The following is a 57,671-nucleotide window of genomic DNA, read 5'->3' as shown; positions in this document are numbered from 1 at the left end:
CCGGCGCCGGGCCGGTCGGCCGTGCGGCACACGCCGATCGAGGCGCGTGGGGAGAGGGTGACGCCGCCGGTGTCGAGCGGGGCGGACAGCGCGGCCGAGAGGCTGCACGTCATCTCCGCGTCGACGTCGGCGTCCGGCGCAAGCCGGACCAGGGCGGTGAACTCGTCGCCCCCGAGGCGGGCCGCGAAGCCGCCCCGCGCCTGGCACCACGCGCTCAGCCGCTTCGCGACCGCCGCGAGGACCTGGTCGCCGACGGCGTGCCCGTGGGTGTCGTTGATCTGCTTGAAGCCGTTGAGGTCGAGGAGCAGCACCGCCGCCTGCGGGTGCCGGATGGCGCGCAGGCAGCGGGTGGTGAATTCGTCACGGCACATCAGGCCGGTCAGCGGGTCCCTGCGGGCCGAACGCAGCCGACGGACCAGGAAGTAGGCGTGGACTGCCCAGCCGATGGACGGCGTGGCGATCGGCAGGGCCTGGAGTATGAGGTTCATCTGACACCTTCCTGGAGGCGGCCGACGGCGGCGCCGACGGCATGGAGTCTGCGCGAAGCGGGCCGAACGACGGTCGAGCGCTTCTCGTCCGTCGCTGGAGTGCGTGGTGCGTGTGTCGGGCGCTTGTCCGAAGTGCGAGTCGGCGTGCTGATCCCGGCGGGCGGGCGGTCCGCTCGGCGGCCCTGACGACGGGCCGGCCGGCGGGCCGCTCATGCTGGACGTCCCCCGTTTGCGCGGCGGGGGAGCGGGGGCGGCGGCGCGGATCTCCCGGCGGGCCGCACGGGATGGTGGCCGAGGGGCATGGCCGGGGACCGGTCGGCGGCCCCGGGGACCGGTCGGGGTGGACATCTCATCGTTCGACCCGCGCGGGGAGCGCCCGGGGGTCATGTCCGAGATTGGCCAAAATCATGCCGAAACGTTTCACTGCCCGGCCTTTGCCCGGGGTGTGCGGGCTGGGTGGGCAGGGTGAGGACCTCGGGTGGGGGCTTGAGGGAGTGGTCGGGGTTTATTCCTGAGTGCTCATGCTTGCGAGGGAATGGTGGCGGACGGGTGGTTCGGTGGGGATTCGGTGGGCAATCCTTGGGGCGCGACGTCGCACCACGAGCCCGGCGGTCGGCCAACTCCCGGGCAGCAAGCCGTAGTTACCTTCTGGAGGAAATTGACATGGCAAGTGCCCGTACCGCCGCCCGCGTCGCCGCCGCTGTAGCGGCCCTGCCGATGGCCGCCGTGCTGTTCTCCGGTGTGGCCCAGGCCGACGACGGCAACCAGGTGGCGAACCGGGGTTCCAACGCCGCTGCCGCCGGGATCGTGGGAAGCGGCGTCGGTGACGACAACGCGGGAAACTCCACCACCGGCCAGCAGCAGGCCACGGGTGCCGGCGCGTCGAACCAGAACAACACGGCCAGCGTCATCGGCTCCGGCCCCACCGATGTCCGTCAGCAGAACATCGAGGTGGCCTTCGCTGACTGAGTGACCCCTTCGCGCCGCCGGGGACAGGGGTGACTCCGACGGCGCCGCTCATGGGGAGGGAATGGAAGGGTCCGGAAGCGTGGCGGCACTCGTGCCGCCACGCTTCTGTGTGCCGGCGCCCGTTCCGCGTCCCTTGACGCCACCTAAGAACTGACGGACAGTCAGATCTGCGGTGGAGGCGAGCGGAGGGAGCCCCCGTGAGCGATCTGTACCCGAGGCTGCGCGCCTACGAGGGCCGTCCCGCCGCCGCCCTCGGCCGGGGCGCGGAGCCCGTCAACGCCTCGATGATCAGGCACTGGTGCGAGGCCCTCGGCGACACCGACCCCGCCTACACCGGCGCGGACCCCGTCGCCCCCGCCACGATGCTCCAGGCATGGACGATGGGCGGGCTGACCCGCCTCCCGAACCGTTCCACCGACTTCGACGAGCTGATGGCGCTGCTCGACGGCGCCGGATACACCGCCGTGGTCGCCACGGACTGTGAGCAGGAGTACGTCCGCGCGCTGCGGCCCGGGGAGTCGGTCACCTTCGAGTCCGTCGTCGAGTCCGTCTCGCCCCGCAAGACGACCCGGCTCGGGGCAGGGCACTTCGTCACCACGCGCATGGAGATCCGGGCCGGCGGGGAACCCGCCGGGACGCACCGCTTCCGCATCCTCAAGTACGCACCGCGCAGGACCGGCGGGGAGCGGGCCGAGCGGCCCCGGCCCGTGATCAACCGGGACAACGCCGGATTCTGGGAAGGCGTCGCCGCCCATCGGCTGCTCTACCAGCGGTGTGACGCGTGCGGGACACCGCGTTTCCCCTGGCTGCCGGGGTGCGGGCGGTGCGGCGCGCCACAGTGGACGGCGGTCGAGGCGTCCGGTGCCGGGACCGTCTACTCGTACGTCGTCATGCACCACCCGCCCTTCCCCGCCTTCGACCCGCCGTACGTGGTGGCGCTGGTCGAACTCGCCGAAGACGTAAGGATGATCAGCAACCTCGTGGGGGCCGGGGCGGACGGGGTGCGGATCGGGATGCCGGTGTCGCTGGAGTTCCTCCGCGTCGCCCCGGACCAGGAACTGCCGGTCTTCCGGCCGGTGGCCGCGCCCCGCGCGGACGGGACCGCCACCGAGGGCCCGGGCCCCCGTCGTGCGGAACCCCCGCCCGGCACGTCCGGCACGCCCGGCACGTCCGGCACGCCTCGTACGTCCGGCAGGCCCGGGACACCCGGTCGGCTGCCCCCGCTCACCGTCCCGGTGACCCGCACGCTGATCATCGCGGGGGCCATCGCCTCCCGCGACTACAAGGACGTCCACCACGACCCGGACGCCGCCCGGGCGAGCGGCTCCCCGGACATCTTCATGAACATCCTCACCACCAACGGCCTCGTCGGCCGCTACATCACCGACCGCCTCGGGCCCGGTGCCGTCCTCCGCAAGGTCGCCATCCGGCTCGGGGCCCCCAATCACCCCGGTGACGAGCTGGTCCTGTCCGGCACGGTCACCTCCGTACGGGGGCGCACCGCCGAGGTCGCGGTCGTCGGGGACAACGGCCTCGGCCGCCATGTGACGGGCACGGTCACCGTCACCCTCCCGGAGCCGGGGGCCGCCGCGTGAGCGCCCGGCGGGCCGACGCCCTCGGCGGCCGGGCGGCCGTCGCCGGGATCGGCGCGACCGCGTTCTCCAAGGACTCCGGGCGCAGCGAACTCGCCCTGGCCGCCGAGGCCGTGCGGGCCGCGCTCGCCGACGCCGGGCTGACGGCCGCCGACGTCGACGGCATGGTCACCTTCACCATGGACACCAGCCCGGAGATCACCGTCGCCCAGGCGACCGGCATCGGCGAGCTGTCCTTCTTCTCCCGCGTCCACTACGGCGGCGGGGCCGCCTGCGCCACCGTGCAGCAGGCCGCGCTGGCCGTCGCGAGCGGGCTCGCGGAAGTCGTCGTTTGCTACCGGGCGTTCAACGAGCGCTCCGGCCGCCGCTTCGGCGCCGGGGTCCAGCGGCGCGAGCCGACCGCCGAGGGGGCGGCGCTCGGCTGGGCGCTGCCGTTCGGGCTGCTCACGCCCGCGTCGTGGGTGGCCATGGCCGCCCGCCGCTATCTGCACACCTACGGGCTGGAGCCGGAGGTCTTCGGGCACGTGGCCGTCACCGCCCGCCGGTACGCGGCCACCAATCCCGCCGCGCACTTCCACGGCCGGCCCCTCACCCTCGCCGAGCACGCCGCGTCCCGCTGGATCGCCGAGCCGCTGCGGCTGCTGGACTGCTGCCAGGAGACCGACGGCGGGCAGGCGCTCGTCGTCACCTCCGTCGAGCGGGCCCGGACGCTGCGGCACCCGCCGGCGGTGATCGCCGCCGCGGCGCAGGGCGCGGGCCGGGCGCAGGAGCAGATGACGAGCTTCTACCGCGACGACCTGACGGGGCTGCCCGAGATGGGGGTGGTGGCCCGGCAGTTGTGGCGCACCAGCGGTCTGGGACCGGGGGACATCGACGTGGGCGTGGTCTACGACCACTTCACCCCGTTCGTGCTGACGCAGCTGGAGGAGTTCGGTTTCTGCGGGCCCGGCGAGGGGGCCGCGTTCGTGGCCGGTGGGGCGCTGCCGCTCAACACCCACGGCGGGCAGCTCGGCGAGGCGTATCTGCACGGCATGAACGGGGTGGCCGAGGCCGTGCGGCAACTGCGCGGCACCGCGGCCAACCAGGTGGCCGGGGCCCGGCACGCGCTCGTCACGGCGGGCACGGGCGTCCCCACATCCGGGCTCATTCTCCGGGCAGACGGATGAACGGAGGGCGTGTCGGCGCGGGCGGCCGGAGCCGGGCACCTTCACTCGCGGTATGGACCGACGAAGAAAAAGGATCATCGGATATCTCGTCGCCCTGATGGCCGCGGCGGCCCAGGTGATCGGCGGGGCGGGACCGGTGTCGGCGGACGACCGGGGCGACCCCCGCAACGACGGGGCCGTGATCTTCCGCGGCCGGGGCCTGGACACCTGCCAGGCCCCTTCGCTGAACACCCTCAGCGCCTGGCAGGCCTCCCCCTACCGGGCGGTCGGCGTCTACTTCGGGGGCCGCGCCCGCGCCTGCCCGAACCAGCGCTACCTCAGCCGGCGGTGGCTGACCGGGGCCAGGGACCTGGGCTGGCGGGTGCTGCCCGTCTACGTCGGCTCCCAGTCGCCGTGCGTCTCCGCCTCGCACAAGCGGGGCTTCTCCATCAGCGAGGACGAGCCCTGGGACCAGGGCCTGGACGAGGGCGAGGACGCCGTGCGCCGGGCCGCCGCGCTCGGCATCGGCTCCCACAGCCCGCTCTACCTCGACATGGAGGCCTACAACCACCGCGACACCGACTGCGCCCGCGTCACCCTCTCCTTCGTCCGGGGCTGGAGCCGGGCGGTCGGCCACATGGGATACATCCCCGGCTTCTACAGCAGCGCCAACGCCGGCGTCCGGCACATGGAACTCGCCCGGCGGGAAGGGCGCAGCTCCCTGCCGGAAGTGATGTGGTTCGCCCGCTGGCGCGTCACCCCCTCGACCGCCGGGGAACCGAACCTGGCGACGCGGGCCTGGACCCCGCACCGGCGCATCCACCAGTACGCGGGGAACGTCACCGAGACGTACGGCGGCCGCAAGCTGACCATCGACCGGAACCTGATCGACGCGCCCGTCGCCGTCATCAGATGAGGCCCCCACCGCCCCGCGTTCCCCCATACCGGCCCTGACCGCCATCCCCCTCCAGGAGGTGGGGACAGCCCCACCACTACGACCTGAGGGGGACCGTCCTTCGGCACCTGCGGCCGATCCGCGCGGACGGGCGCACTCCTAGCGTTGAAGACATGAACACGTCCGTGTGCACCAGCGCATCCACCGCCGTGTACCCGTCGTTCTCGTCGTACGTACGGGCGCGTGGACCGGTCCTCCAGCGCACCGCCCGCGCGCTCACCTCCAACCCGTGCGACGCCGAGGACCTGCTGCAGACGGCCCTGACCAAGACGTACCTGGCCTGGGAGCGCATCGAGGACCACCGGGCCCTCGACGGTTACGTACGCCGGGCGCTGGTCAACACCCGCACCTCGCAGTGGCGCAAACGCCGGGTCGACGAGTACCCCTGCGAGGAGCTGCCCGAGCGCGAGGCGGCCCCCCAGGCCGACCCCGCCGAGCAGCAGGTGCTGCGCGACGCCATGTGGCGGGCGGTGCGCCGGCTGCCGGAGCGGCAGCGGGCCATGGTCGTCCTCAGGTATTACGAGGACATGACCGAGGTACAGACCGCCGAGCTGCTCGGCGTCTCCGTCGGCACGGTCAAGAGCGCGGTGTCGCGGGCGCTCGGCAAGCTGCGCGAGGACCCGGAGCTGTCGCGGGCGGCGTAGGCATGTGCGCAATCAAGCCCGCTGGGGGTCCCCCCAGCGGTAGCTGGGGGAGCTTGAGGACGCGCCCGCAGGGCGCTCGCTGCGGTGGTTCACGGCCGCCCCGTGCCCGGCACGGCAGGGCGCCGAATACGTCCCGGCAGGGTAGTGACTTACCGAGGGGAACGTAAGCAGAATCGCAGGGAACTACCTCGCGCAACGCGGCGCGCAGATATGGGAGGCCCCTCGGTGCTGAGCACGATGCAGGACGTACCGCTGACAGTGACCCGCATTCTCGCCCACGGCGCGCTCGTGCACGGGGACGCGAAGGTCACGACCTGGACCGGGGACGGCGAGCCGCAGCGCCGTACCTTCCGAGAGGTCGGCGAGCGGTCCTCGCAGCTCGCCCACGCCCTCCGCGACGAGCTGGGGGTGACGGCCGACGAGCGGGTCGCCACCCTCATGTGGAACAACAGCGACCACCTGGAGGCGTACCTCGCGATCCCCGCCATGGGCGCGATACTGCACACCCTCAACCTGCGGCTGCCCCCCGAGCAGCTCGTCTGGATCGTGCGGCACGCCGCCGACCGGGTCGTCATCGTCAACGGCACGCTGCTGCCGCTGCTGGCGCCCCTGCTGCCGCACCTCGACTCCGTCGAGCACGTCGTCGTCTCGGGCCCCGGCGACCGGTCCGCGCTGGAAGGCTGCCGCCCCCGGGTGCACGACTACGACGAGCTGATCGAGGGCCGCCCCACCGAGGGCTACGCCTGGCCGGAGCTGGACGAGCGGCAGGCCGCCGCCCTCTGCTACACCTCCGGGACGACGGGCGAGCCCAAGGGCGTCCTCTACAGCCACCGTTCGATCTACCTGCACGCCATGGAGGTCAACGCCGCCGCGTCCTTCGGGCTGACCCCGGCCGAGGTCTGTCTGCCCGTCGTGCCCATGTTCCACGTCAACGCGTGGGGCCTGCCGTACGCCGCGTTCATGGCGGGCGCCTCGCTGCTGATGCCCGACCGCTTCCTCCAGCCCGCGCCGCTCGCCACGATGATCCAGAGCGAGCGCCCCACGGTCACCGCGGGCGTCCCCACCATCTGGCAGGGCCTGCTCACCGAACTCGACACCAACAAGCAGGACGTCTCCTCCCTGCACACCGTCATCAGCGGCGGCTCGGCCTGTCCGCCCTCCCTGATGAAGGCGTTCGAGGAGCGGCACGGGATGCGGCTCATCCAGGCCTGGGGCATGACCGAGACGTCCCCGCTGGGCTCCGTCGCCCGCCCGCCGGCCGGTCTGAGCGAGGAGGAGGCGTGGCCCTACCGCGTCACCCAGGGCCGCCTGCCCGCCTCGGTGGAATTCCGGCTGGCCGGACCCGGCGGCGGGTTCCTGCCCTGGGACGGCACCTCGGCCGGTGAGCTGGAGGTCCGCGGCCCCTGGATCGCCGGCTCCTACTACGGCGGCGCGGCGGACGAGCCGTTCCGCCCCGAGGACAAGTTCAGCCCCGACGGCTGGCTGCGCACCGGCGACGTCGGCACGATGACCCCGGACGGCTTCCTGACCCTCACCGACCGGGCCAAGGACGTCATCAAGTCGGGCGGCGAATGGATCTCCTCGGTCGAATTGGAGAACCACCTGATGGCCCACCCGGAGGTCGCCGAGGCCGCCGTCGTGGCCGTGCCCGACGAGAAGTGGGGCGAACGGCCCCTGGCCGCCGTGGTGTTGAAGGACGGCTGCGCCGTCGAGTACACCGCCCTGCGGACCTTCCTCGGCGAGCGGGTCGCCCGCTGGCAGCTCCCGGAGCGCTGGGCGCTGGTCCCCTCGGTGCCGAAGACGTCGGTGGGCAAGTTCGACAAGAAGGTGCTGCGCAGGCAGTACGCCGAAGGCGAGCTGGATGTCACGGTTCTCGCGTAGCGGTTTGGGCAGGGGCCCTGGGTTACCGATGTGCCCAGGGCCCCTGCCATGGCCGCGCCGCTCGCCGCGGGGGTCGGCCGGGCGCGGGGTCCATGAGGGAGAACGATCAGATGTGGCGGGAGATGTGCTCCGCCGCGGCGATCACCGTGAGATTCGTGGGCGCCGAGGGCGCGTCCGGGAAGATCGACGCGTCCACGACCCGCAGCCCCTCGACCTCGCGCACCGCGCCCAGCCGGTCGGTGACGGCCGTCGGGTCGTCGTCGGCGCCCATCGGGGCGGTCGAGGTGGCGTGGTGGAAGGTGTCCAGGGCCGCGACGACCGACCGCTCGACCTCCTCGTCACCCGCCCCCGCACCGGGGCTCAACTCCTCGGTGACCAGATTGGCCAGCGGCTCGGCCGCGCCGATCCGCCGGGCGAGCCGCACCCCTTCCAGCAGCCGCCGCCGGTCGGCGGGCTCGGCGAGGAAGTTCAGATCGATGCGCGGCGCCGCCTCGGGGGCCCGGCTGGTGAGCGTCAACGTGCCCCGCGACGCGGGCCGTACGAGGGACACGGAGAGGGTGAAGCCGACACCCGTCGGGCTCTGCCCGTGGTCGAACAGGTGCGTCGCGGAGATGTGCAGATCCAACTCCCCCTCGCCCGCCTCGGAACCGGCCGTCCACACCTGTGCGCCGATGACCGGCGTGCACGCGCCGATCCGGTCCGGGTCCGCGGCATAGGAGTTGACGAAGACGGGGTGGTCCTGGAGCCGCCGCCCCACCGGCAGATCGGCGACGAGCGGGATGCCGAGCGCGGCCAGGTCGTCCGCCGGGCCGATCCCCGAACGCAACAGGATGGCGGCACTGCCGTACGTACCCGCCGACAGGATCACCTCCTCGGCACGTAACTCCGTGCCGTCGGCGAGCACCACGCCCCGCGCACGGCAGCCCCGGAAGAGGACCCGGTCCACGAGGGACTCACCGCGGACGGTCAGATTGTCCCGGGACCGCACGGCCGGCGTCAGATACGCCATGCCGGTGTTGACGCGCACACCGTCACGCACGCTCATCGGACACGGGCCGACGCCCTCGGGGTCCGCGCCGTTGAAATCGTGCGAGGCCCGGACACCCACCGACCGTGCCGCCTCGACGAAGGCGCGCTGCATGGGGCTCAGGTCGTCGGGGCCGAACTGCTCGACCGGCAGCGGACCGGTGTGGCCGTGCAGCGTCTCGTCACCGCCGTCCGTGGACTCCAGGGTGATGAACGCGGGCAGCACGTCCTCGTACGCCCAGCCCTTCAGGCCGCCGTCGGACCAGCGGTCGAAGTCCGAGGGCAGCGCGCGGACGGCCACCGCGCCGCTGACCGCGGAGCTGCCGCCCAGCACCTTGCCCCGGAAGACGTCGACACCGTGGCCGATGACACCGGGCTCGGCGCGGTAACCCCAGTCGTGACCGGTGGCACCGCCCAGCACACTGCTGGAAGCGACGGCCTCCGGATAGGCGTGCGGCCCGTACACGGGCCCGGCCTCCAGGAGCAGGACCACCCGCGAAGGGTCCTCGGAGAGACGAGTGGCGAGCACGGCTCCGGCGGAACCGCCGCCGACGATGATCGTGTCGTAAGTGCGGTCACTCATGACGTCTGTCCTCCGTCGTCCTCGCCGGTCGGGGGTCGGCCTGGCGAGAAGGACGCTACGGAGAACGACCGGATCGGGAATCTGTCATCGCATAGGTCAGTGCCCCGGCACATGACCTGCGCCGGGGCCCGGCAAATACCAGAACAAGGCCCCTGACCTGGGCAAACGAGGGCCGGTACGGGCGGGGCCGGCCCCCGTCAGTTGGTCCCTATCTTCGCCAGCAGATCGACGATGCGCCCCTGCACGTCCGTGCTCGTCGACCGCTCCGCGAGGAAGAGGACCGTCTCGCCCGACGCCAGCCGCGACAACTGGGCGGGGTCGGTGTCGGCGGACGTGTAGACGACCAGCGGCGTGCGGTTCAGCAGACCGTTGCCCCGCAGCCAGTCGACGATGCCCGCGCGGCGGCGCCGCACCTGCATCAGGTCCATCACCACCAGGTTCGGGTGCGTCCGGGCCGCCAGCTCCACGGCCTCCGCGTCCGTCGCCGCCCGCGCCACGCCCATGCCGCGGCGCTCCAGCGTCGCCGTCAGCGCGTCGGCGATCGGCCCGTGCTCCTCGATCAGCAGCACCCGCGGCGGGTGCGTCTCGCTGTCGCGCGGCGTCAGCGCCTTCAACAGGACGGCCGGGTCGGCCCCGTACGCCGCCTCCGCCGTCGCCTGTCCCAGCCCCGCCGTCACCAGCACCGGAACCTCGGCCGCCACGGCCGCCTCGCGCAGCGACCGCAGCGCGGTACGGGTGATCGGCCCGGTCAGCGGATCGACGAACAGCGCGGCCGGGTACGCCGCGATCTGCGCGTCCACCTCCTCGCGCGAGTGCACGATCACCGGGCGGTAGCCGCGCTCGGTCAGCGCCGTCTGCGTCGAGGCGTCGGGCGCCGGCCACACGAGCAGCCGACGCGGGTTGTCCAACGGCTCCGGCGGCAACTCGTCGTCCATCGGCGGCCGTCCCGCCGGGGCGGCCGCGGAGACCTCCACGGCCCCATTGGGCCCGTCCAGCGGCTCGGGCCCCTCGGCGGCGCCCTCGTCCGGTGCTCCTATGGCGAAGGCACGGCCCTCGGAGGCATCCCGCAGCCGGGACCGGGGCGCCCCTTGCGGTGGGCCCTGCGGTGGGCCCTGCGGGCCGGCTTGCGGGTCGGCGGGTGCGGGCTCCCGCTCGCCCTCGGCCGGATTCCCGAGCTTGCGCCGCCGCCCGGACCCTCCGACGGGCGTCCCCGCGGCGGGCGTCCCACCGAACGGCACGCCCTGCCCCAGCGTCCGCACGCTGAACCCGGCACCTTGCGCCTGCCGGTCCGCCCCCGGCTCCTCGGCGAGCGCACGCCGGGCACGCCGCCGCCCGGTGGGCGGCGGGGTGTCGCCCGGCGCGGATGCGTCCGGGGACGTCCGGGGCCCCTGCGCGGCGCCCGGGTCGGCGTGCCCTTCCCCTTGCGGGGCGGCCGGTCCCGCGTGCGGCGGGGCAGCGGCGGCGGCCGGCCCGGGCGCTTCCGCGCCGGAGGCTTGCGGCGTCGCGCCGTGCGGATGCCGGGCGTTCCCGCCCGGCGGGGTGAAGGGTGCGGGCCCGTGGGGGCCCGCCGTTCCGGTGGCGTCGGGCGTCTCACCCTGCGGGTGGGTCGCACTCCGGCCCGGCTGGGCGGGCCGTGCGGATCCGTCGGGTCCCGGGCCGTGGGGACCAGCCGTGCCGGGGGCATCCGGCGTCGGCCCCTGCGGGTGCGCTGTGTCCCCGTCCGGCTGGGGGAAGCGTGCGGATCCGTCGGGGGCTGCCGTGCCGGAGGCGGGCGGTGTCGACCCCAGTCGCTGAGCGGGCCGTGCGGGGCCCGGGCCGTGCGGATCTGCCGGGTGTGCCGCCCGGTGGGCGAACGGCGCCGGTCCGTCGGGGGTGCCCGCGCCGGGGGCGTTCGGTGTCGCTCCCTGCGGGTGTGCCGTGTTCCCGCCCGGCTGGGGGAAGCGTGCGGGCCCGTCGAGGGGCAACCCCGCCCCGGAGGCGCCCGGTGACCCCATCGGGGTGGTCACGCTCCGGCCCGGCTGGGCGGGCTGTGCGGATCCGTCGGGTCCCGGGCCGTGCGGGCCAGTCGGGTGCCCTGCCCGGTGGTCGAACGATGCGGGTCCGTGAGGGGCTGCCGCGCCGGGGGCGTCGGGCATCGCTCCATGCGGGGCGGTCGCGCTCCGGCCCGGGTGGGCGGGCCGCGTGGATCCGTCGGGGCGCGGGCCGTGCGGGTGCGCCGCGTTTCCGCCCTGGTAGGCGAACGGTGCGGATCCGTCGGGGATGCCCGTGCCGGAGGCGCCCGGTGCCGGGTTCCCGCCCGGCTGGGCGAACGGCGCGGGTCCGTCGGGGGCTGCCGCGCCGGAAGCGGGCGGCGTTGCCCCCTGTCGCTGGGCGGGCCGTGCGGATCCCGGGCCGTGCGGGCCCGTCGGGTGTCCTGCCCGGTGGGCGATCGGCGCGGGTCCGTGGGGGCCGGCCGTGCCGGCGGCGTCCGGTGTCGCTCCCTGCGGGAGCGCCGCGTTCCCGCCCGGCTGGGCGAAACCTGCCGGTCCGTCGGGGGTGACCGCGCCGGAGGCGCCCGGTGCCGGGTTCCCGCCCGGCTGGGCGAACGGTGCGGATCCGTGGGGGGCTGCCGCGCCGGAGGCGGGCGGCGTTGCCCCCTGTCGCTGGGCGGGTCGTGCGGGTCCCGGGCCGTGCGGGCCTGTCGGGTGTGCCGCCCGGTGGGCGAACGGTGCCGGTCCGTCGGGGGTGCCCGCGCCGGAGGCGTCGGGTGCCGCGTTTCCGCCCGGCTGGGCGAAACGGGCCGATCCGTCAGCCGCGCCGGAGGCGGGCGGTACGGCGCCCGCGAGGCCCGTCAGGCCCGCGAGGCCGAACGGCACCGGGGCGGGGCGGGGGGCCGGGTTGTCGTCGGTGGCCGCCGGAGGCGCCTCGGTGGGGGCGCCGCCCAAGGCGAACGGGCCGGCAGCCGGCTCCGCTTTGCGGTCCGCGTCGGCCGGGGGGAGGGCGAACGCGGTACGCGGAGCGTCCGGTTCGGCGTCCGCGTGGCCGGGGGACGGGCGGTCCGGGGCCTCCGCGAGGGCACGCCGGGCACGGCGGCCCGTGGGCGAGTCGGCCGGGGGATCGGACTGGGGCGTCCGGTCGGCCTCGGCGGGCGGCAGCGCGAACGCGGCCCGGGGGCCCTCGGGCCCCGTGGGCTCCCGCCGGGCCCGGCGCCCGGTCGGCGCCGACGCCTGCGAGGGCACCAGGCCCACGCCGTCGGTGCCCTGCTCCGCCGGCTCCGAACCGCCGCCGCGCCCGTGCCGGTTCACCCGTGCGCCCGCCCGCGCGTCGGCGTCCGCCGCCACCGGCTCCGCCTCGGCGAGCGCCCGCCGCGCCCGCCGCCGCCCGGTGGGCTGCGGCGCGGCCGGCTCGGCGCCGCCCCGCGGCTCGCCGGGCTCGTCGGCGGCCAGGAACGCGTCCGTCCGCGACTGGCCCCGGCCGTCCGTCGCGGACGGCGAGGGCGGCGCGGGCGGCGCGCCCGGCTCCCGGCGGGCCCGCCGCCCGGAAGTCCGCGCGGAGCCCGTCTCGTCGGCGGGGCCCTCGGCCGTGCCCCGCGCCCGCTGCGCGGGCAGCGGCATGACCGTCGTCGCGTTCTGCGTGTCCCCGGCCGTCGACCGCTCCGCCGGCTCCGGCACCGGACCGCCCTGCGCGGAGACCGGCACCTCCAGGACGTACGCGTGACCGCCCGCCGCCCCCGGCACCTCATGGGTCTGCAGCACCCCGCCGTGGCGGCGCACGATGCCCTCGACCAGGGGGGTGTGGACCGGGTCGCCGCCGGGGAACGGGCCCCGGACCTCGACGCGGACGACCTCGCCGCGCTGCGCCGCCGCCACCACGATCGTCGAGTCGCCGGAGGCCCCCGTCGTGTCGCCCGTCGCGTCGACACCCGCCACGTCCGCGATCAGATGCGCGAGCGCCTGCGCGAACCGCTCCGCGTCGACCTCGGCCTCGATCGGCGGCGCGTGCACCGCGAACTGCGCGCGGCCCGGCCCGATCAGCTCGATGGCGCCCTCGACGCCCGCCGCCACGACCGTGTCGAGCGCGACCTTCTCCCGGACGAGCTTGCTCTCGCCCGCGTCCAACTCCTGATAGGCCAGGACATTGTCGACAAGCGTCGCCATCCGCGCGTATCCGGCGGACAGATGGTGCAGGATCTGATTGGCCTCGGGCCACAACTGCCCGGCGGGGTCGGCGGCCAGGGTGTCCAGCTCGCCGCGCAGCCGCTTCAGCGGACCGCGCAGCGAATCGTCCAGCACCGCCACGAGCTGCGCGTGCCGGGCGGCGAGGGCGTCGTACGCGCGGCGGTCGGTGAACGTCATCACCGCGCCGACGAGCTGCTCGCCGTCCCGCACGGGAGCCGTGGTGAGATCGACGGGCACCGAGCGGCCGTCCTTGGCCCACAGCACCTGCCCCCGCACCCGGTGCTTGCGCCCGGAGCGCAGCGTGTCGGCGATCGCCGACTCCTCGTACGGGAAGGCCGTGCCGTCCGCCCGGGAGTGCTGGACCAGGGGGTGCAGCTCCCGGCCGCCGAGATCGCTGGCGCGGTAGCCGAGGATCTGCGCGGCGGAGGGATTGACGAGGACGACCTTGCCGGCGGTGTCGACGCCGACGACACCCTCGGCGGCCGCCCGCAGGATCATCTCGGTCTGACGCTGCTGCCGGGCCAGTTCGGCCTCGGTGTCCACGGTGCCGGTCAGATCCCGGACGACGATCATCAGCAGCTCGTCGCCCGTGTAACTGGCGTGGTCCGCGTACGGGGTGCGGCCGTCCTCCAGATTGGCGCTGGTGACCTCGACGGGGAACTCCGTGCCGTCGGTGCGCCGCGCGACCATCCGGGTCGGCTTGGTGCGCGCGTCGGCGGAGTCCGGCAGCCGCATCGAGCCGGGGATGCGCCGGGAGTCGAAGTCGGGCAGCAGGGAGAGCAGTCCACGCCCGACGAGCCCGGTGCCGGGCACCTCGAAGGTCTCGAGCGCGATGTGGTTGGCGTTGACGACCGTGCCGTTGCAGTTGACGAGCAACAGGGCGTCGGGCAGGGCGTCGAGTATGGCTGCGAGGCGAGCAGCGCCTCGGGATGGCCTGCTGCTCACGACGACGCTTCCTCCCTGGGTTACCGCACCTTGCCGACGCGCTCCGGGCGGCTCGGCGCCGCCCTCTGGCGTGTCACTGAGGGGAGTCTACGGGCTGCGGGGGCGGGCGCGACGGCGGATGGCGGGTGCGGTGGGATACGCCGAGGGGCGCTCGCGGGGCGTCTCGGCGCAGGCCCGACATGCCCCCCGTGTCAGTCCTTGGGGGCGCTCCGCACATCACCGAGCAGCTCGGAGAACTCGTTCCAGCGGGCGATTTCGCACCCGTTCGTCCGGCTGAATTCCGCCTTTACCGGGCGCCCGGCCCAGGTGCCCGTCACCCGTGCCCGCGCGTCGCCTCCGTAGATCATCGGGCACATCGCGTCGGAGGGAACGGGGGCGAAGGTGTCCTTCCCCCAGCGCGTCCGGCTGTCGAGCTGCGCGCACGCCTCCTTCGCGCGCGGGTGCGTGCCGCCGGCGGGGTGGCAGTACAGCTCGTACGTGCCGTCGAAGGAGCCGCTGTCGGTGACGGTGACGGTGAGGTGGTCACCGTGCTCGTAGGGGAGGGGCAGCGGCATGGGGGCGGCCACGGCGGGAACCGCGAACAGGGCCGGGGCCAGCGCGGCGACGGCGGCGAGGGTGAGACGGCGGAGCGGCATCGCGGTACTCCAGAGGTACGGACGGGGCTGGGGCCACGGCGTGGTTCGCCGGTCCCTTCACCTGACTAACGCGCCGGAGGGCCGGGCGTTGCGCACGAAGGGGAAGTGGGGGAGCGGCGGGGGAGCGAGGGGGTGCGGAAAATGCCAGGGGGAATTGCTTTGCCCAGAAGTCGGGAAGCCCGGTACCGTGGACCACGATTGGTGGCGAGCCGCTGGGCTGTGTCATCATCGGCACGCACCACCTCACGCCTGCGCGGGGTGTGCTGGAGGCTTCGCCTAGTCTGGTCTATGGCGCCGCACTGCTAATGCGGTTTGGGGTAACCCCCCATCCCGGGTTCAAATCCCGGAGCCTCCGCTCGCTTCAAGAGCCCCGGTCGTCTCGGAAGAGACGGCCGGGGCTCTTGCGTACTCGCGCGTACGTGCCTGCTCGCGAGGGCCTCCGGGGGCGGGCTTCTGGGGGCGTTTGTGCAGGTCAGCCGGGGTGCGGGGAATGGATTTCACGTCCCGGCGCAGTTCATGTAATGTTGTCCACGCAACGCCGACCGGCAAGAAAAACCGCCGGGAAGCCGAGCGCTCGTAGCTTAACGGATAGAGCACTTGACTACGGATCAAGAGGTTGCAGGTTCGAATCCTGCCGAGCGCACAGCCGAGGGATGGATATCCACTTGTTGGATCCCGTCTTTCGTCCGTCGCGGGGTGGAGCAGCTCGGTAGCTCGCTGGGCTCATAACCCAGAGGTCGCAGGTTCAAATCCTGTCCCCGCTACTTCGATCACAGGTCCGGCACCTACAGGGTGCCGGACCTGTGGCGTTTCCGGGGGCCGGCCGGGTGGGCGGACGCGCCCGTCCGCGGCGCCCGCCCGCCTGGTGCGCCGGCCAGGCCGCAGGTTGTTCCCCGGGATTCTCAGACGATTCACAGAGGACGGCAAGGGGCCTCTCACGGGCCCGCACCACCCTCGGACCATGACCACCACGACTCCTTACGTGCGGACCGAGTTGCCGCACGACGACGGAAGCGCCGTACGGGTGCTGGTCGCGGGCGGCGAGGCCGTACTGACCGAGCTGCTGACCATGGCCCTGCGCTACGAGGGCTGGGACGTGCGGACGGCGGACGACGGGGCGAGCGCGCTGCGCCTCGCCCGGGAGTTCCGGCCGGACGCCGTCGTGCTGGACGCGCTGCCGGCCGGTACCGACGGTCCGTCGCTCCTGGGCGGCCTGCGGCGTGAACTCCCCGGCCTGCCCGCCCTCTTCCTGACCGCGAAGGGCGCCGCGGACCGGGTCGCGGGGCTCACGGCGGGCGGCGACGACCACGTCACCAAACCGTTCGGGCTGGAGGACGTGGTCGCCCGGCTGCGCGGACTGCTCCGCCGCTCCGGCACCGCGGCGCCGAAAGGCGATTCCGTGCTGACGGTCGGGGACCTGGTGCTGGACGAGGACAGTCACGAGGTGACCCGGGGCGGTACGGAGATCCGGCTGACGGCCACCGAGTTCGAGCTGTTGCGCTTCCTGATGCGCAACCCGCGGCGGGTGCTCAGCAAGCCGCAGATCCTCGACCGGGTCTGGTCCTACGAGTTCGGCGGCCGGGCCAACGTCGTCGAGCTGTACATCTCCTATCTGCGCCGGAAGATCGACGCCGGGCGCGAGCCGATGATCCACACCCGGCGGGGCGTCGGCTATCTGATCAAGCCGGCGCCTTCGGTGTAGGACGGGCCGGCTCCATCGCGCCGTCGGGGCGGGCATCCCGAGGTGGCGGACAGAGTGGTCGCCGGGCACCGGAGTCCCGGCGTGGCGGCACCACACCCTCACCCCCAATCCCGAACCGATAAATTCTCTTGTACGGTGTAGAACGCTCCTTGTACGTTGCACGACGTTACTAGTAGTCGTACACCGCACAAGGGAGCCCGTCATGACGGCGACGACCGCCGCCCAGCGCGACGCCGGAGACCGGAAACCGCAGCGTCATCCCACCCGTTGGGTGATTCTCGGTGTCATCTGCCTCGCCCAGCTCACCGTCCTCCTCGACAACACCGTCCTGAACGTCGCCATCCCCTCCCTCACCGAGGAGATGGGCGCCGCGACCTCCGACATCCAGTGGATGATCAACGCCTATTCGCTGGTCCAGGCCGGACTGCTGCTCACCGCCGGCAGCGCCGCCGACCGCTACGGGCGCAAGAAGCTGCTCGCCCTCGGTCTCGCGCTCTTCGGTATCGGCTCGCTGTTCGCCGGTCTGGCCGGGACGACAGGGCAGCTGATCGCCGCCCGCGCGGGCATGGGCATCGGCGGGGCACTGCTGATGACCACCACCCTTGCCGTCATCGTCCAGGTCTTCGACGAGGACGAGCGCACCAAGGCCATCGGCCTGTGGGGCGCGGTGAGTTCGCTCGGCTTCGCCGCGGGGCCGCTCGTCGGCGGCGCGATGCTCAACCACTTCTGGTGGGGCTCGATCTTCCTGCTCAACGTGCCGGTGGCGCTGCTCGGCCTGGTCGCCGTGCTCAAGCTCGTACCGGAGTCCAAGAACCCCACGGGGGACCGCCCCGACCTGCTCGGCGCACTGCTGTCCACCATCGGCATGACCGCGGTCGTCTTCGCGATCATCTCCGGCCCGGAACACGGCTGGACGTCCGGGCGGGTGCTGCTCTCCGCGGCCGTCGGCGCGCTCGCGCTCGCACTCTTCGCCCTGTGGGAGCGGCGCGTCCCCTTCCCCATGCTGGACATGCACTTCTTCCGCAACCGCCGCTTCGTGGGCGCCGTCGCGGGCGGCATCCTCGTCGCCTTCGGCATGGGCGGCTCGCTCTTCCTGCTCACCCAGCACCTGCAACTCGTCCTCGGCTACGACCCCTTGGCCACCGGTCTGCGGATGTCACCGCTGGCGCTGGTCATCGTCGCCCTCAACCTCACCGGCGTCGGCGCCCGGCTGCTGCCCAGGCTCGGCACGCCCACGCTGATCATCGGCGGTATGAGCCTGCTGGCCGGCGGACTCGCGGCCATCGCGATCCTCGGCGCGCACGGCTACGGGGGCATGCTGCTGGGGCTGGTGATGATGGGTGTCGGCATCGCGTTCTCCATGCCCGCCATGGCCAACGCGATCATGTCCGCGATCCCGCCGGAGAAGGCGGGTGTCGGCGCGGGCGTCAACGGCACGCTCCAGGAATGCGGAAACGGTCTGGGCGTCGCGGTGCTCGGCGCGGTCCTCAACTCCCGCTTCGCGGCCCTCGCCCCGGCCGTCGCCGCCGGTGCGGGCTCCCTGCCCGCCGCCCTCGCCACGGCCCGCACGGACGCGGAGCGATCCGCGATCGCGGACGCGTTCGCCTCCGGCGTGCAGAGCAGCCAGCTGGTCGGGGCTGCTGCCGTGTTCTTGGGCGGCGTGCTCGCGGCTGTGCTCTTGCGGCGGGCGGAACGGTCTGTGACGGCGTCTGCCGCGTAGTCCTTGTGTTGGCGTGCACCCCCGCTGCGCGGTGGTTGTCCTCAAACGCCGGACGGGCTGGTTTTGGCTGATGTCGGCCTTTCCCGGCCTGGCCGGTGTTGGGGTGCACCCCCGCTGCGCGGTGGTGTCCTCAAGCGCCGGACGGGCTTGAATTGGCTGGCGTCGGCCGCATCAGCCAAAACCAGCCCGTCCGGCGTTTGAGGACGCGCCCGCAGGGCGCTCGCCGCCGCAGGCGGCAAAGGACGGGCCCGTCAGCCGCAGGCGGCACGCGGCACGCGGCAAAGGACGGGCCCGTCGGCCGCAGGCCGCAAACGAACGGCCCGTCGCCGAAGAACCGCCGGTCAGGCACATAGCATCGGACCCGTACCACCGGCGCAGAAGAGGGAGAGCGCGTCATGACGAGCGGCAAGCGCGCCGGAGCCACCCGGGCCAGTGTGTGGCTGGCCGGGGAGCCGGCCCCGAAGCGCAAGGCGGAGCAGAAGGCGGAGCAGAAGGGGGCGCTCGATCTGCAGCGGATCGTGGCGGCCACGGTCCGGCTGCTCGACGCCGACGGGCTGGCCAAGTTCTCCATGCGGCGGCTGGCGGACGAGTTGGACGTGACCGCGATGTCGGTCTACTGGTACGTCGACAGCAAGGACGACCTGCTCGAGTTCGCCCTCGACGAGGTGAACGGCGAGATGGTCGTCCCCGGTCCGGCCGCCGGGGCCGCGGACTGGCGCGATGAGCTGCGCGCCCTGGCCGTCGAGTACCGCAAGCTGCTCGTCGCCCACCCGTGGGTGCCGTCGCTGCTGGGCCGCTACCTCAACATCGGCCCGCGTGCGATGGCCTTCTCCGACGCCATCCTCGCGGTGATGAAGCGCAGCGGGGTGTCGAAGGAGGGGATGAGCGGGGCCCTCTCGGCGGTGTTCCAGTTCGTCTACGGCTTCAGCGCGGTGGAGGGGCTGTTCAAGGAGCGCTGCCGGGGCACGGGGCTGACCGAGGACGAGTACTACCGGCAGGTCGTGGCCACGGTGAACGACCGCCCGGACTTCGCGGAGCGGCACCCCGAGGCGATGGCGATGACCAAGGACCTGGCGGAGACGACGCTCGCCGAGGCGCGGGAGCGGGACTTCGACTTCGCCCTGGACACCGTCATCGCGGGCATCGAGGTCATGCGCGACCGGGGAGGGGTCATGCGCGACCGGGGCGACCGGGCAGGTGTCACCGGCCCGTGAACGCCGAGAGGCCCCGGTGGGTGGCGTGCAGGCCGTCCCCTGCCTGTGCGCACACCCCCACCGGGGCCTGTCGTCCGGGACCGTCCATGCCGTTCAGGTCCCGGGTGCCGGCACCCTGGGCGCGTCTCCGCTCGAACCGCGCCCGGGCCGCCGGGGTCTGTCAGTCGCGGGCCGCCGCCGTCGCGGGCGTGGCGTCGGCCGGGGCCGGTTCCGCCGGTGCGTGTCCGCCGGGCCGGCTCTTGAGCGCGACCTCCTTGATGAAGAGGGTCAGGATGAAGGCCAGCAGGGCGCAGGGCGCGGCGTAGAGGAAGACGTCGCCGACGCCGTGCCCGTAGGCGCTTTCGATCACCGTGCGGATCGGGGGCGGCAGCTTGTCCAGGTCGGGGATGCCACCGCCGCCCGTACCGCCGTGGCCCATGGCCGCCGCGGCCTTGGGGCCGAGGGCGGTCATGCCGTCCTTGACGTAGTCCGTGACCCGGTTGCCGAGCACCGCGCCGAGTGCCGAGACGCCCACCGCGCCGCCGAGCGACCGGAAGAAGGTGACGACGGAGCTGGCGGCGCCGAGGTCCTGGGGCGCCACCTGGTTCTGGGCGGCGAGGACGAGGTTCTGCATCATCATGCCGATGCCGAGACCCATGAGGACCATGTAGCAGGCCAGGTGCCAGTACGGGGTGTCGTAGCGCATGGTGCCGAGCAGGCCGAGGCCCGCCGTGAGCAGCACGCCGCCGATGACGACCCAGTTCTTCCAGCGGCCCGTCTTGGTGATGATCTGTCCGGAGACGGTCGACGAGACGAACAGGCCCGCGATCATCGGGATCGTCATCACACCGGACATCGTCGGCGACTCGCCGCGTGCCAGCTGGAAGTACTGCGAGAAGAAGACCGTGCCGCTGAACATCGCGATACCGACGAAGAGGCTCGCGAGGGAGGACAGCGTGATCGTCTTGTTGCGGAACAGCCGCAGCGGGATGATCGGCTCGGCCGCCTTGGACTCGACGTACACGAAGACCGCGCCCAGCAGCACCGAGCCGCCGACCATGGCGTAGGTCTGCCAGGAGATCCAGTCGTAGTTCTTGCCGGCCAGCGTCACCCATACCAGCAGCAGCGTGACGGCGGCGCTGATGAAGAACGCGCCCAGCCAGTCGACCTTGACGTCCCGCTTCACCACCGGCAGCTTCAGGGTCTTCTGCAGGACGATCAGCGCGATGACCGCGAACGGCACACCGACGTAGAAGCACCAGCGCCAGCCGAGCCAGCTGGTGTCCGTGATGACGCCGCCGAGCAGCGGGCCGCCGACGGTCGCGACGGCGAACGTCGCGCCGAGGTAGCCGCTGTAGCGACCGCGCTCACGCGGGGAGATCATCGCCGCCATGACGATCTGGGCCAGGGCCGACAGACCGCCGACGCCGATGCCCTGGACGACACGGCAGGCGATGAGCATGCCGCTGTTCTGCGACAGACCGGCGGCGGCCGAACCCAGGACGTAGACGACCAGGGCTATCTGGACCAGCAGCTTCTTGCTGAAGAGATCGGAGAGCTTGCCCCACAGCGGTGTGGACGCGGTCATCGCCAGGAGCGAGGCCGTGACCACCCAGGTGTAAGAGGACTGGCTGCCGTGGAGGTCGGAGATGATCTCGGGCAGGGCGTTGGAGACGATCGTCGACGACAGGATCGCGACGAACATGCCGAGCAGCAGCCCGGACAGTGCCTCCATGATCTGCCGGTGGGTCATGGGGGCGCCGGAGCCCTGCGGGTCCCCGGGCTTGGCGTGGCCGCCCCGCACACCGGCTGGTGTGGTCTTAGCCATGAACTTCCTTTTCTCCGTCTGATGGTGGTGCGGGTGGTGCGGTTACGCGGACGTGGGGGTGAGGGAGCCGGCCGCGTGCTGCGCGGCCGCGTGCTGGGGAGCACGCGCCCGGCAGTCGCCGAAGTCCCGGCGCAGCCGCCCGAGCAGCTCGACGAGCCGGCCGACGTCCTCGTCGGACCAGTCCTCGAGACAGGTGGCGAGCGCCTCGGTGTACCGCGCGGACACCTCCTCCAGCAGCGCCTCCCCCTCGGGGAGCAGCCGCAGCAGCCGGGACCGCTTGTCCGCGGGGTCCGGCTGCCGGTCGATCCAGCCGCGCTCGGCGGCGTACGACACGTGCCGGCTGGTCACCGACATGTCGATGGCGAGCAGCTCGGTGAGCTTGCTCATCCGCATCTCGCCGTACCGGTGGAGCAGGGTGAGCATGATGGCCGACGCGGGTGAACAGTCATGCGGGAGCGCCCGTGCCAGTTCGCGTTTCACCGCCCCGACGGCGCCGAGCTGCCGGGCCAGCTCCTCGTACTGCTCTGGTGCGGCCATCGACCCCTCGCTGCTATCGGTTGCTTAGGGCAACGATAGAGGTCGTTGGTTGCCGCAGGCAAATGAAATCGGACGGATTCGGGTAAAGCTCACCCCAAGGGTTCCCCGGCTCCGGGTTAAGCGCGCTTGTGGCGGCGGCAAAGGGGGATTAGTGGGGCCTGGGCTCAGCCACATCCAGCCCGTCCGGCGATTGAGGACGCGCCCGCAGGGCGCCTCGCCGCCGCAGGCGGCAAACCGGCCGGTAGTCGAAGGACCGCCGGCCAGGCGAGAGGCGGCAAGACCGGCCGGTAGCCGAAGGACCGCCGGACACCACCCCGCGCGCGGCCAGCGCAACCGTTTCGCTAGGGTCCTGGCCTATGGCCAACCAGCGACAGCAGGGCCCCGAGGGCAACTACGACCCCGCGGGCAGCACCCAGATGTTCCGTGCCTTCGTCGACGAGGGCCAGCCCGCCCGGCGGGCTGCCGCGCCCGCCGCCGCCCGGCGTTCCGGTCCGGGCGCCGGCGTCATCATCGGTGTGATCATCGCGATCGCGATCGTGGCCGGGGTGGCCTGGCTCGCGCTCTGAGCCGGGCCGATCGCGGGGTGCACGCGCCGCACCTCACCACCACTGCACCCAGACGTCCCGCGTCTCGATGTGGACGCCCGGCGGCACCCGCCAGGCGTCGACGCACACCGTCCACGTCTTCTCGCGTGTCCGGCCCGCGTCGATGGGCACGGGAAGCGGCTCCGAGGACGGGAGGGTCGCCCAGTCGGTGCCCAGCGGGCCCACGACATGGGTGCCGAAGACGACGGTGCCCCTCGTCACCGGCCGCCCGCCGGTGTGGGTGAAGGACACCGTCACCCGCTCGCACCAGCGGCGGTCGGTGTCCGGCTCACGGCGCGGAGTGCCGATGTCCAGCACCGCCGGAGCGCCGGACGGGGTGCCCGTGGCCGGCGAAGGACGGCCCGGACCGCTTGAGGACGGCCCCGGGGAATGGCCGCCGCCCCCGCCGGCAGGGCCCGCGCCGCCGGTAGCGGCCGGGGCGTTCGTCGGGCCGGGCACGGACCCGGCCGTGGCGGCGCGGCCGACCGGAGCGCCGGGGCCGGGGCTACCGGCCGGGGGTGCGGCCCGGGCCGTCTGTGACGGGCGTGCCTCCGGTGCGCCGGAGGCGCTCCCGCGCGGTGCGGGGGACGGCTTTCCGGAACCGGCGTCCAGCGGGATCAGCCGCACGCCGCCCGTCGGCGGCACGACCCCGAGCCGGGACGCACCGGGCCCGGCGGCCTCCGTCGCGACATAGCCGTCGTGGTCGCTGCCGCCGCACCCCGTGAGCAGCGCCCCCAGGCAACCGAGGCCCGCCAGCCAGCACGCGGCGGCCGAAGCGGAGACGATCGTCTTCCGTCGCATCGGCACAGTGTGGCTGACGTACCGTCAGGAGTACATGCCCGGGGAGCGGATGGCCGCCTCAGTCGGCGATGAGGCCCTCGCGCAGCTGGGACAGCGTGCGCGTGAGCAGCCGGGAGACGTGCATCTGCGAGATGCCGACCTCCTCGCCGATCTGCGACTGCGTCATATTGGCGAAGAACCGCAACATGATGATCTGCCGCTCACGGGGCGGGAGTTTGGCCAGCAGCGGCTTGAGCGACTCGCGGTACTCCACGCCCTCCAGCGCGGTGTCCTCGTAGCCCAGGCGGTCGGCGAGCGAGCCCTCGCCGCCGTCGTCCTCGGGGGAGGGGGAGTCGAGCGAGCTGGCGGTGTAGGCGTTGCCGACGGCCAGGCCGTCGACGACGTCCTCCTCCGACACCCCCAGGCACAGGGCCAGTTCGGGGACGGTCGGCGACCGGTCCAGCTTCTGCGCCAGCTCGTCACTGGCCTTGGTGAGGGCCAGCCGCAGCTCCTGCAGACGGCGCGGCACCCGCACCGACCAACTGGTGTCCCGGAAGAAGCGCTTGATCTCGCCCACGACGGTCGGCATCGCGAACGTGGGGAATTCCACGCCCCGTTCGCAGTCGAACCGGTCGATCGCCTTGATCAGGCCGATCGTGCCGACCTGGACGATGTCCTCCATCGGTTCGTTGCGGCTGCGGAAGCGGGCCGCCGCGTAGCGCACGAGGGGGAGGTTGAGTTCGATGAGGGTGTCGCGGACGTACGTACGCTCCGCACTGTCCTTGTCGAGTGAGGCCAGCCGCAGGAAGAGCGAGCGGGAGAGGGTGCGGGTGTCGATGGCTTCGCAGTCGTCGAGCACGGCGTGCGGTGCGTCATTGGCGAGCACCTTCGCGCTGCCCAGGTCTACGGACATGCCACCCCCTTGAGGTCGCGGACGGATTCACAGCGGCGCCCCTGCCGAGGGTACGGACGAAGGGTTCGGCCCCCACCTGAATACCGGAGGCCGCGCTGTGGCAAACGCAGTTCCTGCAGAATGTCACATGTCGGCAACGCGCTGTAGCGTCAAGTCGATATATCTGCCCCATCACCGCAGGAACGTGTCACCCGTAAGGGTTAGGCATCGATTCGATTTGCGGATCTCAGTCGGGCGAAGCTCCGGGAGAGCAGCCGGGACACATGCATCTGCGAGACGCCCAGCTCGGCGCTGATCTGGGATTGCGTCAGGTTGCTGTAGTAGCGCAGCAGCAGAATGCGCTGCTCGCGCTCCGGCAGTTGCACGAGCAGATGGCGCACGAGATCCCGGTGTTCGACCCCGGCGAGTGCCGGATCCTCGTACCCGAGCCGGTCGAGCAGACCGGGCAGCCCGTCGCCCTCCTGCGCCGCCTCCAGCGAGGTCGCGTGGTACGAGCGGCCGGCCTCGATGCAGGCCAGCACCTCGTCCTCGCCGATCTTGAGCCGTTCGGCGATCTCGGCCGTGGTGGGGGAGCGGCCGTGCAGCACCGTCAGGTCCTCGCTGGCGCCGTTGACCTGCACCCACAGCTCGTGGAGCCGGCGCGGCACATGGACGGTGCGGACGTTGTCGCGGAAGTAGCGCTTGATCTCGCCCACGACGGTCGGCATCGCGAAGGTCGGGAACTGCACCCCCCGGTCGGGGTCGAACCGGTCGATGGCGTTGATGAGCCCGATCGTGCCGACCTGGACGACGTCCTCCATCGGCTCGTTGCGGCTGCGGAAGCGGGCCGCCGCGTAGCGCACGAGCGGGAGGTTGGCCTCGATCAGGGCGGCGCGCACCCGGGCGTGCTCGGGGGTGCCGGGCTCCAGGGTGGAGATCTCCTTGAAGAGCACCTGGGTCAGTGCCCGGGCGTCCGCGCCCCGGCTCTCCCGGGTGCGCGGGGCGCTCTCGGCGTCGGGGCCCGGCCCGCCGGCCTGGCCGGAGGCCGTCTGATCGGACGCGGCCGGGTTGGCCGGGTTGCCCGGGTTGGCGGGGGTGGCCGAGGTGGCCGGTGGGGCAGAGGTAGCGGAGGCGGCGGGGGTGGCCGGAGTGCTGTCGGTGCCGGTCGCCGAGGGGCCGGTGGCCCGGGGGCCGACGGGTCCGGCGGCGGTGCCGGGATTGTCGCGTTGATGGGGGGCTTCGGGCACGGTACGGGCCGACACGGTCACGCCACCCCTTCACGTCGACACATTCAATTCACTCAACTCATCCGGGAAAAGCGGTCATAGCATCACAAGACATGTGCACTGTGTGCAAGCACCCCATAACATCGTGTTGAGCATCAAAAAGACCCCTCACCGTGGTGGTGAGGGGTCTTGCGGTGCCTGCGCCGCGAACGGGCCGGACGAACCGCTCAGAACGCGTAGTCGGCGATCACCCAAGTGGCGAACTCGCGCCACAGCGCGACGCCCGCCTGGTGCTCGGGGTGGTCGAGGTAGCGCTGCAGCGCGGCGGTGTCCTCGACGGAGGAGTTGATCGCGTAGTCGTAGGCGATGGGGCGGTCCGTGATGTTCCACGCGCACTCCCAGGAGCGCAGCTCGGGCACGAGGCCGCCCAGCTTCTCGAACGCCCGCACGCCGGCGACGACGCGCGGGTCGTCGCGCTCGACGCCCTCGTTGAGCTTGAACAGGACGAGGTGGCGAATCACGGGGTCCTCCGAACGAGCGACGCGGAGTCGGTCAATTGATCAGCTGGGTCATGAACTCGCCGATGCTCTTGGCGGCGTCCGAGATCCCCTCGAAGCCTAGCTGGACGAGCTCGGCCGACCGTGCGGGGGAGGTGATGATCGTGTACCCCACGAAAATGACGACGACGTAGGTGGCGATCTTCCTCGCTTGCGCCATGACGCGCTGCCTCCCCGGCTGCTCCCCTGTGCGGTCGCGAGAGTCTAACCGTACGTACGGTCGAAGATCGGGGGGACCTGCGGTCCTCGTGTCGCCGTGGGGGCACTCACCCCGTCTTTAAGGACCAAAGGCCTGGCAAGCAGGGCCGTTCGGCAGCCCGTCGGGCCTTCGCCCGGGCGGAGGATGGACCGTGCACCCGACGGGTCTGGCAGGAATCCGGAGGGTGCGGGACATGGCCTCACTGCGGGGTCCGGGCCGCGCTTTCCCCTGACTGCGGCCCGTACTTGGAGACCGTGTCCTCGTCGGGGGAAGCGGCTTGTCCCCCCGATCGCCGCTTCCCCCGTACCAAACACCGGAGCCCCGGCTCCGGACCCGTGTCGAGCACGGGTCCGGAGCCGGGGCTTTTCGGTGCCCGTGCGCCTCGCGCGCGGGTGCGGGCCGGCCGGGGGCCCGGTCAGGGGGGCGTCCGGTCCTCGCCGCCCACCGGCTGACGGGGCATTCGGGTGGCGGAGGACGCGACCGGGGCCGGGGCGGCGACCGGGACCGGTGGTGCCGTGCGCCCGGGGACGTCGCCGAGCGTCGCGTACAGCGGAATCGATTCGTTCAGTCCCGTGATGACGAAGGACTTGCGGGCCAGTGGTGACGGCACCACCACATAGAGATCCATTCCGTCGTGCCGCGCATGCCGCCGGGCCTCCACCAGGACCGAGAGCACGGTCGCGGTGGCGAAGCGGGAAGCCGACAGGTCGGCGATCAGCGCGTCGCAGGTATGCGCATGGGCCTTGATGATCCTTTGCAGTGCGGTGCGGAGGCCGGGGGCGTTCTCGATGTCGACCACGTCGGGGAAGGTCACCACGCAATGGGCGGCGATGACCTGGGTGGGCACCTGCATGAGGTCCTCTTCTGGGTGCTGGTTCTGACCCGGAGAAGGCCGCTTTTTGACCTGGGGCGATTTCACCACAATCAGGCTCGGCATGGGGGAAAGCCGGAATTTACCGTCAGGCGTGCCGGTGCCGGGAGTAGAATTCCCGCGCCCGCGCACCCCCAAGGAATCCTTTGAGTCGGTAGCGGAATTCTTTATTCGACTTATGGAGTGGGTCTCGGTAGCTTCGGAAGCGTCCCCATCCGGCCGACCGTGAGGCGGTAACACCATGCCGGGCGAGCGCCGAGCAGTGACTCCGTGGAAGTTCATGGCCGCGACGGCCCTGTTGTGGGGATCGGCCTTCCCGGCGATCCGCATCGCGCTGGAGGGGTACTCCCCGACGGCCATGGCGGTCCTCCGCCTCGTCTTCGCGGTCGTCCTGCTGCTGCCCTGCGTGCTCACCGGCCGCATCAGCCGGCTGCGCCGGGGAGACCTGGTGCGCATGGCCGGCTTCGGTCTCACCGGAATGACGGCCTATCAACTGCTCCTCTACGCCGGTGAGCGGCACGTCGAGGGCGGCACGGCGGCGATGCTCGTGGCCACCTCCCCCGTCTTCGCCACGGCCCTCGGCATGCTCGTCCTGCGGGAGCGCCCCGGGGCGTGGGGTGTCGCCGGGCTCGTGGTGGCACTGTGCGGCGCCCTCGTGGTGGCGACGGCCGGCGGCGACGGCGGCGGCTCGTACTCCGGCATGGCGATGATCGTCCTGGCGGCGGCGGCCCAGGCCACGTCCTTCATCCTGCAAAAGCCCCTGCTGCGCCGGTACTCGGGCATGGACTGCATCTTCTACGGCAGCCTCTTCGGCCTTCTTCCCCTGCTGGTCTTCACCCCCGACGCGGCCACCCGGCTGATCGCGGCCGACTGGCGGCAGACCGCCGCCGTCGTATGGCTCGGCCTCGCCTGCACGGTCCTGGCCTTCTGCACCTGGTCCCGGGTCCTCGCGGTGGCCACGGCGTCGACCAGCTCCCTCGTCCTCTACGCGGTCCCCGTGGCGGCCCTCACCCTGGACGCGGCCCTCCTCGGCGCCGTCCCGGGCCTCATGGCCGGCGTCGGCGGCCTGATCGTCCTGGCGGGAGTGGCCCTGGCGGCCTTCCGCCGCCCGGCACCCCGGGCGCCCTCCCGCGCCGTCGCCTGCGGCGGGCGGTCCACCGGTGACGGTGTGCGTGAGCGGGAAGCGGTTCGGGCGGGGGCGCCCGAGTCCTCCGACCGTTGATCCACCCGACCCCCGCGGGGTCGGTACGCCGCGTCCGGCCCATGGCCCGGACGCGGCGCCCGGACATGGGCCCGGTGGCCCACGGGGCGCCCGCCTCGGACGCGTGACCCCGCTGCCCCGGGCCCGCCGGGAAACACAACACCCCTCCGATCGCGTTTCCGCGTTCGGAGGGGTGTTCGTGGCGGTAGCGGTGGGATTTGAACCCACGGTGGAGTTGCCCCCACACACGCTTTCGAGGCGTGCTCCTTAGGCCGCTCGGACACGCTACCGAGAGGAAGCTTAGCGGACAGTGGGCCGTGCTTTGTAATCGGGCTCCGTCGGGGCGCCCGGGAAGGCGTCAGCGGGTGCGGAAGAAGTCGGTCAGGAGCGTCGCGCACTCGGTGGCGAGGACCCCCTCGATCACCTCGGGGCGGTGGTTGAGGCGGCGGTCACGGACGACGTCCCAGAGGGAGCCGGCCGCACCCGCCTTCTCGTCGGCCGCGCCGTAGACGACCCGGTCCACCCGGGAGAGGACGATCGCGCCCGCGCACATCGTGCACGGCTCCAGGGTCACCACCAGCGTGCAGCCCGACAGGCGCCACTCGCCGACGGCGGCCGCCGCTTCGCGGATCGCGAGGACCTCCGCGTGGCCGGTGGGGTCGCCGGTGGCCTCGCGTTCGTTGCGGCCGCGGCCGATGACGGCGCCGTCCGGGTCCAGTACGACCGCGCCGACCGGCACGTCACCCGTGGCGGGGGCCTGGACGGCCTCCGCCAGCGCGGCCCGCATGGGGCCGCGCCACGGATCGCGTACGGGGTCGTGCCCGGGGTTCTCGGCGACAGCGTTCATGGCACCAGTCTGCGCGAGCGCGCGGCCGTCAGCGGACGGCCTCCAGGACGTCCGTGCAGCCGAGCATGTCCGCGATCTCGCCGAGCGCGTCCTGGGCGAGCGCCTGCAGCTCCCTCTCGCTCATCCCGAGGTCGGCCAGGATCTGGGTGTCGCCCAGCGGACCCGGCGGCACCGGCTCGGCGGCCACCGCCGTGTCGTCGTCCGCCGCGTCCGCCGGCTCGCCGTCCTCGGTGCCGTCGAGATCGACGAGGCTGTCCAGATCGCTCTCGTCCTCCTCGCGGCCCAGCAGCTCGTCGGCCAGCAGTGCGCCGTACGAGCTGCGGCCGGCCGCCACGGCGTCCGAGAGGTAGATGCGGGGGTCCTCCTCGCCGTCCACCCGGACGAGACCGAACCAGGCGTCCTCCTGCTCGATGAACACCAGGACCGTGTCGTCGTCGACCGAGGCCTCCCGGGCCAGGTCGGCGAAGTCCGACAAGGTTTCCACGTTGTCGAGATCTGTGTCGCTCGCTTGCCACCCGTCTTCGGTGCGCGCGAGCAGTGCGGCGAAGTACACCGTGACTCTCCCACTGGTCATAGGCGGTGCCGGGCCGGACGGGGACAGCACCCCGCCCACTCGGAATCGTGGCAGAAACCCGGCCGTTGCGAGAGGTCTTCCGCGCTGCGTCGTGCGGCAGTCCGAAGAGATGTGGCTCACGTGGCCCGTACGGGCGCCGGTGCGTCGCCCGTACGCCGCACCCGGGAACCGGGCCGTGGCCGGGTGCGCGCCCGCCCGTGTCGGGCCCGCGTCACCGGTGTCACCAGCGGAACGTCCGCATGCGCATCTGCTGCCGCATCCGCGCCGCCCGGGCCCGGCGCGGCTGCACCCGGTCCCGCAGTTCCTTCGCCTCGTTCAGCTCGCGGAGGAACTGGGCCCTTCTGCGCCTGCGTTCCCCTTCGGTCTCCGAACCCTCCGCCCGCTCCAGGGGCTCCGTCGGTCTTCCCGCCTGCCGGGTCTCCCGGGCCGGGTCGGGTCCGCGCTTGTCACGGTCAGCCATGGGCAGCACCACCTCGTGCCGAGGTCCTCGCCCGGAGCGTCGGTCCAGGCGTACGTGCCCACTTTCCCCCTTAGTGGTGGTTTGATGCCAGTGAGAGCCGACGGACCTCGGGGGGCCGGGTGGGTCCACGACGGGCACACGACGGCCCCAGGGCCGCCTCTCAGAGCGTGAAGAAGATCATCGGGTTGTGGCCGCTGTCCCGTACCGGCTCGTCCAGGTTCAGTTCCCGCTTCACCTCACGCAGCCGCTCGATCACCTCCGGTGCCTTCGCGGCCGATGGAGTGAAATACGGGATGCCGCGCCCGGCGAGCCATTTGACGACCACCGAGCCCTCGCTGAGGGGTTTGGCGAAGCGGTGGTGGAAGACGTCGTGGACGCTGGCCGGCGTGCCGGCCGGCATCAGCGGGAAGAGGTTCTTGGTGTACCAGCGTGCGAACCGGGCACCGTGGTCGGCGTCGACGAACAAGTAGTCCGTCCGGGTGGGGAGCCGCGCGAGCCGCTCGCGGACGTCGCCCTTCGTGAACGTCCAGCGAGCGTCGGACAGCTCGGCGGGCACGCTCCGCACGACGTGGTCGACCACGTCGAACGAGTACAGACGACCCCGCCCGTTGTCGCGCAGCGCGCTCAGGATCCACATCGTGGACCAGCCGTGGAAGGTGCCTATCTCGACCACCGACTCGGGGCGCCGGTCGCGCAGCAGCAGATAGGTGATCTCGGCCTCGTAGTCGTCGAGCTGCGCCTTCATCGCGCCGCCCCGGCGCCGCAGCAGTTCGCGCTGCTGGTCCCGGACCGCTCGCAGATCGTCCTGGTACTTCAGGTAGAGCGCGCTCACGGACGCCACCGAGAGGACGTCCACGGCGTTGTCGACTGCCTTGGGGTCGGTCACTTTCACTGCTCCTTCGCGGGTGGGTGCTTCGGGTGTCCGCCGGTCGTCCGTCACCGGTGGGCGCGGCCGGATTCCAGGCCGCGGAACGCCGCCCAGTACGCGGCCAGCACGGCCGCGAACAACGGGATCCAGGCGAGGCGGGCCAGGGCCCACAGCGGTGTGTCCGGCGCCGTGTGCAGGGCGAAGAGGAAGTGGCCGAGGCCGAGGGAGGCCACGGTGGCGGTCATCATCGCCGTCTGGTGCCAGAGGAAGACGGTCATGGCGGACAGGTTCAGCAGGGCCACGGCGGCCCAGAGGAACTGCCCGTACGTGGCCCGTGGCGCCGTTCCCGGCCGGGCCCCGGCGGGCTCGCGTGGCGGGCGTCCGGCCGGTGCGCACCGGGGCCCGGCCGGGAGAGGCGCTCCGGCCAGCCGGCGCAGCCGGGGGGCCAGCAGCAGCGCGCCGCCGCACTGGGCCAGGCCGAAGCAGACCGCTGCCAGGCTGGGCGGGCTGAGGTTGGAGAAGGCTTCGCCGGGGACGCCGACCATGCTCGTGGGGTAGCCGCCCCACGAGATGAGGGCCGCGACGGCGGCGGCGCCGCCGGTCAGCAGGGCGAGGGAGCGGCGGCGGGTGAGGCCGCCCGTGGCCCAGAGCGCGCCGAGGGCGTAGGGCACGAGCCATCCGGCGGGGAGGTTCAGCCACCGGACGGTGTCGGTCCAGCCGGTGCCGTCCGTGGCGGCGCGCAGCAGGTCCAGGCCCGCGACCACGGTGAAGCCCGCCACGGCGAGCGGACCCGCCGCCCGTCGTACCAGGGGAGTGACGAGCGTCAGCCCCACATACACCCCGAGGAACCACAGCGGGGAGACGGCCAGCATCACGAGGGTGTGGATCGTCTCGTGGGCCAGGCCCGCCGTCGCCAGCCCGAGCAGCACCAGGGCCCAGGTGCCCAGCAGGGCCGCCACCGGTCGCATCAGGCGCCGCAGCCGCCCGGCCACCCACGCGGGATGGCTCGTGCCGCGCGCGGTCGCGGTGGCGAGGCTGGTCGCCGCCACCCGGCCGCTGACGAAGAAGAACACGGCGAGCGGCTGGAGCAGCCAGGAGACCGGGGCGAAGGCCGGCATGTGGCGCAGCGGGCTGTCGCTCTCCAGGTGGCCGTTGGCCCGGAGCACCACGGCGGTCACCACCCAGTGGCCGAGGACGACCCCGAGGATGGCCAGTGCCCGCAGGACGTCGACCGCGCGGTCGCGGGAGGCCGGGGTCGCGGCGTCGATCCGGAGCACCGCCCGGTGCAGGCGGTCCGTCCGGGTCGGCGCGGGCGACGGCGGGCCGGGGGCGGGCGGCACGGGCTTCGGCGCGTGGCCGGTGCCCGGTCGTACCGACAGTTCAGTCATGGGAGACCTCCGCGTCGCGGGCCAGGCCGACGAGGGCGATGTTGCGCAGGGAGAGGCCGCCGGGTTCCAGGTAGTCGCTGTGCCGGGCGGCACCGGTGGGCAGCCGGCGGGCGCCGAAGCCCGGGGAGACCGGGTCGGTGCCGAAGCCGAGGTTCTCGCCGAGGACGCCGACCCGGACGTGCGGCACGTTGGCGATCCAGTCGCGGCTGCCCCGGCCGGCCCAGAACGGGACGTGCGAGCCCAGGCCGGAGACCGAGGCGACCCCCACGCCGGGGCTGCCGACCGCGACGACCGCGGCCGGGCCGGACCCGGTCGCCGCACCGGCCCGGCGCAGCGTCTCCGTGCACACGACCGTGCCGTACGAATGGCACACCAGGGTCGTCCGGGCGCCGGCGTTGAGGCGGTGCAGCCGGTCCAGTCGGTCGCGCAGCCGGGGGCCGGCGTCCACCGCCCGGTCGTCGGTCAGGGAGTCGCGGCTGAGGGTGCGCGGTGCCCGGTAGCCGTACCAGGCGACCACGGCGGACGGGGTGCCGGGCGCGAGCGCGCGCATCTCCGCGTACAGGGAGCGGGCTCCGCCGCCCACCGAGGCGTGGTCCGTGCCGAGGTGGTCGAAGGTGTCGACGGTGGTGTCGGCGCCCGGCACCAGGACGGCGATCCGGCGGGCCTTCGTCACGTCGCCGACGACCTCCACCGCCTGGCCGTCACCGGTGGCGTCGAACTCCAGGTAGTTCCGGCCGTCGGCGCCGAGGCGTTCCAGGGTCCGCGCGCGGTCGTCGTCGCCCATCCGGGCGGCGGCCCGCGCGGCCTTCGCGATGTAGCGGTGGTTCGCGGCGTAGTGGCCGGCGAGTGTCCGGGCGGTGGCTGCGGGCAGTTCGGGAGCGGTCGGCACATCCGGCACGGCCGACGCCGCGGCGGAGGTGACCGCCGTCACGATGCCCGCGGCCACGACCGCGGCCAGCACGGCGTGCCGGATACGGGCAGCTCGCATGATGTGCTCCTTCGTCCTGGTTCGTTCCGGGAAAGCGCGCAGGCTCCTTCGGCCGGGCGGCGCGTACGCGGTCGGCTTCGGTGGCGGGAGTCCGGCTGGTCGGGGGGCTGGGTTCGGAAAGGGGGGCTAGATGCGGAGGGGGAGTTCGACCGTCGCGGTGGTCGAACCGGAGGAGGGGCTGTGCAGGGTCAGGGCGCCGTCGACCGCGGCCAGCCGTTCGCACAGCCCCAGCAGGCCGCTGCCGGCGCCGATGCGGGCGCCGCCGACGCCGTCGTCGTGGACCCGGATGACCAGCCGGTCGCGGCCGTCGGCCGGGCGTACGTCCACCGAGGCCCGGGTCGCCCCGCTGTGCTTGGCGACGTTGGTCAGCAGCTCGGCGACGCAGAAGTACGCCACGCGCTCGATGCCCGCGTCGGGCTGTTCGTCGAGTTCCACCGTCAACGTCACCGGCACGCTGGCCCGTTCCGTCAGTTGCGGCAGTGCTTCCATCAGTCCGCGGTCCAGCGCGGCCGGGCTGATGCCGTCGATGAAGCGGCGCAGCTCCGAGATGGCGGAGTCGGTCTGGGTGCGGGCGCGGGCGACGAGCGCGCGGGGCCGGTCGAGGCCGGGTGTCTCCTCGGCTTCCAGGGCGTCGGTGACCAGCGACAACGTCATGGCGATCGCGACCAGTTGGGCCTGTGTCCCGTCGTGCAGGTCCCGTTCGATCTGGCGGAGGCCGCGGTCGCTCTCGGCGACGGCGGCGCTGCGGGCCCATTCGAGGGTGCGCAGCCGCCGCTGGGCGGCGGTCGGGCCGAGCAGCGCCCGGGCGAGCGCGCGGTGCAGTGCCGCCGTCGCGCGGACCGCCGCCGGGGCGGCGGCCAGCACCAGCGCGGCGGCCACCACGATGCCCAGCACCACCCACGGTCCGGGCCGGGTGGCCAGGGCCCAGACGACCGACCACACGCCGAGGAACGGCAGGGCGGCCACCGCCAGGAAGGCCAGCAGGTCGGCCGGGAGCCGGAGCAGCAGATAGGCCATGCTGCGCCAGGCGGCCGGGTCGCTCACCCCCTCCCGCACCCACGGCAGGAAGCGGGTGGCGGCCGGCCTCGGGGGATGTGCCTCGATCGTCTCCCCGAGCAGGCGGCGGATCAGCGTGGCGTGGAAGCGGCCGAGGTGGCGGGCGCCGTGCAGGCCCGCGGCGAGCAGCGGCAGCCCGGCCAGGGTCAGCGACAACAGGCCCCCGAAGTACAGGACGGCCAGGACGTAGACGGCGCCGACGAGGGACAGGGGGAGTCCGGCCAGGGCGTAGCCGGCCGTGCCCGGCCGCACCGTCCACCATGTGGCGGGCGCGCTCTTCGCGACGGGCGTGGCCGTGGTCATGGCGCGGCCACCGCGGACACGGCCGGGCGGGCGGTGGCCCAGGCACCGGTGGCCAGGATGGTCGTCCCGGTCAGCGCCAGGGCGCCCAGTACGAGCGGACCGTAGGTGTCGAGGGGAACCCAGGGCCACGGCTCGCCGGTGACCGCGAGCGCGAAGGCGACGCTCACCGGGGCGGCGACCAGGGTGCCGAGCAGGACACCCGCCGCCGCGGTCAGCGCGGCCTCCGCGCCCAGCATCCGGTACAGCTGCCGCCGGGTGGCGCCGATCAGGGCGAGGAGGGCGTACTCCCGCCGCCGGGAGGCGGTCAGGGACACCAGGGTGTTCACCGCGGCCACCGCCCCGAACCCGGCCAGCATCGCGAGTTCCACGCCGCGCAGCCACATGTCGCTCTCGGCGGCCGGGCCGGCCAGGGCGCCGTGCGGTGCGGCGTGCCGCATCGTTCCGGTGATGGCCGCGAAGGTGGTGGACAGGCCGACGAGCAGGGCGATGGGCACCACGGTGGAGGACAGCCGGTGGGCGTGGCCGCGCAGATTGGCGGCACCGAGCCAGCCGCCGGAGCCGGTGGTGTGCCGGCGGGCGCCCGGCCGCAGCGGCAGCCCCAGCACGGTCACCACGAGCCGTACCAGCACCGGCCCGAGCAGTCCGAGGGCGGCCATCAGCGTCAGCGCCCCGAGCAGGGCGGCCATCGCCGCCTCGTCCCCCGGGCGGTGTGCGATCGCCCGGCACAGCAGGGCGGCGCCCACCAGGGCGGCCACGCCGATCAGCGCGCGGACCGGGCCGAGCCCGCCCGGCTCGGCCGCCGTCTCCGTCAGGGCGGTGGACGGCCGGCCGCGCACCATCCGGCGGCCGGCCAGCTTGGCCGCCAGCAGCCCGACCAGCGACACCGCCACCGTGCCGATCGCCATGGGAAGCGGGGAGAACCGCACGCTGACGGAGGCGGCGGCCAGGTCCCGGGTGACGAGTTCGGCCAGGAACCGCCGGGCCGCCCAGAATCCGAGCGCCCACGCGGGCGGCGAGACCAGCGCGGTGACCAGCAGCACCTGCCAGCGGATGAGGCGCTTGACCTGCGCCGGCCGGGCCCCGTTCATCCGCATCAACGCGAGGTCGCGGTACTGCTGGCGTACGGAGAAGCCGAGCGTGCTGACCACCACGAACAGCGACATCACCATCGCGATCTCACCGAACGCGCCGCCGATCACCGTCAGCCGCGAGTCCCCGCCCGCGCCGAGCGCGGCCGCGATCAGCGAGCCGAACAGGGTGATCACGGTGATGGCCAGCAGGAGCGCCGTGGCCAGGCCCGCGAACGAGGCGGGCCGCATGCGCAGGGTCCCCCACGCGAGCCTCAGCACGACAGCCCGCTCAGCTTCTCGGCGATCAGCGCCGCCGAGGGCCGGACGAGGTCGTCGATCAGGACCCCGTCGGCGAGGACGACGACGCGGTCGGCGAAGCTCGCCGCGACCGGGTCGTGCGTGACCATCACACAGGTACGCCGCTCGTTCTCCACGCCTTCGCGCAGCAGCCACATCACCTCCCGGCCGGTGGAACGGTCGAGTGCGGCGGTCGGTTCGTCGGCGAAGAGGATCCGCGGCCGGTTGAACAAGGCCCTGGCCACCGCGACGCGTTGCTGCTGTCCGCCGGACAGCAGGCCGGGCCGTACGCCCCGCCGGTCGTGCAGGCCCACCCGGGCCAGCGCCTCGGCCACCGCGCGCCAGTCGACCCGGGCACCGGCCAGCAGCGCGGGCAGGGCGACGTTCTGCGCGACGGTCATGCTCGGCATCAGGTTGTAGGCCTGGAAGATGAAACCGGCCTCGGTACAGCGCAATTGAGCCAATTTCCGCTCGGGCAGCGCGGTGATCTCGGTAGCGCCCCAGTGGACGGCCCCCGAGGTCTGCCGGTCGAGCCCGGCGACGCACTGCAACAGCGTCGACTTGCCCGAGCCCGACGGACCCATCACCGCGGTGAACGTGCCCGGTGCGAAGGTGATGTCCACTCCCCGCAGCGCGTGCACCACCCCGCTGCCGCGGCCGTAGCTGCGGTGCAGACCGGTGGCCCGGACCTCGGTGCCGGGGACACGGGTCGGCGCGGTACGGAGGATCTCGTCATCGCTCAACAACATGATCCGATTCTGCGCGGCGCGGAGCGCGCGGACCACGGGGGCAGCTCCCGTATCCGGGGGGCGGATATCCGCCCCCTCAGCCGGCCCGCGGCTGCCCCCCAGCTGACCCCGCGGCCGTCGCCGCCCCGCCGGATACGGAAGCTCCGGTTCGACCCGAGGCGCACAACTGCCGCTCTCGGGAAGGCGCTTCACGACATCGAATATCGCCGCGGCGTGAACTCGCCCTGGGAGTAGGTTTCCCAGGCGGGTGCGGCGGCCGCGGTGGTCGACGGCCGGGAACACCGCGATCAACTGATGGGTTGATCAGTTGACCGCCTTTCGGGGTGTGTGCCAGGTTCGACGAGCACACCGGGACATCGCATACCGAACCGCACCGAAATGTCATCTTACGGTCAGACAATCGCGGGAAATTGTTGGGGAATCGGCCGTGTTGTGGCGCCGTACCCGGCCGCGTCCGCACCCTGACGAGGGCTGCCGCGCGCGCGATACGGCCGGCCGAACGCGCGGGTGGAGGGGCGCGGCACGTGATGCGACGACCTTGAGGTGTTAAGTCTGGACCATGCACATCGAGGTCCGCGGGGGGCCCTTTCGACCACGGCCCCGGCGAGGGCCGCGCCACCCGCCACGGGTGACCGGCCGTGTCCCGCGACCGCTGTGAGCTAGGACACGAAACGGGGGATGTACGAGTGTCGCAAATGATCGAGATACCGCTGCCGCGCTCCGCGCGGGGAGGAGTTTTGCAGCCACGCGCCCCACGGCCGCAGGGGGAGCCGGCGGACCGGGGCGACGTCTGCTTCGACTTCCGCGTCCTGGGCCCGCTGGAGGTCTGGGCGGGGTCCGGGCAGCTGGCCATCGGCGGGCCGCGGCAGCGGACCGTCCTCGCGATGCTGCTGCTCACGCCCGACCGGGTGGTGACCCTCGAGCGGCTCATCGAAGCGGTGTGGAGCGGGCACCCGCCCGCGACCAGCCGCACCCAGATCGCCATCTGCGTGGCCAGCCTCCGCAAGGCGTTCGCCGCGGCCGGCTACGCCGGTGAGGTCATCACCACCGCCACACCCGGCTACGCGATCCGGACCGGACCGCACCGCATCGACTCGGTGGCCTTCGCCGAGGACGTGGAGACCGCGCAACTGCTCGCCCAGCGCGGCGAGACCGACGCCTCGGCCGACCTGCTCGGCCGGGCGCTGGCGCGGTGGCGGGGCCCGGTCCTCACCGACATCTCCAGCCACGTCGTCGAGGCCGAGGCGGAACTGCTGGAGCGCCACCGGTTCTCCGCCTACGAGCAGTACGCGACCCTGCAACTGCGACTGGGCCGGCACCGGGAGATCGTCGCCGAACTCTCCGCGCTCGTACAGGAGCGGCCGCTGTGGGAACACGCCCGGGCCGCGCTGATGCTCGCCCACTACCGCTCCGGGCACCGGTCCGAGGCCCTCGGCCTCTACCACGAGGCCCGCCGGGTCTTCCGGGAGGAACTCGGCCTGGAGCCCGGCCGCGTCCTGCAGGAACTGCACACCGCCATCCTCCAGGAGGCATCCGGGCTGATGCCGCTCGGCGGCTTCCCCGAACCGCTGCGCGTGGACCGCGCCAAACCGGAACTCCCGCCCGGCGCGCCCACGTTCGTCGGCCGCGAAGGCGAGCTGGCCGCCCTGGACGCCCTGGCCGACCACCGCGAGCCCGGCAGCGCTCCGGCCGTGGGCCTGCTCGTCGGCCGCTCCGGCGTGGGCAAGACCGCGCTCGCCCTGCACTGGGCCCGCCGCGCCGCGGAGGCGTTCCCCGACGGGCAGCTCTACGTCGACCTGGACCGCACCGGTCTCGTGGCCGCGCCGGCCGAGCTGCTGCGGGAGCTGGGGGTACCCGAATCGCGGATCCCGGCCGAGTACCGCGACCGGATCGCCGAACTCCACCGGCGGCTCGACCAGCGCCGGGTGCTCGTCATCCTCGACGGCGTACCCAACGACACCGTGGCACCGGAGTGGGTGCCCCCGACGGGGGACTGCGGCATCCTCCTGATCAGCCAGCGCGTCCTGGCGGTCAAGGCCCGCGTCCGGCTGCGGCTGTCGGAACTGGCCCCGGGGGAGGCCGTGACGCTGTTCGGCGCACTGGTGGGGGACGAGCGGGGCAAGGAGGGCGGCGCCTCGGTGGAACGGCTCGCCCGGCTCTGCGACCGGCTGCCGCTCGCGCTGTCCGCGGCCGCCGCCCGGCTCGCGGCGAAGCCCCACTGGAACCTCTCCCACCTGATCGCCCGCCTGCGGGACCCGCGCCACCGCCTGGAGGAGCTGTGCAGCGGCACGCCCGCGCTGCGGGCCGCCCTGAACAACAGCTACCGCGGCCTCAAGCCCGCGGCGGCCCGGCTCTACCGCCGGCTCGGTCTCCTCGACGGTGACCGCGTCGCCGTGTGGATGGGGCAGGCGCTGCTGGACACCGGGGCGATGGACGCCGAAGGACTCCTGGAGGAACTCGTCGACGCCACCCTGCTGGAGGTCACCCACGCCGGATCCGACGGCCGCTTCCAGTACCGCCTGCCGGACCTGATCGCGCTGCACGCCCGGGAACTCGTCGAGACCGAGGAGAGCGACCCCGAGCGCATCGCGGCCCGGGAGCGGATGACGGCGGCGGCCCGCCGGGAACAGGCTCCGCTGCACTGCGTTCCGCTCAACCCCCAGTTCCACGGGATAGACGACCGATACGGCACCGATATCGACGCCCGTTAACGTGCGCCGACGGCACCCGGCGTCCTTCCTTCCCCCTTGGGGACCCCTGGTGCCGCACGCGTCGGCCGGTCCGCCGCGGCCGCCCGGCGGCCCCGGGAACGTCAGCACTGGAGGAACACCATGACGGTCACGCACCAGGCCGCCCCCTGGCTGCGGCGGTACGGGCGGGTGAGCCGGCCCCGGCTGCGCCTGGTGTGCTTCGCGCACGCCGGTGGCGGGCCGAGTGCGTTCCGGACCTGGCCGGGCGGGCTGCCGGGCGACGTGGAGGTCCTCGCGGTGCGCTACCCGGGGCGCCAGGACCGGGTGGCCGAGCCCTGCGTGGACCGGATGGAGCCCCTGGTCGACGCCGTCACGAAGGCGCTCGCACCGGAACTCGACGTCCCCCTCGTGCTCTTCGGCCACAGCATGGGCGCCTGGATCGCCTACGAGGTGGCCCAGCGGGTCGATGTGCACGCGCTGATCGTCTCGGGGCAGGTGCCGCCCGCACGCCGGGAGTCGGCACCGGCCGGGTCGGCCCGCCGGGGCGAGGGCGCCGGCTTCGACGACGACGAGGCCCTGCTCGCCGAGGTCAAACGGCTCGGCGGCTACGACGCCGAACTCTTCGAGCACCCCGAGCTGCGCGACCTCGTCCTGCCGCCCATCCGCGCCGACTTCGAGCTGGTCCGCACCTACCGGCCGGGGACCCCCACACCGCTGGAGTGCCCGGTGTACGCCTGCTACGGGGAGGACGACGCCGACGCGCGCCCGGAGGACGTGCGGGCCTGGGCCGACACCACCACCGGGCCCTTCGCGGAGACGCGGCTGCCCGGCGGGCACTTCTATCTCACCGACCAGGAAACGGCGTTGCTCGGGAAGCTCTCGGAGTGGCTGGCGGTGCCCCGTGGCTGACCTGGCCGAAGCGGCCCTCGCGGAACTGCGCGCGGACCTGGCCGGCGGCCGGCTCAGCGCGCTGGAGCTGACCCGCTGGTACCTGGAGCGCATCGCGCGACTCGACGACGGGCTGCGCGCGGTCATCGAGGTGAACCCGGACGCGGAGGCGGACGCCGCCCGCCTGGACGCCGGACCGCGCACCGGGCCGCTGCACGGCATCCCGGTCCTGCTCAAGGACAACCTGGACACCGCCGACCGGATGCACACCTCCAGCGGCTCCACCGTCATGCTCGGCTCCCGCCCGGAGCGCGACGCCACGGTCGTCGCCCGGCTGCGGGAGGCCGGCGCGGTGCTGCTGGGCAAGGCCAACAAGACGTCCTGGGTCAGCGGTTCGGCCGGATGGTCGGCCCGGGGCGGACAGACCCGCAACCCCTACGCGACGGACCGGTCACCGCACGGGTCGAGCTCCGGGTCGGCGGTCGGGGTCGCGGCGAACCTGTGCGCGGTCGCGCTCGGCACCGAGACCGTGGGGTCCATCCTCGGTCCCGCCGCCGCGAACTGCCTGGTCGGAGTGAAGCCGACCACCGGGCTCACCAGCCGGGCCGGGATGATCCCCGCCATTCCGAGCTTCGATTCCATCGGCCCGCTGACCCGGACCGTGGCCGACGCGGCGGAGGTCCTCTCCGTCATCGCCGGCCCCGACCCGCTGGACGCGGACACCGCCGGCGCCCCCCGCCTGGACTACCGGCGGTTCCTCGACGCCGACGGTCTGCGCGGACGGCGCATCGGGGTGCCCCGGAAGGTGTTCTTCGGCTACAGCGAGGCGGCCGACGCCGTCGCCGGGGAAGCCCTCGACGCGATGCGCCGTGCGGGCGCGGTGATCGTCGAGGACACCGACATCACGGCGGCGGCCGAGCTGACCACCCACCCCGCCATCGGCCTGGTGGTGGCCCACGAGACCGCGCACCACCTCGACCGCTACCTCGCCCGGACCCCCGGGGAGCACCCCCGGAGCATCGCCGAACTCGTCGCGGCCAACCGGGAGAACGCCGAGGTCGAACTCGCCCGCTTCGGCCAGGACACCCTGGAGATGCTCGCGTCGTTCGCCTACGACCTGGACGGTGCGGAGTACCGCGAGGCGCTCGCCACCGTGCGCCGCATGGCGGGCGCCGACGGCATCGACGCCGTCATGGCCGAGCACCGGCTCGACGCGCTGGCCATGCCGACCGGGCCGCCGCCGTGGCTCATCGACCCGGTCGAGGGCGACCCCGAGTGGCACGGCTCGGCCCTCGCGCCCGGTGTCGCGGGCTACCCGGCGATCACCGTGCCCGCGGGCTGGTCGGACGGCCTGCCCGTCGGCATCACCTTCACCGCCGGGGCGTTCGGCGAACCGGACCTCTTCCGCCTCGCCTACGGCTTCGAACAGGCACACCCGGTCCGCCGCCCACCGGCCGCCGGCCGGGTGACCCGCTGCGCCTGACCCTCCTCGCCCCCTGCCCGCCCCCGAGGCGGCACCCCGCACCCCCCTGCCGATCCTTCGGCAGGGGGGTGCGTCGGTGACGGCCGACCACCACAGAAGCCCGTCCGGCGATTGAGGACACAGCGGCTATCGCGGTGGTATCGGCCGGCACCCGAGGCGAAAACGCACGCGATAACGCGGCGAAAATGCCGCTCCGTACCGTGCCCCATCGTGCCGGACGTGCAACTTTCCCGGCTGTTCCAAGGCGCCGACCTAGTGGGGAGTTCAGCAGCGTGGATGCTCGTGCGACGCGTAATCCGGTCCGGTCCGGTGGGGACGGCGACGCGGTGCGCATGCCGCTGCCGGCACTCGTCCGGGCCCAGGTGGAGATCCGGCCCGGCCATCCGGCGGTGATCTGCGGTGCGACGACGCTCAGCTACGCCGAACTCGACCGCCGCGCCGCCCGCCTGGCCCGGCTGCTGCTCGCGCTCGGGGCGGGCCCCGAGCGGACGGTGGCGCTGGCGCTGCCGAGGTCCGCCGACACGGTCGTGGCCATGCTGGCCGTGCTGAAGGCCGGCGCGGCCTACCTGCCGGTCGACCCCCGCTACCCCGCCGAGCGGATCGCCTTCATGCTGGCCGACGGCCGCCCGGCGGTCCTCGTCACCACCGCGGACACCGCCGCCACACTTCCGGCCGGACCGGCCCCCGTGCTGCTCCTGGACGAACTCGACCTGAGCGAGGGCGAGGGCGCGGCGGCCGACGCCGCGATCGGCGTCGACCACGCCGCCTACGTCATCTACACGTCCGGCTCGACCGGCCGGCCCAAGGGCGCGGTGCTGCCGCACCGGGGCGTCGTGAACCACATGCTGTGGCAGGCCCACGCGTGGGACATCACCCCCGAGGACGTCGTCCTCGCCCGGACCTCGTTCAGCTTCGACGCGTCCGGCTCGGAGATCTGGCTGCCGCTGATCGCCGGGGCCACGATCTGCCTGGCCCCCGACGAGGTCGTCGGCCTCCCGGACCGGCTCCTGGCGTATGCGGCCGAACACGGCGTGAGCGTCGCCCAGTTCGTGCCCTCGCTGCTGGCCGCCGCCCTCCCGGCGCTCCGCGACACCCCCGGGCTCGCCCTGCGGCTGCTCTTCGTGGCCGGTGAGGTGCTGCCGCCCGCCCTGGCGGAAGAGGTCGTCACCAAGCTGGGCATCCGGCTCGCCCACCACTACGGCCCCACCGAGGCGTCGATCGACGTCACCGCCCACGAGGTGCGCGCCGGGTCGTTCCAGGGCAACGTGCCCATCGGCACCCCGCTGTGGAACACCGAGATCCACATCCTCGACGCCGCCCTGCGCCCGGTGGCGCCGGGCGAGGAGGGCGAACTGTACGTGTCGGGCGTGCAGCTCGCCCGCGGCTACCTGGGCCGGCCCGGTCTCACCGCGCAGCGGTTCGTCGCCTCGCCCTTCGCGGCGGGCGAGCGGATGTACCGCACCGGCGACCTGGCCCGCCGGCGGGACGACGGCCTGGTGGAGTTCGCCGGCCGGGCCGACGATCAGGTGAAGGTCCGCGGTTTCCGGATCGAACCGGGCGAGATCGAGGCCGCGATCACCGAGCTGGCCGAGGTGGCCCAGGCCGCCGTGACCGTGCGCGAGGACCGGCCGGGGCAGCAGCGCCTGGTGGCCTACCTCGTCGGCGGGGCGGAGCCCGCGACGGTACGCGACCGGCTCGCCGCCCGGCTGCCCGCGCACATGGTGCCGTCCGCGTACGTGACGCTCGACGCGCTGCCGCTCGCCCCCAACGGCAAGCTGGACCGCCGGGCCCTGCCCGCACCGGAGCGGGCCGCCGGGGCGGGCCGGGACGCGCGCACCCCCGCCGAGGAGATCCTCAGCGGGCTCTTCGCCGACGTCCTGGGCGTGGATCGGGCCGGGGTGGACGAGGGATTCTTCGACCTGGGCGGCGATTCGCTGCTGGCCGCCCGGCTGATCAGCCGCATCCGCACCGCCTTCGACCGGGAGGTGTCGATCCGGACCCTGTTCGAGGCGCCGACGGTGGCCGGGCTGGCCGCCCGTCTCGACGACGCTGCGGCCGCCCGCCCCGCGCTGGTCCCGGCCGAGCGCCCGGACCCGATGCCGCTGTCGCACGCCCAGCGCGGACTGTGGTTCCTGCACCGGCTCGAGGGCCCGAGCGCGACCTACAACATCCCCCTCGTCCTGCGCCTCACAGGCACCCTCGACGTCGAGGCGCTCGGCGCCGCCGTCCGCGACGTCGCCCGGCGGCACGAGACGCTGCGCACCGTCTTCCCCGAGGTGGACGGGGTCCCCCGCCAGCACGTCCTGGACGCCCCCGTACCGCTCGCCGTGGTGACCACCGAGGACCTCGACGCCGCCGTGGCCGAAGCCGCCCGGTACCCCTTCGACCTGCACACCGAAATCCCCCTGCGGGCCAACCTGTTCACCCGTACCGGGACCGACGAGCACACCCTGCTGCTGCTCATGCACCACATCGCCGGAGACGGCTGGTCGGAGCGGCCGCTGATCGCGGACCTGTCCACGGCCTACACCGCCCGCCTCGACGGCCGGGCACCGCGGTGGGACGAGCTGCCGGTGACGTACGCCGACTACACCCTGTGGCAGGGCGACACCGACGCCGGGCTCGACTTCTGGCGGGCCGCGCTGGAGGGGCTGCCGCAGCTCGTCGAGCTGCCCACCGACCGCCCCCGGCCCCCGGCCGCGGGCTTCGCCGGCGACGAGCTGCGCACCCACCTCGACGCCGGTCTGCACCGGGCGGTGACCGCGCTCGCCCGCACCACCGGCAGCACCGTCTTCATGGTGGTGCAGGCCGCCCTCGCCGCGCTCATGACCCGGCTCGGGGCGGGCACCGACATCCCGCTCGGCACCCCGTCCGCCGGCCGCCCCGACGAGCGGCTCGACGGGCTCGTCGGCTACTTCGTCAACACCCTGGTGCTGCGCACCGACACCTCCGGCGATCCCACCTTCCGGGAACTGCTGGGCCGGGTGCGCGCCACGGACGTGGCCGCCTACCCGTACCAGGACGTGCCGTTCGACCGCCTGGTCGAGGCCCTCAACCCGCCGCGGTCCCTGGCCCACCACCCGCTGTTCCAGGTCATGCTGACCTTCGAGAACCTCGGCCTGGCCCGGCCCGAACTGCCCGGCCTGGAGGTGGAGGTCGACGAGGCCGCCACCGGCGTCGCCAAGTTCGACCTCGACCTGCGCCTGCGCGAGCGCCACGCGGACGACGGCACCCCGGCCGGCGTGGACGTGATCGTCGAGTACGCCACGGACCTGTACGACCGCGCCACGGTGGCCGCGCTGACCGCCCGGCTGGAGCGGCTGCTGCGCGCCGCGGTGGCCGACCCCGAGCGCCGGATCGGCGCCCTGGACATCCTCACCGGCGCCGAGCGCGCGGAACTCGCCGCCCGCCCGGTGCGGGTCGTGGACGAGCACGGGGAGCCGGTGCCCGACGGGGTGACCGGCACGGCCGACGGCGACCGGGCCCGGTGGACCGCCGACGGCCGCCTGGAGCGCCTCGGCGAGCCGGTCCTCGTGCACGGCACCCGCCTGGACGTCTCCCGCGTCACCGCCACCCTGACCGCCCACCCCGCCGTGGCCGAAGCGGCCGTCGTGGACGGGCCCGTCGCCTACGTCGTCCCCGTCGCCGGCCGGTCCGTGCGCGCCGTCGACCTGCGCGAGGGCCTCGCCCGCACCCTGCCCGACTACCTCGTCCCGGACGGCTACGTCATCGTCGACGCGCTGCCGCGCACCGCGGACGGCCGGCTCGACACCGCCGCCCTGCCCGCTCCCCACACCGATGCGCCCACCAAGGCGGGCACCCCGGAGGAGGAGTTGCTCGCCGGTCTCTTCGCCGAGGTGCTGGGCCTGCCGGAGGTCGGGACGCACGAGGGCTTCTTCGACCTCGGTGGCGACAGCATCGTCTCGATCAAGCTGGTCAGCCGCGCCCGCAAGGCCGGGCTGCACATCACCCCCCGCGACGTCTTCGAGCACAAGACCGTGGCCCGTATCGCCGCGGCCGCCCGCACGACCGCGCCCGAGGCCCCGGCCGTCCGCGACATCGGCACCGGCACCCTGCGCCCCACGCCGATCATGGCGGAGCTGCGGGAGCTGGGCGGCCCGGTCGCCGGGTACCACCAGTCGACGCTGCTCGTCGTCCCGCCCGGGCTCGGCACCGAACGGCTGGCCACCGCGCTGCGCGCCGTCCTCGACCGGCACGACGCGCTGCGCATGCGCCTGCACGACGACTGGCGGCTGACCATCCCCGAGCCGGGCGGCGTCACCCCGGCCGTGCGCCGGGTCGACGTCACCGGGGCGGACGACGAGGCCCTGCGCCGCGCCATAGCCGGACACCACAGGGCCGCACAGGACGAACTGGACCCGCACGCCGGGGACCTGGTGCGCGCGGTGTGGTTCGACGCCGGAACGGCACCCGGGCGGCTGCTGCTGCTCGTCCACCACCTCGCCGTGGACGGCGTCTCCTGGCAGCCGCTCCTGGCCGATCTGCGCACCGCCTGGGAGGGCGGCGCCCTCGAGGTGGTCGGGACCTCGTTCCGCCGCTGGAGCGAGGTGCTGGCCGAGCAGGCCGGTGCCCGTGGCGGCGAACTCGCCCTGTGGCAGGCGGTGTCGGCCACCCCCGACCCGCTGCTGGGCGACCGCCCGCTGGACCCCGCCACGGACCTGCGCGCCACCGCCCGCACGCTGACCCTGACCCTGTCGGCGGAGGTCACCGCGCCGCTGCTCGGCGCCGTCCCCGCCGCCGTGCACGGCGGTGTGCGCGACGTCCTGGTCACCGGCCTCGCCCTGGCCGTCGCCGAGTGGCGGCGCCGCCGCGGCGTCGACGCGTCCGCGCTGCTGCTGGAGGTGGAGGGGCACGGCCGCGAGGACATCGTGGACGGCCTCGACCTGACCCGCACCGTCGGCTGGTTCACCAGCGCCTACCCGGTCCGGGTCGACCCGGGCACGGCGGACGGCCCGCGCGCCCTCAAGCAGATCAAGGAACAGCTGCTCGCCGTGCCGGACAACGGCATCGGCTACGGCCTGCTGCGCCACCTCGACGCGGGCACCGCCGCCGCGCTGTCCGGCCATGCCCGCCCCCAGCTGGGCTTCAACTACCTCGGCAGGTTCGCCGCCCCCGAGATCGCCGACTGGGCGCCCGCGCCCGAGGCCCCGGCGCTCGGCGCCGGCTTCGACGACGCCATGCCGCTCGGCCTCACCGTGGAGCTGGACGCCACGACCGTGGACCACCCCGACGGGCCGCGGCTCGTCGCCCAGTGGACCTGGGCCGGCCGGCTGCTCTCCGACGAGGCGGTCCGCGAGCTGGCCGACGCCTGGTTCGCGGCACTCACCTCCCTCGCGACGGTACGCGCCGGTGGCTTCACCCCCTCCGACCTGCCGCTCGTGGCCCTGTCGCAGAGCGACATCGAGCAGCTCGAGACGGCCCTGCCGAATCTGGCGGACGTGCTGTCCCTCGCCCCCCTCCAGGAGGGCCTGCTCTTCCACTCGCTCTACGACGCCGACGGCGCCGATGTGTACGCCGTCCAGGAGGTCTTCGACCTGCGCGGCCCGCTGGACGCCGGCGCCCTGCGGGCGGCGGCCGCCACCGTGCTCGACCGCCACCCGAACCTGCGCGCCGGGTTCCACCACGAGGGCCTCTCCCAGCCCGTCCAGGTGATCCTCGACGACGTCGAGCTGCCCTGGCGCGAGGTGGACCTCTCCCAGCTTCCCGAGGCCGACCGGGCCGGCGAGCTGGCCCGGGTCGTGGCCGGTGCCCGCGCCGAGCGCTTCGACCTGGGCCGCCCGCCGCTGCTCCGGTTCACCCTGGTCCGGCTGGCGCCGGAGGAGCACCGGCTCGTGCTGGTCAATCACCACATCCTCTTCGACGGCTGGTCCATGCAGCTTTTGCTGGACGAGCTGTTCGCGCTCTACCGCGGCGAGGGCCTGCCCGCGCCCGCCGCCTTCCGCGACCACCTGGCCTGGCTGGCATCCGTGGACCGGGCCGCGTGCGACGACGCCTGGCGGGCCGCCCTGGCCGGGCTCGACGCTCCCACCCTGCTGGCCGTGCCGGGCACGGCCGCACCCGAACGCCCGGTCCAGGTCTACTGCGACCTGCCCGACGACGTCTCCGGCCGGCTGGGGGAGCGGCTGCGCGGCCACGGCCTCACCCTCAACACCGTGGTCCAGGGGCTGTGGAGCCTGCTGCTCGGCGGCCGCACCGGCCGCGACGACGTGGTGTTCGGCGCCACGTTCTCCGGCCGGTCCCCGGAACTCGCCGGTACCGAGGCGATGATCGGCATGTTCATCAACACGCTGCCCGTGCGCGTCCGGCTCGACCCGGCGGAGACGCTGCGGCAGCTGATGGAGCGGGTCCAGGACGAGCAGTCCCGGCTGATCGCGCACCAGCACATCGGGCTCAACGACGTGCAGCGCATCGCCGGGCTCGGTGAACTCTTCGACACGCTGACCGTGGTCGAGAACTACCCGCACGACGACGATGACGTCTGGGAGCCCGCGCCCGGCCTGCGCGCGAGCGTGCTGGAGGACCACGACGCCACCCACTACCCGCTGACCCTCTCCGTGCTGCCCGGGCAGCGGCTGCGCCTGCGGCTGGAATACCGGCCGGACCTCTTCGACGCGGACCGCATCGAGGTCCTCGCGGCCGACCTCGTCCGCCTCCTCACCTCCTTCGTGGACGACGCCGAGCTGCCCGTCGGGGCACTCCTCGGCACCGTCGCGGCCGCTGCCGGGGCAGAAGCAGATCCTGAGGCGACGGCAGCGGCCGCCGTGGCGGAGCCGGAGGCCGGGGACGACGCCCTGGTGGCGCTGTCCTTCCGGGCACCGCGCACCCCGGAACAGGAGATCCTCTGCGGGCTCTTCTCCGCCGTGCTCGGCGTGCCGACCGTCGGCATCGACGACAGCTTCTTCACCCTGGGCGGGCACTCGCTCACCGCGATCCGGCTGCTCAGCCGCATCCGTTCGATGTTCGGCGTGGAGCTGGGCATCCGGCACCTGTTCGAGTCGCCCACCGTCGCCGAGCTGGCCGAGCGGATGAAGGGCGCCGAGCAGTCCCGGCTCGCCCTCGCCCCGATGCCGCGACCGGACCTCGTGCCGGTGTCGGCCGCGCAATGGCGGCTGTGGTTCCTGTACCGGCTCGAAGGGCGCAGCGCCACCTACACCGTGCCGCTGCTGCTGCGGATGTCCGGCGCCCTGGACCGGGCGGCGCTGGACGCCGCGCTCGGTGACATCGTGGCCCGCCACGAGAGCCTGCGCACGCGGTTCCCCGAGGTGGACGGCACGCCGTACCAGCTGATCGTCGACGCGGAGCGGCCCGAGGTCACCGTGGTCGACACCGATGAGGCCCGGCTCGCCGAGGAGTTGTCCGTCGCCACCCGGTACGGCTTCGACCTCGCCACCGAACTGCCGCTGCGCATCACCTTGTTCCGGCTGTCGGAGACCGAGCACGTTCTGCTCTTCCTGCTGCACCACATCGCCAGCGACGGCTGGTCGGACGCACCGTTCGCCCGGGACCTGTCCGTGGCGTACGCGGCCCGGGCCGGGGGCCGGGCGCCGGGCTGGGCGCCGCTGCCCGTGCAGTACGCCGACTACACGCTCTGGCAGCACGAGCTGCTCGGTGACGAGAACGATCCCGAGAGCCTGCTGTCGAAGCAGCTCGCGTACTGGAAGCGGACCCTGGCCGGGCTGCCGGAGCAGCTGGAGCTGCCGGCCGACCGGCCCCGGCCGGCCGCGGCGAGCTTCCGGGGCGACGAGGTGCGGTTCGAGCTGGACGCCGGGCTGCACCGCGAGCTGCTCGAACTCGCCCGCCACACCAACACCACGCTGTTCATGGCGTTCCAGGCCGCGGTGGCGGCGTTGCTCACCCGCCTCGGCGCCGGTACCGACATCCCGCTCGGCGGCGTCATCGCCGGCCGGACCGACGAGGCGCTCGACGAGCTGATCGGCTTCTTCGTCAACACCCTGGTGCTGCGCACCGACACCTCCGGCAACCCCACCTTCCGGGAGCTGCTCGCCCGGGTGCGGGAGACCGACCTCGCGGCCTACGCGCACCAGGAGGTGCCCTTCGAGCGGCTGGTCGAGGTCCTCAACCCGACCCGGTCCCTCGCGCACCACCCGCTGTTCCAGGTCATGATCCTCTTCCAGAACAACGCCGAGGGCGATCTGCGCCTCCCCGGCCTGCGGGCCCAGCTGGAGGACGTCGGCTCGGGCGTCGCCAAATTCGACCTCGACTTCGACATGCAGGAGCGCTACGGCCCCGCCGGTGAACCGGACGGGCTGCTGGGCCTGGTCGAGTACGCCACGGACCTGTTCGACCGCTCCACCGTCGAGGTGATCGTCGAGCGGCTGGGCCGGCTGCTGCGTGCCGTCGTCGCCGACCCCGACCGGCGGCTGTGGGAGACCGACATCCTCGCCCCCGCCGAGCGCCGGGCGCTGGTCGGGGAGTGGACCACCCCCGAGCCGCCGCGGGACACCGTGGCCGCCCGCTTCGAGGCCGTCGCGGCGGCCCACCCCGACGCGACCGCCGTGGTCGACGGCGCCGAGCGCCTGACGTACCGCGCGCTGAACGCGCGGGCGAACCGTCTCGCGCACGCCCTGATCGCCCAGGGCGTGGGCCCGGAGTCCGTGGTGGCGCTCGCCCTGCCGCGCCGCGCGGACCTCGTGGTGGCCGTCCTCGGCGTGCTGAAGGCCGGCGGCGTCTACCTGCCGCTGGACCCCGGCTACCCGGCCGAGCGGCTCGCGTTCGTCCTGGACGACGCCCGGCCGGTGGCCGTGGTGACCGGTGCCCGCACGGACGTGGCACTGCCCGACGGCATCACCCGTGTCGTGATCGACGAACTGCCCGACGGGCCGGTCACCGACCCCGCCCGCCCCGGGCCGCACCCGGACAACGGCGCCTACATCATCTACACCTCCGGCTCCACCGGACGGCCCAAGGGCGTGCTCGTCCCGCACCGGAACGTGCTGCGGCTCTTCGAGCAGACCGAGCAGTGGTTCGGCTTCGACGGCAGTGACGTGTGGACGCTGTTCCACTCCTACGCGTTCGACTTCTCCGTGTGGGAGCTGTGGGGCCCGCTGCTGCACGGCGGCACGCTCGTCGTGGTGCCGCACGAGGTGAGCCGGTCGCCGCTGGAGTTCCTCCGGCTGCTGCACAGCGAACGCGTCACCGTGCTCAACCAGACGCCCTCGGCCTTCTACCAGCTCATGCAGGCCGACGAGGAGATGCCCGGCACCGAACTGGCCCTGCGGTACGTCATCTTCGGCGGCGAGGCCCTGGACCCGGGGCGCCTCGCGTCCTGGTACGACCGGCACGCCGACGACGCCCCCGTGCTCGTCAACATGTACGGCATCACCGAGACCACGGTGCACGTCACCTACCAGGCCCTGGACCGCGCCTCGGCCGCCGCCGCCGCGCACAGCGTCATCGGCGTCGGCATCCCCGACCTGCGGGTCTACGTGCTCGACGAGGGGCTCCAGCCGGCGGCGCCCGGCAGCACCGGCGAGCTGTACGTGGCCGGCGCGGGCCTGGCCCGCGGCTACCTCGGCCGCCCGGGGTTGAGCGCGCAGCGGTTCGTCGCCGACCCCTACGGCCCGGCCGGGGCCCGCATGTACCGCACCGGTGACCTGGCCCGCCGTGCCGTCGACGGCACCCTGTCCTACTTCGGCCGGGCCGACGACCAGGTGAAGATCCGTGGTTTCAGGATCGAGTTGGGCGAGATCGAGTCCGCCGTCCTCACGGCACCGGGCGTCACCCAGGCCGCCGTGGTCGTCCGCGAGGACCGGCCCGGCGACCCGCGGCTGACCGCGTACCTGGTCGGTGCCGGCGCCGATGCCGGCCGCGTCCGCGAGCACGTGGCCGCCGCCCTTCCCGGGCACATGGTCCCGGCCGCCTTCGTCACCCTGGAGCGCCTGCCGCTCACCCCGAACGGCAAGCTCGACCGCAAGGCGCTGCCCGCCCCCGACCTGTCCGCCGCCGTCCGCGGCCGGGCCCCGCGCACCCTGCGCGAGGAGCTGCTCGCGGGCCTCTTCTCCGAGGTGCTGGGCGTGGCCCGGGTCGGGATCGACGACAACTTCTTCGAGCTGGGCGGGCACTCGCTGCTCGCCACCCGGCTGATCAGCCGCATCCGCTCCGGGCTGGGCGTGGAGGTCCCGGTCCGGGCCCTGTTCGAGACGCCCACCGTCGCCGGGCTCGCCGGCCGGCTGGACCAGGCCGACGGGGCGCGGCTGCCGCTGCGGCCGGCGGTGCGGCCGGAGCGGGTCCCGTTGTCGTTCGGCCAGCGGGGGCTGTGGTTCCTCAACCGTCTGGAGGGCCCCAGCTCGACGTACAACGTGCCGCTGGTGATGCGCTTCTCCGGACCCCTGGACGTGCCCGCGCTGCGCGCCGCCCTGCACGACGTCGTCGCCCGGCACGAGGGGCTGCGCACCCTGTTCCGGGAGGCCGACGGCACGCCGTACCAGCACATCGTCCCGGCGGCCGAGGCGGTCGTGGAACTGCACGTCGTCGACATCGACGCCGAGCACCTGACCGGCGCGCTCGCCGAGGCCGCCCAGTACCACTTCGACCTGGTCACCGAACTGCCCATCCGGGCCACCCTGTTCCGCGTCGGCGACACCGAGCACGCCCTGCTGCCGCTCATGCACCACATCGCCAGCGACGGCTGGTCGGAGACCCTGCTCGGCGACGACCTGTCCGTGGCCTACGCGGCCCGGGCCGAGGGGCGGGCACCCGCCTGGGCGCCGCTGCCGGTGCAGTACGCCGACTACACCCTGTGGCAGCGGGAGCTGCTCGGCCGCGAGGACGACCCCGACAGCGCGATCTCCCGGCAGCTCGCCTACTGGACCGAGACGCTGCGCGGCATGCCGGAACTGGTGGACCTCCCCACCGACCGGCCCCGCCCGGCCGTGGCCACCTACGGCGGCGCCGAGTCGCCGCTGCGCCTGGGCGCCGAGCTGCACGACGCGCTGCTGAAGATCAGCCGACAGCACAACAGCACCCTGTTCATGACCATCCAGGCCGGGCTGGTGGCGCTGCTGAGCAGGCTCAGCGGCGGTACCGACATCGGCATCGGCACCCCCGTAGCCGGCCGCACCGACGAGGCCCTGGAAGACCTCTTCGGGTACTTCGTCAACACGCTCGTGCTGCGCACCGACGTCTCCGGCGACCCGAGCTTCGCCGAGCTGCTGGGCCGGGTCCGCGACACCGACCTGGCCGCGTTCGCCCACCAGGACGTGCCCTTCGAGCGGGTCGTCGAGGTCGTCAACCCCGTCCGGTCGCTGGCCCGGCACCCGCTGTACCAAGTCATGCTCACCTTCGAGAACTTCGACGAGGTCGAGCTGTCGATGCCGGGCCTGCACACCCGTCTGGAGGACGTCGAGGGCGACGCCGCCAAGTTCGACATGGACGTCCGCCTGCAGGAGCGCTACGGCCCGAAGGGCGAGCCCGCCGGCATCGTCGGCGAGATCGAGTACGCCACCGACCTGTTCGACCGCACCACGATGGACGCCTTCGGCGACCGTCTGATCCGGCTGCTCACCGCGGCCGCCCAGGACCCGGCCGCCCCGGTCGGCTCCCTCGACCTGCTTGCCGACGACGAACGGGAGAACGCCCTCGTCGACGCCGAGGGGCGCCGCGTACCGCCGGGCGTGGTGGCGACGCTGCCCTCCGGCGAGCTGGCCCGCCGGGGCCGCGACGGCGTCACCGAACCGCTCGGCCGCGCCGAGGACGTCCGGGTGGTGCGCGGCTTCCGCGTCAACCCCGCCGAGGTCGCGGCCCGGCTGCGGGAGGTCTTCACCGACGCCGCCGTCGTGGCGGGCGCCGGCCGCATCGTGGCCTACGTCGTCCACGACGGCGACGGCACGGCCGCCCGACGGCTGGCCGAGACCGTGCTGCCCGACTACCTGACGCCGACCCGCTTCGTCGTCGTCGAGACGATCCCCGCCGAACTCCCCGTCGAGGCCGCCGCCGACTCCGGCGTGCGGCGCGCACCGCGCACCCTGCGCGAGGAACTCCTCGCCCAGCTCTTCGCCGAGGTCCTCGGTGTCGACTCCGTCGGCGTCGACGACAGCTTCTTCGACCTCGGCGGCCACTCGCTGTCGGCGATCCGGCTGCTCAGCCGGGTCCGCGCGGAACTCGGCGCGGAACTGCCCGTGCGGGCCCTGTTCGCCGACCCCACCGTGGCGGGACTCGCCGCCCGGCTCGATACCACCACCACCGACCGGCCCGCCCTGCGCCGCCGCGAACGCCCCGCCCGGGTGCCGCTGTCCTTCGCGCAGCAGCGGCTGTGGTTCCTGCAGCGCCTCGAAGGCCCCAACACCACCTACAACGTGCCCTTCCTGCTGCGGCTCGCCGGTGACCTGGACACCGCGGCCCTGGAAGCGGCGATCGGGGACCTGGTGGCACGGCACGAGACCCTGCGCACCGTGCTCCCCTCCGACGCCGACGGCAACCCCTACCAGCGGGTCCTGGGTGTCGACGAGGCACGCCCGGTGCTCGCCCGGGGCACCACCACCCCCACCGAGGCGGCACGGCACGCCTTCGACCTGGAGACCGAGACACCACTGCGGGCGACGCTGTTCACCGACGGACCGGCACAGCACACCCTGCTCCTGCTGCTCCACCACATCGCCAGCGACGGCTGGTCGACCGGCGCCCTCGCCCGCGACCTGTCGACCGCCTACGCCGCCCGCCGCGCCGGGCGCGCGCCCCGCTGGCCCGAACTGCCCGTGCAGTACGCCGACTACACCCTGTGGCAGGCCGAGCTGCTCGGGGCCGAGGACGACCCGGACAGCCTCGTCGGCCGCCAGCTGACCTGGTGGAAGGGCCACCTGGACGGCATCCCCGAACTGCTGCCCCTGCCCACGGACCGGCAGCGGCCCGCGGCGGCCTCGCACCGCGGCGCCGAGGTCGGCTTCACCATCCCCCTCGACCTCCACCACCGCCTCCAGGACGTGGCGCGGAAGACCAACACGACACTGTTCATGGTCCTCCAAGCAGCCCTGGCCGCCCTGCTGTCCAAGCTGGGCGCGGGCACCGACATCCCCATCGGCACCCCGGTCGCGGGCCGCACCGACGGCGCCCTCGACGACCTCGTCGGCTTCTTCGTCAACACCCTCGTGCTGCGCACCGACGTGTCCGGGCAGCCGTCCTTCCGCGACCTGCTGGGCCGGGTCCGTGAGGCGGACCTCGCCGCGTTCGCCCACCAGGACGTGCCGTTCGAGCGGCTCGTGGACGCCATCCGCCCGGAGCGCTCCCTCGGCCACCACCCGCTGTTCCAGGTGATGCTCGTCTTCGAGAACGACGACGACGGCGATCTCGCCCTGCCGGGCCTGACCGCGACGTTCGACGAGGACGTCGAGATGGGCGCCGCCCGCTTCGACCTCACCCTCCACATGCAGGAGCGGACCGGCGCGGACGGCACGGCCGCGGGCATCGGCGTCGACCTGGAATACGCCGAGGACCTCTTCGACGCCGCCACGGTGCGGCGGATGGCCGAGCAGTTCCTCCACCTGCTCGACGCGGTCGCCGCGGACCCGGACACCGCCTGGGACCGGATCACCCTGCCGGGCGCCGTCCCCGGGGCCGAATCCGCCCCGGCCCCCGCCCCCGCCGACGGGCCCGCCCTGCTCGACCTGATCCGGGCCCAGGCGCCCGACGCCGTCGCGATCGTCGACGGGGACACCGAGACGACGTACCGGCAACTGCTGGCGGCACCGCCCGCCGGGGTCCTGGCGGCCGTCGTCGCCGGCGAGCCGATCGTCCTGCGCACGGCGGGCACCGGCACCCCCGTCGTCGTCCCGCAGAGCGTCGTCGCGGCCCGGATCGCCGCCCGCCAGGCCGTACACCGCCTGGACGCCACCGACCGGGTGCGGGCCACCTCCGCGCCCGGCACGGCGGGCGAGATCGACGAGGTGCTCTGGCCGCTGACCGTCGGCGCGACCGTCGTCCGTGACGGTGCGGCGACCACCGTCCACACCACCCCCGCCGGACTGGCCCAGCTGCTGGCGGGCCCGGCGGCGGCACGGGCGGGACTGCGCCGGGTGTTCGTCACCGGCGAGGCGCTGCCCGAATCGCTCCAGCGCGCCTGGTTCGAGACCGTCGACGTACCGCTGTGGCACACCTACACGCTGGCCGAGGCCGCCGGTGTCGTCACCGAGCACCGCTGTGACCCCGACGCGTGGGACGCCGTCGTCCCCCTCGGCACCCCGGTGCCCGGTGCCACCGTGCACGTGCTCGACGCGGGCCTGTGCCCCGTCCCGCCCGGTGTCGTGGGAGAGCTGTACGTCGGCGGCCCGCTGCTGGGCTCCGCGCCCACCCTGGTCCCCGACCCCTTCGGCGGACCCGGCGACCGGCTGGTACGCACCGGCGACCTCGCCCGCTGGACCCCCGAGGGACAGCTCGAATTCGTCGGGGCCCCGCTGCCGACACCCGGCTTCACCACCTACCCGGCCCGCCTGGAAGCCGTACTGGCCGACCACGGCAACATCGCCCTGGCCACGGTGACGGTCCACGACGGCCGCCTCGTCGCCCACCTCCTGCCGGCGCCCGGCGCCACCGTGCTGCCCGACGCCGTGACGGCGTACGCCCGGGCCGTCCTGCCCGAGCACCTCGTCCCGGACGCGGTCGTGGTCCTCGACCGGCTGCCGCTCACCCCGGCGGGCCGGCTGGACCGGGCCGCGCTGCCCGCCCCCGCCCGGACCGACACCACGGCACGCGCACCGCGCACCCTGCGCGAGGAACTCCTCGCCGGGCTCTTCGCCGAGGTCCTCGGCGTCGACCGGGTCGGCATCGACGACGGGTTCTTCGAGGTCGGCGGGCACTCGCTGCGCGCCACCCGGCTGATCAGCCGCATCCGGACCGCGTTCGGCGTCGAACTGCCCGTCCGGGCCGTCTTCGAATCCCCGACCGTCGCCGGACTGGCCCGGCACCTCGACGACGCGAAGGCCGCCCGCCCGGCCCTGGTGGCCGGCCCCCGCCCGGAGCGGGTGCCGCTGTCGGCGGCCCAGCGACGGCTGTGGTTCCTGCACACCCTGGAAGGACCGACCGCCACCTACAACGTGCCCTACGTCCTGCGCCTGACCGGCCGGCTGGACGTCCCGGCGCTGACGGCCGCCCTGGGCGACGTGGCCGACCGGCACGAGGCACTGCGGACCGTGTTCGCCGAGGACGACGGAACCCCCTATCAGCGCGTCCTCGACGGCATCGCGCCGGTCGTCGACGTCATCGACCTCACCGGTGCCGATGACGCTTCGGTGGGTGCCGCGGTGGACGAGGCGGCGGGGTACGCGTTCGATCTGGCGGGTGAGCTGCCGGTGCGGGCGTCGGTGTTCCGGGTGGGTGCCGAGGTGTCGGTGCTGTTGGTGTTGATGCATCACATCGCCGGTGACGGCTGGTCGTTGGCGCCGTTGGCGGATGACTTGTCGGTCGCGTATGCGGCGCGGGTCGGTGGGGGTGTGCCGTCGTGGTCGCCGTTGCCGGTGCAGTACGCGGACTTCGCGTTGTGGCAGTCCGAGGTGCTCGGTGACGACGCTGATCCGGAGAGTGTGTCGGGCCGGCAGGTGGAGTTCTGGCGCACGGCCCTGGCCGGAGCACCGGACCTGATCGAACTGCCGACGGACCGTCCGCGCCCGGCGACCCCGTCGTACCGGGGCGGTGCCGTTGGTCTGGCACTCGACGGTGAGGTGCACGGCCG

At 73.7% G+C, this 57,671-nt stretch carries 35 protein-coding genes, 4 tRNA genes and 1 pseudogene (1 of these 40 running past the window's edge); 18 read left to right on the top strand and 22 right to left on the bottom strand.

Annotated features, from left to right (window positions below; all coding sequences use genetic code 11):
- Positions 1–488 carry the 5' portion of a GGDEF domain-containing protein gene (locus ACZ6MA_RS32415; RefSeq protein ID WP_469438330.1) on the bottom strand. 178 nt of this gene lie to the left of the window's left edge, so only the first 488 of its 666 coding nucleotides appear in the window; the start codon lies at positions 486–488; the stop codon falls past the left edge of the window.
- A 663-nt stretch (positions 489–1,151) separates the two neighbouring features.
- Between ACZ6MA_RS32415 and ACZ6MA_RS32410 the strand changes: the two genes are divergently transcribed.
- The 6 genes from ACZ6MA_RS32410 to ACZ6MA_RS32385 all read left to right on the top strand — a co-directional run bounded on the left by ACZ6MA_RS32410 (position 1,152) and on the right by ACZ6MA_RS32385 (position 7,674).
- Positions 1,152–1,457, top strand: a complete 306-nt coding sequence (locus ACZ6MA_RS32410) for a hypothetical protein (protein ID WP_469438328.1) — start codon at positions 1,152–1,154, stop codon at positions 1,455–1,457.
- A gap of 197 nt (positions 1,458–1,654) precedes the next feature.
- Complete coding sequence (locus tag ACZ6MA_RS32405) at positions 1,655–3,052, top strand: OB-fold domain-containing protein (RefSeq protein ID WP_469438326.1); 1,398 nt, start codon at positions 1,655–1,657, stop codon at positions 3,050–3,052.
- Positions 3,049–4,215, top strand: a complete 1,167-nt coding sequence (locus ACZ6MA_RS32400; protein WP_469438324.1) for a lipid-transfer protein — start codon at positions 3,049–3,051, stop codon at positions 4,213–4,215. Before ACZ6MA_RS32405 ends, ACZ6MA_RS32400 begins: the two co-directional genes overlap by 4 nt.
- Positions 4,216–4,267: 52 nt before the next feature.
- The gene (locus ACZ6MA_RS32395) at positions 4,268–5,110 is read left to right on the top strand and encodes a DUF1906 domain-containing protein (protein WP_469438322.1); all 843 of its coding nucleotides are present in this window, start codon (positions 4,268–4,270) and stop codon (positions 5,108–5,110) included.
- Between the two features lie 152 nt (positions 5,111–5,262).
- A complete protein-coding gene (locus ACZ6MA_RS32390) occupies positions 5,263–5,793 on the top strand; it encodes a SigE family RNA polymerase sigma factor (RefSeq protein ID WP_469438320.1) in 531 nt (176 codons plus the stop codon).
- 225 nt (positions 5,794–6,018) lie between these two features.
- Positions 6,019–7,674 carry a long-chain fatty acid--CoA ligase gene (locus tag ACZ6MA_RS32385; RefSeq protein WP_469438318.1) on the top strand — a complete coding sequence of 552 codons (1,656 nt, stop codon included), beginning with the start codon at positions 6,019–6,021 and terminating at the stop codon, positions 7,672–7,674.
- 106 nt (positions 7,675–7,780) lie between these two features.
- Here the strand turns inward: ACZ6MA_RS32385 and ACZ6MA_RS32380 are convergent, their stop codons facing one another.
- The 3 genes from ACZ6MA_RS32380 to ACZ6MA_RS32370 form a co-directional block, all read right to left on the bottom strand.
- Complete coding sequence (locus ACZ6MA_RS32380) at positions 7,781–9,283, bottom strand: GMC family oxidoreductase (RefSeq protein ID WP_469438316.1); 1,503 nt, start codon at positions 9,281–9,283, stop codon at positions 7,781–7,783.
- A 197-nt stretch (positions 9,284–9,480) separates the two neighbouring features.
- Positions 9,481–14,385: a response regulator gene (locus ACZ6MA_RS32375; protein WP_469438314.1), complete on the bottom strand. Its 4,905-nt coding sequence runs from the start codon at positions 14,383–14,385 to the stop codon at positions 9,481–9,483.
- A gap of 191 nt (positions 14,386–14,576) precedes the next feature.
- Positions 14,577–15,020, bottom strand: coding sequence for an SSI family serine proteinase inhibitor (locus ACZ6MA_RS32370; RefSeq protein WP_469438312.1), 444 nt, complete (start codon positions 15,018–15,020; stop codon positions 14,577–14,579).
- Positions 15,021–15,285: 265 nt separating this feature from the next.
- Here ACZ6MA_RS32370 and ACZ6MA_RS32365 point away from each other — a divergent pair.
- The 6 genes from ACZ6MA_RS32365 to ACZ6MA_RS32340 all read left to right on the top strand — a co-directional run bounded on the left by ACZ6MA_RS32365 (position 15,286) and on the right by ACZ6MA_RS32340 (position 19,656).
- A tRNA-Ser gene (locus ACZ6MA_RS32365) sits at positions 15,286–15,375 on the top strand.
- A 215-nt stretch (positions 15,376–15,590) separates the two neighbouring features.
- Positions 15,591–15,663: transfer RNA gene (locus tag ACZ6MA_RS32360), tRNA-Arg, on the top strand.
- Between the two features lie 47 nt (positions 15,664–15,710).
- Positions 15,711–15,784, top strand: a tRNA-Met gene (locus tag ACZ6MA_RS32355).
- Between the two features lie 197 nt (positions 15,785–15,981).
- The gene (locus tag ACZ6MA_RS32350; RefSeq protein ID WP_469438310.1) at positions 15,982–16,722 is read left to right on the top strand and encodes a response regulator transcription factor; all 741 of its coding nucleotides are present in this window, start codon (positions 15,982–15,984) and stop codon (positions 16,720–16,722) included.
- A gap of 202 nt (positions 16,723–16,924) precedes the next feature.
- Positions 16,925–18,442, top strand: a complete 1,518-nt coding sequence (locus ACZ6MA_RS32345; RefSeq protein WP_469438308.1) for an MFS transporter — start codon at positions 16,925–16,927, stop codon at positions 18,440–18,442.
- Between the two features lie 395 nt (positions 18,443–18,837).
- Positions 18,838–19,656: a TetR/AcrR family transcriptional regulator gene (locus ACZ6MA_RS32340; protein ID WP_469438306.1), complete on the top strand. Its 819-nt coding sequence runs from the start codon at positions 18,838–18,840 to the stop codon at positions 19,654–19,656.
- 169 nt (positions 19,657–19,825) lie between these two features.
- On the opposite strand, the pseudogene ACZ6MA_RS32335 reads toward ACZ6MA_RS32340, so the two are convergent.
- Both ACZ6MA_RS32335 and ACZ6MA_RS32330 read right to left on the bottom strand, forming a co-directional pair.
- Positions 19,826–21,388, bottom strand: a pseudogene (locus ACZ6MA_RS32335) (MDR family MFS transporter); the annotation flags it as partial.
- A 117-nt stretch (positions 21,389–21,505) separates the two neighbouring features.
- Positions 21,506–22,000, bottom strand: coding sequence for a MarR family winged helix-turn-helix transcriptional regulator (locus tag ACZ6MA_RS32330; protein WP_469438304.1), 495 nt, complete (start codon positions 21,998–22,000; stop codon positions 21,506–21,508).
- A gap of 356 nt (positions 22,001–22,356) precedes the next feature.
- Here ACZ6MA_RS32330 and ACZ6MA_RS32325 point away from each other — a divergent pair, with 356 nt between their 5' ends.
- On the top strand, positions 22,357–22,566 hold the full coding sequence (locus ACZ6MA_RS32325) for a hypothetical protein (protein ID WP_469438302.1): 210 nt from the start codon (positions 22,357–22,359) through the stop codon (positions 22,564–22,566).
- Positions 22,567–22,599: 33 nt separating this feature from the next.
- Here the strand turns inward: ACZ6MA_RS32325 and ACZ6MA_RS32320 are convergent, their stop codons facing one another.
- The 6 genes from ACZ6MA_RS32320 to ACZ6MA_RS32295 all read right to left on the bottom strand — a co-directional run bounded on the left by ACZ6MA_RS32320 (position 22,600) and on the right by ACZ6MA_RS32295 (position 27,091).
- Positions 22,600–23,385, bottom strand: coding sequence for a hypothetical protein (locus tag ACZ6MA_RS32320; RefSeq protein WP_469438300.1), 786 nt, complete (start codon positions 23,383–23,385; stop codon positions 22,600–22,602).
- A gap of 58 nt (positions 23,386–23,443) precedes the next feature.
- On the bottom strand, positions 23,444–24,277 hold the full coding sequence (locus ACZ6MA_RS32315; protein ID WP_356451277.1) for an RNA polymerase sigma factor SigF: 834 nt from the start codon (positions 24,275–24,277) through the stop codon (positions 23,444–23,446).
- A 200-nt stretch (positions 24,278–24,477) separates the two neighbouring features.
- Positions 24,478–25,518: an RNA polymerase sigma factor SigF gene (locus ACZ6MA_RS32310; RefSeq protein ID WP_469438298.1), complete on the bottom strand. Its 1,041-nt coding sequence runs from the start codon at positions 25,516–25,518 to the stop codon at positions 24,478–24,480.
- A 191-nt stretch (positions 25,519–25,709) separates the two neighbouring features.
- Positions 25,710–26,003, bottom strand: a complete 294-nt coding sequence (locus ACZ6MA_RS32305; RefSeq protein WP_469438297.1) for a Dabb family protein — start codon at positions 26,001–26,003, stop codon at positions 25,710–25,712.
- 31 nt (positions 26,004–26,034) lie between these two features.
- Positions 26,035–26,199, bottom strand: coding sequence for a hypothetical protein (locus tag ACZ6MA_RS32300; RefSeq protein ID WP_469438295.1), 165 nt, complete (start codon positions 26,197–26,199; stop codon positions 26,035–26,037).
- Between the two features lie 454 nt (positions 26,200–26,653).
- Positions 26,654–27,091: an STAS domain-containing protein gene (locus tag ACZ6MA_RS32295; RefSeq protein WP_469438294.1), complete on the bottom strand. Its 438-nt coding sequence runs from the start codon at positions 27,089–27,091 to the stop codon at positions 26,654–26,656.
- Between the two features lie 298 nt (positions 27,092–27,389).
- On the opposite strand from ACZ6MA_RS32295, the gene ACZ6MA_RS32290 reads away from it, so the two are divergent.
- On the top strand, positions 27,390–28,331 hold the full coding sequence (locus ACZ6MA_RS32290; RefSeq protein ID WP_469438292.1) for a DMT family transporter: 942 nt from the start codon (positions 27,390–27,392) through the stop codon (positions 28,329–28,331).
- 179 nt (positions 28,332–28,510) lie between these two features.
- On the opposite strand, the gene ACZ6MA_RS32285 is transcribed toward ACZ6MA_RS32290, so the two are convergent.
- The 10 genes from ACZ6MA_RS32285 to ACZ6MA_RS32240 all read right to left on the bottom strand — a co-directional run bounded on the left by ACZ6MA_RS32285 (position 28,511) and on the right by ACZ6MA_RS32240 (position 36,910).
- Positions 28,511–28,600 (bottom strand) — tRNA-Ser (locus ACZ6MA_RS32285).
- A gap of 68 nt (positions 28,601–28,668) precedes the next feature.
- Complete coding sequence (gene tadA / locus ACZ6MA_RS32280) at positions 28,669–29,157, bottom strand: tRNA adenosine(34) deaminase TadA (protein ID WP_469438290.1); 489 nt, start codon at positions 29,155–29,157, stop codon at positions 28,669–28,671.
- 28 nt (positions 29,158–29,185) lie between these two features.
- Positions 29,186–29,731 (bottom strand): tRNA adenosine deaminase-associated protein, encoded by a 546-nt coding sequence (locus ACZ6MA_RS32275; RefSeq protein WP_469438288.1) that lies wholly within the window; start codon positions 29,729–29,731, stop codon positions 29,186–29,188.
- A gap of 220 nt (positions 29,732–29,951) precedes the next feature.
- Positions 29,952–30,191: a hypothetical protein gene (locus ACZ6MA_RS32270; protein ID WP_469438286.1), complete on the bottom strand. Its 240-nt coding sequence runs from the start codon at positions 30,189–30,191 to the stop codon at positions 29,952–29,954.
- A 160-nt stretch (positions 30,192–30,351) separates the two neighbouring features.
- Complete coding sequence (locus ACZ6MA_RS32265) at positions 30,352–31,077, bottom strand: class I SAM-dependent methyltransferase (RefSeq protein WP_469438284.1); 726 nt, start codon at positions 31,075–31,077, stop codon at positions 30,352–30,354.
- A gap of 50 nt (positions 31,078–31,127) precedes the next feature.
- Positions 31,128–32,447 (bottom strand): acyltransferase family protein, encoded by a 1,320-nt coding sequence (locus ACZ6MA_RS32260; protein WP_469438283.1) that lies wholly within the window; start codon positions 32,445–32,447, stop codon positions 31,128–31,130.
- Positions 32,440–33,435 carry an alpha/beta hydrolase gene (locus ACZ6MA_RS32255; RefSeq protein WP_469438281.1) on the bottom strand — a complete coding sequence of 332 codons (996 nt, stop codon included), beginning with the start codon at positions 33,433–33,435 and terminating at the stop codon, positions 32,440–32,442. Before ACZ6MA_RS32255 ends, ACZ6MA_RS32260 begins: the two co-directional genes overlap by 8 nt.
- A gap of 126 nt (positions 33,436–33,561) precedes the next feature.
- A complete protein-coding gene (locus tag ACZ6MA_RS32250; RefSeq protein ID WP_469438279.1) occupies positions 33,562–34,794 on the bottom strand; it encodes a sensor histidine kinase in 1,233 nt (410 codons plus the stop codon).
- A complete protein-coding gene (locus tag ACZ6MA_RS32245) occupies positions 34,791–36,113 on the bottom strand; it encodes an FtsX-like permease family protein (protein ID WP_469438277.1) in 1,323 nt (440 codons plus the stop codon). The genes ACZ6MA_RS32250 and ACZ6MA_RS32245 overlap by 4 nt, the downstream gene beginning before the upstream one ends.
- 23 nt (positions 36,114–36,136) lie before the next feature.
- The gene (locus tag ACZ6MA_RS32240) at positions 36,137–36,910 is read right to left on the bottom strand and encodes an ABC transporter ATP-binding protein (protein ID WP_469438276.1); all 774 of its coding nucleotides are present in this window, start codon (positions 36,908–36,910) and stop codon (positions 36,137–36,139) included.
- Between the two features lie 695 nt (positions 36,911–37,605).
- Between ACZ6MA_RS32240 and ACZ6MA_RS32235 the strand changes: the two genes are divergently transcribed.
- The 4 genes from ACZ6MA_RS32235 to ACZ6MA_RS32220 all read left to right on the top strand — a co-directional run.
- A complete protein-coding gene (locus ACZ6MA_RS32235; RefSeq protein ID WP_469438275.1) occupies positions 37,606–39,621 on the top strand; it encodes an AfsR/SARP family transcriptional regulator in 2,016 nt (671 codons plus the stop codon).
- Positions 39,622–39,741: 120 nt separating this feature from the next.
- Positions 39,742–40,509 carry a thioesterase II family protein gene (locus ACZ6MA_RS32230; RefSeq protein WP_469438273.1) on the top strand — a complete coding sequence of 256 codons (768 nt, stop codon included), beginning with the start codon at positions 39,742–39,744 and terminating at the stop codon, positions 40,507–40,509.
- On the top strand, positions 40,502–41,971 hold the full coding sequence (locus ACZ6MA_RS32225; protein WP_469438272.1) for an amidase family protein: 1,470 nt from the start codon (positions 40,502–40,504) through the stop codon (positions 41,969–41,971). Before ACZ6MA_RS32230 ends, ACZ6MA_RS32225 begins: the two co-directional genes overlap by 8 nt.
- Positions 41,972–42,243: 272 nt before the next feature.
- A partial coding sequence (locus ACZ6MA_RS32220; protein ID WP_469438270.1) for an amino acid adenylation domain-containing protein occupies positions 42,244–57,671 on the top strand: 15,428 nt, incomplete at its 3' end.

The sequence above is a fragment of the Streptomyces sp. NPDC042259 genome, from assembly GCF_055582085.1.
The sequence above is the reverse complement of the archived record's forward strand: the minus strand, read 5'-3'. Positions and strand labels throughout refer to the sequence as shown.

Excerpts from the sequence above, each read along its gene's own strand:
- tadA (WP_469438290.1), bottom strand. The coding sequence starts at position 29,157 with ATGAACGCTGTCGCCGAGAACCCCGGGCACGACCCCGTACGCGATCCG.
- ACZ6MA_RS32270 (WP_469438286.1), bottom strand. The coding sequence starts at position 30,191 with ATGGCTGACCGTGACAAGCGCGGACCCGACCCGGCCCGGGAGACCCGG.
- ACZ6MA_RS32390 (WP_469438320.1), top strand. The coding sequence starts at position 5,263 with ATGAACACGTCCGTGTGCACCAGCGCATCCACCGCCGTGTACCCGTCG.
- ACZ6MA_RS32370 (WP_469438312.1), bottom strand. The coding sequence starts at position 15,020 with ATGCCGCTCCGCCGTCTCACCCTCGCCGCCGTCGCCGCGCTGGCCCCG.
- ACZ6MA_RS32235 (WP_469438275.1), top strand. The coding sequence starts at position 37,606 with ATGATCGAGATACCGCTGCCGCGCTCCGCGCGGGGAGGAGTTTTGCAG.
- ACZ6MA_RS32330 (WP_469438304.1), bottom strand. The coding sequence starts at position 22,000 with ATGGCCGCACCAGAGCAGTACGAGGAGCTGGCCCGGCAGCTCGGCGCC.
- ACZ6MA_RS32240 (WP_469438276.1), bottom strand. The coding sequence starts at position 36,910 with ATGTTGTTGAGCGATGACGAGATCCTCCGTACCGCGCCGACCCGTGTC.
- ACZ6MA_RS32230 (WP_469438273.1), top strand. The coding sequence starts at position 39,742 with ATGACGGTCACGCACCAGGCCGCCCCCTGGCTGCGGCGGTACGGGCGG.
- ACZ6MA_RS32325 (WP_469438302.1), top strand. The coding sequence starts at position 22,357 with ATGGCCAACCAGCGACAGCAGGGCCCCGAGGGCAACTACGACCCCGCG.
- ACZ6MA_RS32350 (WP_469438310.1), top strand. The coding sequence starts at position 15,982 with ATGACCACCACGACTCCTTACGTGCGGACCGAGTTGCCGCACGACGAC.
- ACZ6MA_RS32380 (WP_469438316.1), bottom strand. The coding sequence starts at position 9,283 with ATGAGTGACCGCACTTACGACACGATCATCGTCGGCGGCGGTTCCGCC.
- ACZ6MA_RS32345 (WP_469438308.1), top strand. The coding sequence starts at position 16,925 with ATGACGGCGACGACCGCCGCCCAGCGCGACGCCGGAGACCGGAAACCG.
- ACZ6MA_RS32250 (WP_469438279.1), bottom strand. The coding sequence starts at position 34,794 with ATGACCACGGCCACGCCCGTCGCGAAGAGCGCGCCCGCCACATGGTGG.
- ACZ6MA_RS32315 (WP_356451277.1), bottom strand. The coding sequence starts at position 24,277 with ATGTCCGTAGACCTGGGCAGCGCGAAGGTGCTCGCCAATGACGCACCG.
- ACZ6MA_RS32395 (WP_469438322.1), top strand. The coding sequence starts at position 4,268 with ATGGACCGACGAAGAAAAAGGATCATCGGATATCTCGTCGCCCTGATG.
- ACZ6MA_RS32255 (WP_469438281.1), bottom strand. The coding sequence starts at position 33,435 with ATGCGAGCTGCCCGTATCCGGCACGCCGTGCTGGCCGCGGTCGTGGCC.
- ACZ6MA_RS32260 (WP_469438283.1), bottom strand. The coding sequence starts at position 32,447 with ATGACTGAACTGTCGGTACGACCGGGCACCGGCCACGCGCCGAAGCCC.
- ACZ6MA_RS32340 (WP_469438306.1), top strand. The coding sequence starts at position 18,838 with ATGACGAGCGGCAAGCGCGCCGGAGCCACCCGGGCCAGTGTGTGGCTG.
- ACZ6MA_RS32275 (WP_469438288.1), bottom strand. The coding sequence starts at position 29,731 with ATGACCAGTGGGAGAGTCACGGTGTACTTCGCCGCACTGCTCGCGCGC.
- ACZ6MA_RS32290 (WP_469438292.1), top strand. The coding sequence starts at position 27,390 with ATGGCCGCGACGGCCCTGTTGTGGGGATCGGCCTTCCCGGCGATCCGC.
- ACZ6MA_RS32300 (WP_469438295.1), bottom strand. The coding sequence starts at position 26,199 with ATGGCGCAAGCGAGGAAGATCGCCACCTACGTCGTCGTCATTTTCGTG.
- ACZ6MA_RS32410 (WP_469438328.1), top strand. The coding sequence starts at position 1,152 with ATGGCAAGTGCCCGTACCGCCGCCCGCGTCGCCGCCGCTGTAGCGGCC.
- ACZ6MA_RS32320 (WP_469438300.1), bottom strand. The coding sequence starts at position 23,385 with ATGCGACGGAAGACGATCGTCTCCGCTTCGGCCGCCGCGTGCTGGCTG.
- ACZ6MA_RS32295 (WP_469438294.1), bottom strand. The coding sequence starts at position 27,091 with ATGCAGGTGCCCACCCAGGTCATCGCCGCCCATTGCGTGGTGACCTTC.
- ACZ6MA_RS32245 (WP_469438277.1), bottom strand. The coding sequence starts at position 36,113 with ATGCGGCCCGCCTCGTTCGCGGGCCTGGCCACGGCGCTCCTGCTGGCC.